This window comes from Marinobacter sp. KM021, assembly GCF_050707965.1.
Taxonomy (GTDB): Bacteria; Pseudomonadota; Gammaproteobacteria; order Pseudomonadales; family Oleiphilaceae; genus Marinobacter; species Marinobacter shengliensis.
Map to the genome: position 1 here is coordinate 682435 of NZ_CP136129.1, position 56400 is coordinate 738834.

The 56400-nt window shown below is 57.5% G+C and carries 54 protein-coding genes and 2 tRNA genes (2 of these 56 cut by a window edge); 32 read left to right on the forward strand and 24 right to left on the reverse strand.

Translation table 11 applies throughout. From position 1 onward, the window contains the following. From RVM24_RS03245 to RVM24_RS03265, 5 genes are all read left to right on the forward strand, one after another. On the forward strand, nt 1-1299 hold the 3' end of the coding sequence (locus RVM24_RS03245; protein ID WP_431474959.1) for an NAD-glutamate dehydrogenase. The gene continues 3582 nt to the left of window position 1, outside the view; 1299 of the gene's 4881 nt are visible here — the last part of the coding sequence; its start codon lies off the left edge, out of view; it ends in the stop codon at nt 1297-1299. Nucleotides 1300-1364: 65 nt separating this feature from the next. Beyond that, on the forward strand, nt 1365-2042 hold the full coding sequence (gene can, locus RVM24_RS03250) for a carbonate dehydratase (protein ID WP_061331843.1): 678 nt from the start codon (nt 1365-1367) through the stop codon (nt 2040-2042). A 124-nt stretch (nt 2043-2166) separates the two neighbouring features. Then, a complete protein-coding gene (locus RVM24_RS03255) occupies nt 2167-2340 on the forward strand; it encodes a hypothetical protein (RefSeq protein ID WP_172972251.1) in 174 nt (57 codons plus the stop codon). Nucleotides 2341-2484: 144 nt separating this feature from the next. Continuing rightward, nucleotides 2485-3552, forward strand: a complete 1068-nt coding sequence (locus RVM24_RS03260; RefSeq protein ID WP_431474960.1) for a methyltransferase — start codon at nt 2485-2487, stop codon at nt 3550-3552. Nucleotides 3553-3737: 185 nt separating this feature from the next. Then, nucleotides 3738-4871 carry a class I SAM-dependent methyltransferase gene (locus RVM24_RS03265; RefSeq protein ID WP_431474961.1) on the forward strand — a complete coding sequence of 378 codons (1134 nt, stop codon included), beginning with the start codon at nt 3738-3740 and terminating at the stop codon, nt 4869-4871. 4 nt (nt 4872-4875) lie between these two features. Here the strand turns inward: RVM24_RS03265 and RVM24_RS03270 are convergent, their stop codons facing one another. Further along, the gene (locus RVM24_RS03270) at nt 4876-5499 is read right to left on the reverse strand and encodes a riboflavin synthase subunit alpha (protein WP_431474962.1); all 624 of its coding nucleotides are present in this window, start codon (nt 5497-5499) and stop codon (nt 4876-4878) included. A 157-nt stretch (nt 5500-5656) separates the two neighbouring features. On the opposite strand from RVM24_RS03270, the gene RVM24_RS03275 reads away from it, so the two are divergent. Genes RVM24_RS03275 through RVM24_RS03295 form a run of 5 tightly spaced genes read left to right on the forward strand, consistent with a single transcriptional unit; the run spans nt 5657 to nt 9855 of the window. Then, nucleotides 5657-6553 (forward strand): hypothetical protein, encoded by an 897-nt coding sequence (locus RVM24_RS03275; protein ID WP_106695436.1) that lies wholly within the window; start codon nt 5657-5659, stop codon nt 6551-6553. Between the two features lie 60 nt (nt 6554-6613). After that, nucleotides 6614-7291 carry a TetR/AcrR family transcriptional regulator gene (locus RVM24_RS03280; RefSeq protein WP_061331848.1) on the forward strand — a complete coding sequence of 226 codons (678 nt, stop codon included), beginning with the start codon at nt 6614-6616 and terminating at the stop codon, nt 7289-7291. A 50-nt stretch (nt 7292-7341) separates the two neighbouring features. Beyond that, nucleotides 7342-7851: a L,D-transpeptidase family protein gene (locus RVM24_RS03285; RefSeq protein ID WP_431474963.1), complete on the forward strand. Its 510-nt coding sequence runs from the start codon at nt 7342-7344 to the stop codon at nt 7849-7851. Between the two features lie 23 nt (nt 7852-7874). Further along, the gene (locus tag RVM24_RS03290) at nt 7875-9083 is read left to right on the forward strand and encodes a mechanosensitive ion channel family protein (RefSeq protein ID WP_431474964.1); all 1209 of its coding nucleotides are present in this window, start codon (nt 7875-7877) and stop codon (nt 9081-9083) included. Then, entirely contained in the window at nt 9067-9855 is a 789-nt protein-coding gene (locus RVM24_RS03295) for an S-methyl-5'-thioinosine phosphorylase (RefSeq protein ID WP_431474965.1), read from the forward strand. Before RVM24_RS03290 ends, RVM24_RS03295 begins: the two co-directional genes overlap by 17 nt. Here the strand turns inward: RVM24_RS03295 and RVM24_RS03300 are convergent. Next, on the reverse strand, nt 9839-10492 hold the full coding sequence (locus RVM24_RS03300; protein WP_431474966.1) for a CsiV family protein: 654 nt from the start codon (nt 10490-10492) through the stop codon (nt 9839-9841). The two genes, RVM24_RS03295 and RVM24_RS03300, sit on opposite strands and share 17 nt — an antisense overlap. Nucleotides 10493-10522: 30 nt before the next feature. Further along, nucleotides 10523-14056 carry a transcription-repair coupling factor gene (gene mfd, locus RVM24_RS03305; RefSeq protein ID WP_431474967.1) on the reverse strand — a complete coding sequence of 1178 codons (3534 nt, stop codon included), beginning with the start codon at nt 14054-14056 and terminating at the stop codon, nt 10523-10525. 171 nt (nt 14057-14227) lie between these two features. Between mfd and RVM24_RS03310 the strand changes: the two genes are divergently transcribed. The 10 genes from RVM24_RS03310 (at nt 14228) to sthA (ending at nt 24589) form a co-directional block, all read left to right on the forward strand. Beyond that, entirely contained in the window at nt 14228-15697 is a 1470-nt protein-coding gene (locus RVM24_RS03310; RefSeq protein WP_061331854.1) for a glyceraldehyde-3-phosphate dehydrogenase, read from the forward strand. A 234-nt stretch (nt 15698-15931) separates the two neighbouring features. Further along, entirely contained in the window at nt 15932-17278 is a 1347-nt protein-coding gene (locus tag RVM24_RS03315) for a Na(+)-translocating NADH-quinone reductase subunit A (RefSeq protein WP_072677625.1), read from the forward strand. 4 nt (nt 17279-17282) lie between these two features. Next, nucleotides 17283-18491 carry an NADH:ubiquinone reductase (Na(+)-transporting) subunit B gene (locus RVM24_RS03320; RefSeq protein ID WP_072677624.1) on the forward strand — a complete coding sequence of 403 codons (1209 nt, stop codon included), beginning with the start codon at nt 17283-17285 and terminating at the stop codon, nt 18489-18491. Beyond that, nucleotides 18484-19278, forward strand: a complete 795-nt coding sequence (locus RVM24_RS03325) for a Na(+)-translocating NADH-quinone reductase subunit C (RefSeq protein ID WP_061331857.1) — start codon at nt 18484-18486, stop codon at nt 19276-19278. Before RVM24_RS03320 ends, RVM24_RS03325 begins: the two co-directional genes overlap by 8 nt. Nucleotides 19279-19280: 2 nt before the next feature. Further along, a complete protein-coding gene (locus tag RVM24_RS03330; protein ID WP_058090112.1) occupies nt 19281-19946 on the forward strand; it encodes an NADH:ubiquinone reductase (Na(+)-transporting) subunit D in 666 nt (221 codons plus the stop codon). After that, on the forward strand, nt 19946-20554 hold the full coding sequence (gene nqrE, locus RVM24_RS03335; protein ID WP_058090111.1) for an NADH:ubiquinone reductase (Na(+)-transporting) subunit E: 609 nt from the start codon (nt 19946-19948) through the stop codon (nt 20552-20554). The genes RVM24_RS03330 and nqrE overlap by 1 nt, the downstream gene beginning before the upstream one ends. Nucleotides 20555-20595: 41 nt before the next feature. Further along, nucleotides 20596-21822 carry an NADH:ubiquinone reductase (Na(+)-transporting) subunit F gene (gene nqrF, locus RVM24_RS03340; RefSeq protein ID WP_061331858.1) on the forward strand — a complete coding sequence of 409 codons (1227 nt, stop codon included), beginning with the start codon at nt 20596-20598 and terminating at the stop codon, nt 21820-21822. Between the two features lie 9 nt (nt 21823-21831). Next, nucleotides 21832-22881, forward strand: a complete 1050-nt coding sequence (locus RVM24_RS03345; RefSeq protein WP_330165890.1) for an FAD:protein FMN transferase — start codon at nt 21832-21834, stop codon at nt 22879-22881. An 11-nt stretch (nt 22882-22892) separates the two neighbouring features. After that, complete coding sequence (gene nqrM / locus RVM24_RS03350; protein ID WP_230714282.1) at nt 22893-23135, forward strand: (Na+)-NQR maturation NqrM; 243 nt, start codon at nt 22893-22895, stop codon at nt 23133-23135. Between the two features lie 62 nt (nt 23136-23197). Further along, a complete protein-coding gene (sthA, locus tag RVM24_RS03355) occupies nt 23198-24589 on the forward strand; it encodes a Si-specific NAD(P)(+) transhydrogenase (protein ID WP_230714280.1) in 1392 nt (463 codons plus the stop codon). Between the two features lie 28 nt (nt 24590-24617). Here the strand turns inward: sthA and RVM24_RS03360 are convergent, their stop codons facing one another. From RVM24_RS03360 to dusA, 5 genes are all read right to left on the reverse strand, one after another. Then, entirely contained in the window at nt 24618-25391 is a 774-nt protein-coding gene (locus RVM24_RS03360; RefSeq protein ID WP_431474968.1) for a glycerophosphodiester phosphodiesterase, read from the reverse strand. Then, nucleotides 25388-26515: a 3-deoxy-7-phosphoheptulonate synthase gene (locus tag RVM24_RS03365; RefSeq protein ID WP_431474969.1), complete on the reverse strand. Its 1128-nt coding sequence runs from the start codon at nt 26513-26515 to the stop codon at nt 25388-25390. The genes RVM24_RS03360 and RVM24_RS03365 overlap by 4 nt, the downstream gene beginning before the upstream one ends. Before the next feature lie 15 nt (nt 26516-26530). Then, the gene (locus RVM24_RS03370; protein WP_061331864.1) at nt 26531-26980 is read right to left on the reverse strand and encodes a TerB family tellurite resistance protein; all 450 of its coding nucleotides are present in this window, start codon (nt 26978-26980) and stop codon (nt 26531-26533) included. Nucleotides 26981-27013: 33 nt separating this feature from the next. Then, nucleotides 27014-27982: a transaldolase gene (gene tal / locus RVM24_RS03375; protein ID WP_286254835.1), complete on the reverse strand. Its 969-nt coding sequence runs from the start codon at nt 27980-27982 to the stop codon at nt 27014-27016. 119 nt (nt 27983-28101) lie between these two features. Then, nucleotides 28102-29130: a tRNA dihydrouridine(20/20a) synthase DusA gene (gene dusA, locus RVM24_RS03380; RefSeq protein ID WP_431474970.1), complete on the reverse strand. Its 1029-nt coding sequence runs from the start codon at nt 29128-29130 to the stop codon at nt 28102-28104. A 228-nt stretch (nt 29131-29358) separates the two neighbouring features. Here dusA and RVM24_RS03385 point away from each other — a divergent pair, with 228 nt between their 5' ends. After that, nucleotides 29359-30213, forward strand: coding sequence for a putative RNA methyltransferase (locus RVM24_RS03385; protein WP_106695446.1), 855 nt, complete (start codon nt 29359-29361; stop codon nt 30211-30213). Here the strand turns inward: RVM24_RS03385 and RVM24_RS03390 are convergent. Together RVM24_RS03390 and RVM24_RS03395 are read right to left on the reverse strand one after the other, a co-directional pair. Further along, nucleotides 30210-30938, reverse strand: coding sequence for a DUF3581 family protein (locus tag RVM24_RS03390; RefSeq protein WP_431474971.1), 729 nt, complete (start codon nt 30936-30938; stop codon nt 30210-30212). The two genes, RVM24_RS03385 and RVM24_RS03390, sit on opposite strands and share 4 nt — an antisense overlap. A 128-nt stretch (nt 30939-31066) precedes the next feature. Then, nucleotides 31067-31924 (reverse strand): PA4780 family RIO1-like protein kinase, encoded by an 858-nt coding sequence (locus tag RVM24_RS03395; protein ID WP_431474972.1) that lies wholly within the window; start codon nt 31922-31924, stop codon nt 31067-31069. A gap of 97 nt (nt 31925-32021) precedes the next feature. Between RVM24_RS03395 and RVM24_RS03400 the strand changes: the two genes are divergently transcribed. The 3 genes from RVM24_RS03400 to RVM24_RS03410 are packed head-to-tail and all read left to right on the forward strand — an operon-like array spanning nt 32022 to nt 34127. After that, entirely contained in the window at nt 32022-33530 is a 1509-nt protein-coding gene (locus RVM24_RS03400; RefSeq protein ID WP_431474973.1) for an intermembrane phospholipid transport protein YdbH family protein, read from the forward strand. Between the two features lie 32 nt (nt 33531-33562). Next, the gene (locus RVM24_RS03405) at nt 33563-33742 is read left to right on the forward strand and encodes a YnbE family lipoprotein (protein WP_058092783.1); all 180 of its coding nucleotides are present in this window, start codon (nt 33563-33565) and stop codon (nt 33740-33742) included. A 40-nt stretch (nt 33743-33782) separates the two neighbouring features. Beyond that, nucleotides 33783-34127, forward strand: a complete 345-nt coding sequence (locus tag RVM24_RS03410; RefSeq protein ID WP_431474974.1) for a YdbL family protein — start codon at nt 33783-33785, stop codon at nt 34125-34127. A 3-nt stretch (nt 34128-34130) separates the two neighbouring features. Here RVM24_RS03410 and RVM24_RS03415 read toward each other — a convergent pair whose 3' ends face one another. Together RVM24_RS03415 and RVM24_RS03420 are read right to left on the reverse strand one after the other, a co-directional pair. Further along, nucleotides 34131-34574 carry a gamma-glutamylcyclotransferase family protein gene (locus tag RVM24_RS03415; RefSeq protein WP_061331871.1) on the reverse strand — a complete coding sequence of 148 codons (444 nt, stop codon included), beginning with the start codon at nt 34572-34574 and terminating at the stop codon, nt 34131-34133. A 6-nt stretch (nt 34575-34580) separates the two neighbouring features. Continuing rightward, nucleotides 34581-35030, reverse strand: coding sequence for an acyl-CoA thioesterase (locus RVM24_RS03420; RefSeq protein WP_106695449.1), 450 nt, complete (start codon nt 35028-35030; stop codon nt 34581-34583). A 203-nt stretch (nt 35031-35233) separates the two neighbouring features. Here RVM24_RS03420 and RVM24_RS03425 point away from each other — a divergent pair, with 203 nt between their 5' ends. Then, nucleotides 35234-36115, forward strand: coding sequence for a hypothetical protein (locus tag RVM24_RS03425; RefSeq protein WP_286922382.1), 882 nt, complete (start codon nt 35234-35236; stop codon nt 36113-36115). A 39-nt stretch (nt 36116-36154) separates the two neighbouring features. Here the strand turns inward: RVM24_RS03425 and RVM24_RS03430 are convergent, their stop codons facing one another. Further along, entirely contained in the window at nt 36155-37186 is a 1032-nt protein-coding gene (locus RVM24_RS03430) for an NAD(P)H-dependent flavin oxidoreductase (protein ID WP_286922381.1), read from the reverse strand. Then, nucleotides 37180-37809, reverse strand: coding sequence for an HPP family protein (locus RVM24_RS03435; RefSeq protein WP_058090380.1), 630 nt, complete (start codon nt 37807-37809; stop codon nt 37180-37182). Before RVM24_RS03435 ends, RVM24_RS03430 begins: the two co-directional genes overlap by 7 nt. 405 nt (nt 37810-38214) lie before the next feature. Between RVM24_RS03435 and RVM24_RS03440 the strand changes: the two genes are divergently transcribed. Then, nucleotides 38215-42066 carry a DUF3427 domain-containing protein gene (locus RVM24_RS03440; RefSeq protein ID WP_286922380.1) on the forward strand — a complete coding sequence of 1284 codons (3852 nt, stop codon included), beginning with the start codon at nt 38215-38217 and terminating at the stop codon, nt 42064-42066. A gap of 103 nt (nt 42067-42169) precedes the next feature. Next, nucleotides 42170-42364: a hypothetical protein gene (locus tag RVM24_RS03445; RefSeq protein WP_058090382.1), complete on the forward strand. Its 195-nt coding sequence runs from the start codon at nt 42170-42172 to the stop codon at nt 42362-42364. Between the two features lie 176 nt (nt 42365-42540). Here the strand turns inward: RVM24_RS03445 and RVM24_RS03450 are convergent, their stop codons facing one another. After that, nucleotides 42541-43281, reverse strand: coding sequence for a transporter substrate-binding domain-containing protein (locus tag RVM24_RS03450; protein ID WP_286922379.1), 741 nt, complete (start codon nt 43279-43281; stop codon nt 42541-42543). A gap of 76 nt (nt 43282-43357) precedes the next feature. Then, nucleotides 43358-43798, reverse strand: a complete 441-nt coding sequence (locus RVM24_RS03455; RefSeq protein ID WP_058090384.1) for a methylglyoxal synthase — start codon at nt 43796-43798, stop codon at nt 43358-43360. Nucleotides 43799-44010: 212 nt separating this feature from the next. Here RVM24_RS03455 and RVM24_RS03460 point away from each other — a divergent pair, with 212 nt between their 5' ends. Then, entirely contained in the window at nt 44011-44787 is a 777-nt protein-coding gene (locus RVM24_RS03460) for an SDR family oxidoreductase (RefSeq protein WP_286922378.1), read from the forward strand. A gap of 61 nt (nt 44788-44848) precedes the next feature. On the opposite strand, the gene secD is transcribed toward RVM24_RS03460, so the two are convergent. From secD to RVM24_RS03475, 3 genes are all read right to left on the reverse strand, one after another. Next, on the reverse strand, nt 44849-47155 hold the full coding sequence (gene secD, locus RVM24_RS03465; protein WP_431474975.1) for a protein translocase subunit SecD: 2307 nt from the start codon (nt 47153-47155) through the stop codon (nt 44849-44851). 74 nt (nt 47156-47229) lie between these two features. Continuing rightward, nucleotides 47230-47607, reverse strand: coding sequence for a hypothetical protein (locus tag RVM24_RS03470; protein WP_061331880.1), 378 nt, complete (start codon nt 47605-47607; stop codon nt 47230-47232). A 116-nt stretch (nt 47608-47723) separates the two neighbouring features. Then, the gene (locus tag RVM24_RS03475; protein ID WP_431474976.1) at nt 47724-48602 is read right to left on the reverse strand and encodes a fatty acid desaturase family protein; all 879 of its coding nucleotides are present in this window, start codon (nt 48600-48602) and stop codon (nt 47724-47726) included. 147 nt (nt 48603-48749) lie between these two features. On the opposite strand from RVM24_RS03475, the gene RVM24_RS03480 reads away from it, so the two are divergent. Continuing rightward, nucleotides 48750-49775, forward strand: coding sequence for an AraC family transcriptional regulator (locus RVM24_RS03480; protein WP_431474977.1), 1026 nt, complete (start codon nt 48750-48752; stop codon nt 49773-49775). Nucleotides 49776-49843: 68 nt separating this feature from the next. On the opposite strand, the gene RVM24_RS03485 is transcribed toward RVM24_RS03480, so the two are convergent. From RVM24_RS03485 to RVM24_RS03500, 4 genes are all read right to left on the reverse strand, one after another. Continuing rightward, on the reverse strand, nt 49844-51016 hold the full coding sequence (locus RVM24_RS03485) for a trans-sulfuration enzyme family protein (RefSeq protein ID WP_230712711.1): 1173 nt from the start codon (nt 51014-51016) through the stop codon (nt 49844-49846). A gap of 68 nt (nt 51017-51084) precedes the next feature. Further along, complete coding sequence (locus RVM24_RS03490; protein ID WP_286921261.1) at nt 51085-52260, reverse strand: cytochrome P450; 1176 nt, start codon at nt 52258-52260, stop codon at nt 51085-51087. A 103-nt stretch (nt 52261-52363) separates the two neighbouring features. Then, nucleotides 52364-52750, reverse strand: coding sequence for a nucleoside diphosphate kinase regulator (gene rnk, locus RVM24_RS03495; protein WP_058090393.1), 387 nt, complete (start codon nt 52748-52750; stop codon nt 52364-52366). Nucleotides 52751-53040: 290 nt separating this feature from the next. Beyond that, entirely contained in the window at nt 53041-54003 is a 963-nt protein-coding gene (locus RVM24_RS03500; protein ID WP_061331885.1) for a zinc ABC transporter substrate-binding protein, read from the reverse strand. A 145-nt stretch (nt 54004-54148) separates the two neighbouring features. On the opposite strand from RVM24_RS03500, the gene gltX reads away from it, so the two are divergent. The 3 genes from gltX (at nt 54149) to RVM24_RS03515 (ending at nt 55905) form a co-directional block, all read left to right on the forward strand. Beyond that, nucleotides 54149-55630: a glutamate--tRNA ligase gene (gltX, locus tag RVM24_RS03505; RefSeq protein ID WP_061331886.1), complete on the forward strand. Its 1482-nt coding sequence runs from the start codon at nt 54149-54151 to the stop codon at nt 55628-55630. A gap of 116 nt (nt 55631-55746) precedes the next feature. Further along, a tRNA-Ala gene (locus tag RVM24_RS03510) sits at nt 55747-55822 on the forward strand. 7 nt (nt 55823-55829) lie between these two features. Beyond that, nucleotides 55830-55905 (forward strand) — tRNA-Glu (locus tag RVM24_RS03515). A 112-nt stretch (nt 55906-56017) separates the two neighbouring features. On the opposite strand, the gene RVM24_RS03520 is transcribed toward RVM24_RS03515, so the two are convergent. Continuing rightward, nucleotides 56018-56400 carry the 3' portion of a 6-pyruvoyl trahydropterin synthase family protein gene (locus tag RVM24_RS03520; protein ID WP_374815581.1) on the reverse strand. The gene runs 472 nt beyond the window's last position, so only the last 383 of its 855 coding nucleotides appear in the window; the start codon falls outside the window, past its right edge — the gene reads right to left on this strand; its stop codon occupies nt 56018-56020.

The window sequence follows — 56400 nt, forward strand, 5'->3', positions numbered from 1 at the left end:
ACCGGCAAGCAGCGCAATATCATGCTCGAAGAAATGACCGACGATGTTTCCGCATTGGTGCTCAAGAATAACTACCGCCAGACCCAGGCCATCAGCATTGCCAGTATCGATACGGCGCCACGCCTGGAAGAGTATCGCCGGCTGATGAATACCTTCGAGGGGCAGGGCAAGCTGAACCGGGATCTGGAGTTTCTGCCGGATGACGAAGCGTTGTCCGAACGCAAGCTGGCCAAGAAGGGTTTGACCCGACCTGAATTGTCGGTGCTGATTTCCTATGTCAAAGGCGACCTGAAGCAGGCCTTGATTGACAGCGACCTGCCGGATGACCCGCTGCTGGCCGGGGAAATGTACAAGGTGTTCCCGAAGGAACTCACCAAGCGGTTTTCCTCGGAGCTTGGCGAGCACCAGTTGCGGCGGGAGATCATCGCAACGCAGATTGCCAACGATATGGTTAACCACATGGGTATCACCTTTGTCGAGCGGCTGAACCAGTCAACGGGCGCGGATGCGGCATCCATTGCCCTGGCCTGGATTATTGCCCGCGACGTCTTCCGCATTGACAACTGGTGGGACCGCATTGAAGCACTGGATTACCACGTGTCCGCCAGTTTGCAGATAGAACTGATGCAGGACCTGATGCGCCTGATGCGACGGGCTGTGCGCTGGCTGCTTCGCAATCGCCGCGCAGAGCTCAATATCCAGAGCCATATGGAACGCTTTGCCGACAGCGTCTGGGCGATTACGTCCAGCCTGCCAGAGTACCTGGGTGAACAGGCTTGTGCCGTCTGGGAAAAACGCCATTCGGACCTGGCCAGTGCGGGCCTGCCAAAAGACCTTGCCCAGGTACTGGCTGGTACCGGGTATCTGTACTCATCCCTGGGCATTATTGAAGCTCAGGAGGCAACCAGTATGCCACTCAAGACTGTGGCCAACCTCTACTACGACCTGGGTGAGCGGCTTGATCTGAACTGGTTCGCCAACTCCATTGCGGTGCTGACACCGAATTCCCATTGGCAGGCGCTGGCCCGTGAGAGCTTCCGGGAAGATCTGGATTGGCAGCAACGGGCCCTGACGACGGGCGTCCTTAAGCTGGCCAGAAAACCCGAGGATGTCATGGACAGTGTGGACGCCTGGCAGGTGAAGCATCAGCCCATGATTGATCGCTGGAAAGCCATGCTGGCCGAGCTGAAGAGTGCCCGGGAGCCCGAATACGCAATGTTTTCAGTGGCTTTGCGGGAGCTGTTGGACCTGGCCCAGAGCACCATGCATCAGTCGCCCGAAGACGCCAAGACCAACTGACTATTGCGTTATGCCGTTGATTCCCGTTCAATCCCGGGCGGGAATCAATGCCGGGAGACGTGTGAATGCCACACCTGCAACATTTATTGGAGAAAAACCGTGCCTGGGCAGACGGTATCAAAGCGGGCGATCCGAAGTTTTTCGAGCGCCTGAAAAACCAGCAGGCACCGGAATATCTCTGGATCGGGTGTGCAGACAGCCGGGTGCCGGCCAACCAGATTGTCGATCTTATGCCGGGGGAATTGTTCGTGCACCGCAATGTGGCGAACGTTGTGGTGCATACGGATTTTAATTGCCTGTCGGTGCTTCAGTTTGCGATTGACGTGCTGAAGGTCAAACACATCATGGTTGTTGGCCACTATGGTTGCGGTGGGGTGCGTGCAGCACTGCTGAACGAGGGCTTCGGCCTGATTTCAAACTGGCTGCGCCATGTACAGGATGTTCGGGACCGCCACCAGTCCGTTCTGGATGCCTTGCCGACGGTTGAGGACCGGGTGGACCGCCTGTGCGAACTGAACGTGTTGGAACAAGTAGCCCACGTGTGCCAGAACAACATTCTCCTGGAGGCATGGCGCCGTGGCCAACCCCTGACCGTTCATGGATTTGTCTACGATGTGGCCGATGGCCTGCTGCGTGACATGGGGCTGGCGATCACCGGTGAAGAGGAGCGGGAGAAGGTTCGTCAGAAAAACCTTCAGGCGCTGGTGGAGCGACCCGTTCGGTCAGGTCGTCAAAAAACATGACACCTTAAATGTCAAAAAGTGTCAAAGAATCGTGACGAGCGTCACTTGTTGACCCTTGGCGTCATCACAGATGGTCACCCCTGTGTTTGGTACAGTAGGTACTGTAGTAATGAGGGAGGTGACCATGAAAGAACTGATGCAAAAGGCCCTGAGTGCAATCGAAGCTCGCAGAAACGCGGCCACGACCATGAGCAGTAATCGGCAGGACAGCAAGCGAAGCGAACCCCGCCCCCAGGAAGACTGGGGAATGTCACCGGAAGATGCACTGCGTGTCGGCACCGTTGCTCGATACAAGTAAGGCCTTCACCAGGTGCCCACTGGTGTTCTGATTTACTGCTCCGTTTCCCTTTCTGATAAAGCCCTGATGTGCCGCGATGGCAGACTCAGGGCTTTTTTCCGGTTAGCATAGCGCCTTTTACGATCTCCAACGGGCTTGCTATCCATGTCTGCACTGACCAATACCCACGACGTTCTTCTTCGTAACCGCGATCTGTTACAGGGACGGCTTGCCTTACTGGGTGTTACTGAGCCTCTTGTACTGTCCCAATGTGGTGACAGTGGCCTGGCCATGAGTGAGCATGCGGGCGTATACAGCGCACTGGCACAGCGGTCTGGCTGGAAGACCTGTTTTGGCTACGACACCGATGGTCTGGCCGCCGCAGATTACGACACGATTGTGGTTTTTCTGCCCAAGGCCCGGGCGGAGCTGGCTTTGCGCCTGACAATGGCTCGGTTTCTGGGTTGTGAAGGCGCCAGGTTGGTGCTGATTGGCGAGAAGAAAGAAGGCATCGGTGGTGCGGTCAAACAGTTCAACGAAGTGGCTTCCGATACGGGCAAGGTGGACAGTGCCCGGCATTGTCAGGTCTGGGTCGGCACCAATAGTCAGCCCCTGTCGGTGTTCGATGTTCGTGAATGGATCAGCTGGAGCCAGCTCGAGTGTGCAGGCGTTGAAATCGCCGTGGCTGGACTGCCGGGGGTATTCAGTGAAGGGGAGCTGGATGCGGGCACGCGGATGCTGCTTGAAACCCTGGCGGAGTCGCCCTTGAAGGCTGAGCGCGTGCTCGACTTTGCCTGTGGCGCCGGCGTGATCGGTAGCTGGTTGCAGGGCTTTGCCAAACGGCAGGGGCGCTCACCGGTGACAGTGGACGGCGTGGATGTCCAGGCCCAGGCTGTGCTTTGTTCCGAAGCCACCTATGCCAGGGCAGGCCTGGATGGCCAGATCTACGCTGCCGACGGGCTTTCGACCCTTGAAGGGCGGTGGCAGGCGGTAGTGACCAATCCGCCGTTCCACAGCGGGGTCAAAACCGACACGTCCATGACCGAGCAGTTTCTCCGGGATGTGGCTGGTCACCTGGTGCCCGGAGGGGAGTTGCGACTGGTGGCAAACAGTTTCCTGCCCTATGAGGGCGACATCCAGCGGCATATCGGGCCGGTAGAGCGACTGGCTCAGGATCGTCGCTTTACGGTTTATCGGGCTTTTCGCCGCGCCAGTGCCGGGTTGCGCCCATAAAAAAAGCCCCTGGGGTAAGGGGCAAAAGTGTATCTCCGGAAAAGTGCCGTTCGTCCGGGCATGAAGAGCCGGACTACGTAACCGGAAAGGGTGTTCGGCGTGAACAGCTTTAACTTAGGATTATTTTCTAGAGTAAACAGCCTAAAACCGGTCATTTTCATCAAACCTGAAACAGAGTGCCCAAAATGACAACCGCAACGTTAGAGTTCTCTGCTGGTCAGCGAGTGCTCTGTCGCCCCGGCGTGAGTGACCCGAACTTACGTGCCTGGGATGCAGCGGATGAGCTGCTTCTGGATGAAGCCATACGCCGAGTGCACGCTAGCGATCGTGTATTGGTGGTGGATGACCAGTTTGGCGCACTTACGCTCGGGTTGTCTGACTACGCACCGGTATCGGTGGCAGACAGCGCAGTTCTTGAGGGTGCATTGAGCACTAACGCCCCTTTGAATCCGGGTATACCTTCCCCTGCACAGCTGGCCAGTTGGCTGAATCCACCGCAGGGGCCCTTTGACCTGATCGTCATGCGTGTGCCGCGTCAGAGTGAATACCTGGCGTGGCTGCTGCGCTGGGTGAATTCCGCACTGGCAGGCAATGGCTGCCTGCTTGCCGGGGGCATGATCAAGCACCTTCCAGATCGCAGTGTTGACGTATTTGCCGAAGCCATGCCCACCGAAGCCGTTCTGCCAGCCCGCAAAAAGGCGCGTGTTGTGGTCTGTCGCCGGGGAGAGGCAAGCCTGGCGGGCTGGTCAGGGCTCTGGAAAGGTTATTCCGTTCCGGGTGTTTCAGTCGCCGTGGAGGCCATGCCTGCGGTGTTTGCCCGGGACCGTCTGGACATTGGTACCCGTGAATTGCTGCCACTTGTAGCCCCTGCCGTTGCCCGGCTCCCAAAGGGTGCCCGGGTACTGGATTTGGCTTGCGGTAACGGTGTTCTGGGGTTGGTGGCACTGGCCTGCCGCGACGATATCCGTGTGGAATTTGCCGATGTGTCCGCTCAGGCTGTGGCGAGTGTACGGCATAATCTGATGCGTTGCGGGTTTGAAGCAAGGGCCAGCGTCTGCCATTCCGACGGCGTCGACAGGGGCGCGGGAAACTATCAGCTGATTCTGCTCAACCCGCCGTTTCATGAGGGTGGGGTAGTAGGCGATCACATCGCCTTGAGGCTATTCCGGGATGCTGCCCGGCACCTGGAACCCGAGGGCACCTTGTTGATGGTGGGGAATCGCCACCTGGGGTATCACCGCTCCCTGAAACGCTATTTCAGCAGTGTGGTACAGCGGGCGGCAAGCCCGCGTTTCGTCGTTTTTGAAGCCTGCCTGTGAACCCTCAGCTCCCGGCTGTCGGCGGCCGGTCGTAGCCGAGCCGGGCCAGGGTGTCTACGATGGTCTGGGTCTGGCTGTCTACCTCAATGTTCACCCTTTGCCCTTGCTTAGCGCTTCCGAACGTGGTGGCGCGCAGGGTTTCCGGGATCAGGTGCACGTTAAACCGGTTCTCCTGAACCTCGCCGATGGTCAGGCTGGCGCCGTTGATGGCGATATAGCCTTTCGGGAACACGTACTTTTGCCACTCTGAAGGAATTTCGAACCACAACGTTACGTTATTCTCTGGCCGAACGATGTCCACCAGGGTAGCCGTGGTATGAATGTGGCCGCTGAGCAGGTGGCCGCCGATCTCATCGCCAATGCGAGCTGCCCGTTCAAAGTTTACTGTGTCTCCGGGGGATAGCTCCCCGAGTGTGGTCAGGCGCAGGGTTTCCTGCATGGCGTCAAAATAAAGGTGGGTTCCGTCCTGTCGAGTGACCGTCAGGCAGGTTCCGTTAATGGCAACCGACGCCCCGATGGTCACGCCTTCAACCCGTGCCCCTGGAAAGTCGACCACCAGAGTATTCAGGCCCGGTGATGCAATAATCTCGGTGACTTTGGCGATACCCTGAACAATACCGGTAAACATAGTGGTGCTCCTGAACCCTGATGTGATGGAGCAAGGATACCGGTGGCCGGTTCGGTTGCCAAGAAAGCCCGCTGAACAAGCGTCGGCAAACAGGACATTCAAGAAACAGTCGTATTGGCCGATACTTGCAAAAGGAACGAACCGATAAGGTGGCCTCATGGCTGAGCAAACAGCAAAGAACCTGACAGACGATGCCAACGCTCCGGGCGCGGTCCTGAGGCCGGGCCGTGCGGCTGATCCGGTGCCCGACGCTGCGGGGTCTGCCCTGAACTCGGCTCAGCGCACTGCGGCTCTGCAAGCATCAGAGGCGGCGCGGTCGGAGTCTGATCGAACCCCGGAGCCCGCCGAACAGGAGGGGGGTGATGAGCAGGACAACGAGGCAGGGCGCGAGTCACAGGGTGACATAGAGAAAGCGCTGGCGGAATCAAAGCAGCGCAAGCTAAGACTGATGCTGCGCCAGTGTGATCGGGTGCTGCTGATGGATTTCGACCTGTTGTCGATGTCTGACTGGCCAACCAACTATCAGATGGCTGCCGCCCGCCGGAGTCGCGACCTGTGGGTGTTCAGTGCACTGGTGGCCGCCACCATTTTTCTCTCCGGGCTCACCGGTTTCATCCCGGCCTGGATTGCCGGTGGTGGCTTTGGAGCCTTCGTTATCATCCTGTTGCTGGGAGTGCCGATCATCCGGCGGATCTACACTGAGAAGCCGTCCTATCTGGACCTTGTGGTTAAGCGGCAGCGCCTGCTGCGCGATGCCCGGAAGCACGTGGAGCATCTGGAAGGCAAGGAGGGGCTGGTTTGGCAATGCGCCAGGATGGCGGAGTATAACCCCGCACTGAAGCATCCCAGGTTCAGCGATATTATCCGCTTGAGTGAACAGCGGGTTCTGGCCAGGCAACTTGTCCGGCGGGAGTATGTGCGCCTGTATCTGATTTACATGCTGGAAGCAGAAAAGGCGTACAGCCGCGTTCAGCAGGCGTTTTTCGATGGTAATCAGGAAGCCATCGATAAGGGTTGGCAATCGGTTGCCGCGGTGCCGGCCGAGCGAACTTGACATGGCGGGTCTTCAAACGTATGTTTCAAACAGACGTTTGCTAGAGGCACTGAAAACAACATGGCGCAGTCTGATACCGTTGACCGCATACTCGACGCTGCTGAGGAGCTGTTTGCCGAGCGGGGGTTCTCCGAAACATCACTCCGGATGATCACCAGTAAGGCTAAAGTAAATCTGGCCGCTGTCAATTATCACTTTGGGTCTAAAAACGCGTTGATCCACGCGGTTTTTGCCCGATTTCTGACGCCATTTTCGGCGACTCTGGAAACCGCCTTCGACGACCTGGAAGAGCGGTGTGACGGCAATCCCCCCACGCTAAACCAGACCCTCTGGGCGCTCACTGAGAGTGCCATACGGATGCCCCAGCGCAATGAGCGTGGCATTTCCATCTTCATGCGCCTGTTGGGGCTGGCTTACACCCAGTCCCAGGGCCATCTGCGAAAGTTCCTGGAGCAGGAATACAGCCAGCCGTTTGGCCGGTTCATGCGACTGCTCAAAGAGGCTACGCCGGAACTCACCGCCGTTGACCGTTACTGGCGCATCCAGTTCATGCTGGGAGCCACGGCGTTCACCATGTCCAGCAGTGATGCTTTGCGGGATATCCTGCAGAACAAACTGGGTGTTGAAACCTCCGTGCAGGAGATTGCCGCCAGGCTGGTGCCATTCCTGGCAGCCGGCATGCAAGCGCCCGATAAATTGCTGACTCCGCCACCTGAGAGCAAAGTCTCTGTTGCCTGAGGTTCCCCGCCTCGGGTAGGCTTCCCTCTGGTTTTTAACCGGAGGGAGCCGTGCCCCCTGTACACACACCATCCAGCCTGATCTCGCACATTGAGATTTCCATCACCGACCAGACCCTGGTGCTGGTGGATTCCAGCGGGCAGGCGTTAGCCCGTTACCGGATATCCACTGCCCTGAATGGTCCCGGGGAGCGTAACGCCAGCGGTTGCACACCTCGCGGTGAACACTATGTGCGGGCCATGATCGGCCGCGGCCTGCCGCTGAACACGGTGTTTATCGCGCGCAGGCCCACCGGTGAGCGCTATTCGCCGGAGTTGGCCGCGGCGCACCCAGACCGGGACTGGATCCTGTCCCGAATTCTCTGGCTGTGCGGCCGTGAATGGGGGCGTAATCGTGGGCCAGGGGTCGATACGTTTCGCCGCTTTATCTATATCCATGGCACGCCGGATACCGAGCCTATGGGCGTTGCCCACTCCCATGGATGCATTCGCATGCGCAATCAGGACGTTGCGGACCTGTTTGAACGCGTTGCGCCGGGCACCCGGGTCTTGATTCTTTAATTACTGACGTTCAGAGGGATACGATGATCGGAGAAACATTAAGCATTTTGAACAGCTGGATAAAAGATTTCGGAATGCTTTCGGAAGGGTGGCGTGCCGGTATTCTGATCTTCATGCTGGTGTTTGCGACGGCTACTGCCGCATTCATTGCATCCCGCGTGATCGTTGCGCTGGAGAACAAATTCAGTGCCACCCGTAATCTCTGGGACGACGCTTTGCTCCATGCCGCCCGCAAGCCGGTTGTGGCGTTTATCTGGCTGCAGGGGGTCTATTGGGCAGCAGAGGTTGCCCACCACTTCTCCGATGCTGAAATCTTCAAGGCGAACGGTACGCTGTTGCAGATCGGATTTGTCTGGGTTCTTGTCTGGGCACTGCTCAGGCTGGTCAAGGAGGCGGAGAAGATTCTGGTCTCGCCCATGAAAATGCGTAAACCGATGGACTACACCACGGTGAACGCGATCAGTAAGCTGCTGCGGGCGGTTGTCATTATTACCGCGGTTCTGACCGCATTGCAGACCCTCGGATTCAGTATCTCCGGGGTTCTTGCCTTTGGTGGTGTGGGTGGTATTGCCGTGGGTTTTGCGGCGAAAGACCTGCTGGCCAACTTCTTTGGTGGCTTTATCATCCATCTGGACCGCCCCTTTAAAGTGGGCGACTGGGTGCGTTCCCCGGACAGGAATATTGAGGGTACGGTGGAGCACATCGGCTGGCGCCTGACGACCATTCGTACGTTCGACAAGCGCCCGCTCTACGTTCCCAATGCGGCCTTCACTACCATTGCGGTGGAGAATCCGTCCCGGATGACCAACCGCCGTATCTCGGAAACCATCGGCATTCGCTACGCAGACGTCCACTCCATGAAGAAAATCGTGGATGAAATACGTGACATGCTCAAGAATCATGAAGACATTGCGGCCGATGAGACGCTGATTGTGAATTTCCTGGCCTTCAATGCGTCATCCCTCGACATTATGGTTTATGCCTTTACCAAGACTACCCAATGGGTCCGGTTCCACGAGGTCAAAGAGGATGTTCTGCTGAAGATCAGTGACATTATCGAAAGTCATGGCGCCGAAGTGGCCTTCCCGACCCGCACACTGCACCTTCCCGATGGCGTGAAGGTTAGTGGCAATGACAGCGATGAGTCGTCAGTATCCGAGCCGGGAAATGAGGATAATCGGGAGCAAAACGCAGGCAAACAGGTGGAGAGCAAGAATGACAGCAGTCGCTGATAGCAAGCCGGTTGGTATCATTGGTGGAACCGGGCTGGCCAGCCTCAGTGATCTCACCATTGTGGGCGAGGAAACCGTCTCCACCAGCTGGGGGGAGCCGTCTTCCGCTCTGGTTCATGGCGTGCTGGGGCAACAGAAGGTGATGTTTCTGTCCCGGCACGGTAACCCGCACCGGATTCCGCCCCATCAGGTGAACTACCGGGCCAATATCCAGGCGCTCTACGATGCCGGCGTTCGCACCCTGGTGGGTGTTAACGCTGTTGGCGGCATCCACCCTGAGATGGGCCCGGCCCATGTGGTCATTCCCGATCAGCTGATTGACTACACCTGGGGCCGGCCGAGTACCTTCTTTGAAGGCGAGCTGGAGCACGTCACCCACATTGATTTCACCTGGCCGTACGACCAACAGGCCAGGGAGTTACTGGTTGCAACCGCCCGGGAGGCGGGCGTGCCGTTCTCGGATTTCGGCGTGTACGGCGCCACTCAGGGGCCGCGCCTTGAAACCGCTGCGGAAATACGCCGCATGGAGCGCGACGGCTGTGATATCGTGGGTATGACCGGCATGCCTGAGGCGGTGCTGGCGGCGGAACTGGGGATGCGTTACGTGAGTCTGGGCCTGGTGGTGAACTGGGCGGCGGGCAAATCCGACCACATCATTACCATGGCCGAGATTGAAGAGGCCATTGAGCAGGGGATGTCCGGGGTCCGGTTGATCCTCGAGCGCTCAATGGCCGGCCTTGGTCAGCTTGAGGTGCTCACTCCACCCGCTTGAAGAACACCAGTACGCCGATCGTGGGGGAGTCAATGAAATGGATTTCCTCACTGCGCATGCGGCGGGTTTCCCTGATCCAGGTGACCAGTTGAAGTGGTGAAGCCGGCGAGCTCTCGTCAATCATCCAGTGGTTAAGATGAATGCCCACGTGCAGGAACCGTTGCCGGTCAATGGTGATATGGCCTTCCACCGCCCGCTGGCCGGCTTCAGCCAGCCAGTCGCCCAGTGCGACCTGAAGCGGTTCGCCGTCGTAGTCGGGCGGGAACGCCTGGTACCAGCCGGTGGCTGCCAGAATCCGATAGTTACCGCTGTTTTCAAGGCGCCGGGCGGCCTGATTCAGGTGCAGCTCGCTCTGCGGTACCAGTTTCAGATCGGAGAGGCGGCTGCCGTCGGCCTGATCCACCCACAGGGCTTTGTCTGGCTGAATGGTTGGCTCAACCTGTTTACCAGCCATCTTCTCGTCAATGCCGGATGGGTCAACCAGTCGCTCCAGAATAATGAACTCGGCCCGGTAGTAGTCGCGGGGTGCGTTGCCTGACTGGCTTTGGGCCATCAGGACGGTCGGGGCGAGCATGAAGGCCGCTGCCAGAAGGGAACCGATCACTGTGTGCCGTAAACAGAAATGCTGGGCTTGCAAGAGTCTTACTCCACCTGAGTCGTTGTTTGCTCACAACGCCTTGGCTGGCTTATCGCCGGGCGTCAATTCCGTGAGCATGGCTGCAATGGCGTCGAGTTTACCACTGGTTGAATCATCATTCAGCCGGAAGCGGAAGCTGTTGGCGCCTTCCAGCCTGTAGGTGTCCGGCGCGGATTGCACTTTTTTAACCAGTACCAGAGGGTCCACCGGTGTGGTCGCACCGAACTCCAGTCGCACCCATTCCTTGCCAGCGTCCACTTTTCCGATGCCCAGAGCTTCGGCTTTCAAACGCAGCCGGGTCTGGTTGATCAGATTCTTGGCCGGTTCGGGTAATAATCCGAAGCGGTCGATCATCTCAACCTGAAGTTCTTTTAATTCATCTTCGGTCTGTACGCTGGCAATGCGCTTGTACAGCATCAGGCGGTTGTGCACATCGGGCAGGTAGTCGTCGGGAATCAATGCCGGGATGCGCAGATTCATTTCGGTGCCGTGGCTCAACGGCAGTTCCGCATTTGGGGCACGGCCCTCGCGAATGGCTTTTACCGCCTCATCCAGCAACTGCATGTAGAGGGTGAAACCAATACTTTCAATTTGCCCGCTCTGTTCCTCGCCCAGCAACTCGCCGGCGCCCCGGATTTCCAGGTCGTGGGTGGCCAGCATGAAGCCGGCGCCCAGGTCCTGGGCTTCGGCGATGGCGTCCAGGCGTTTCTTGGCATCGTTGGAGATGCTTTTCGGTGGTGGCGTTAGCAGGTAGGCGTAGGCCTGGTGGTGGGACCGGCCAACCCGGCCGCGCAACTGGTGCAGCTGGGCCAGGCCAAACTTGTCGGCTCTCTCGATGATGATGGTGTTGGCGCTGGGAATGTCGATGCCGGTTTCCACAATGGTGGTACAGACCAGCACGTTGAAGCGCTTGTGGTAAAAGTCCGACATGATCTGTTCCAACTGCCGTTCCCGCATCTGGCCGTGGGCGACGCCCACCCGGGCCTCCGGAATCAGTCTGCGCAGATCTTCGGCGGTTTTTTCAATGGTCGACACATCGTTGTGCAGAAAATACACCTGGCCACCACGCAGTATCTCCCGAAGGATCGCCTCTTTCACCATGGCCTCTTCACGTTGGCGCACGAAGGTTTTGACCGACAACCGGCGGGCCGGGGGCGTGGCGATGATCGACAGGTCCCGCAGGTGACCCATGGCCATGTTCAGGGTTCTCGGGATCGGCGTGGCGGTCAGCGTGAGCATATCCACCTCTGCCCGCAGGGATTTCAGTCGTTCTTTCTGCTGAACACCGAAACGATGCTCCTCATCAATAATGACCAGGCCCAGATTCTTGAACTTCACATCGCCCTGCAGCAATTTGTGGGTGCCGATCACGATGTCTGCCTTGCCTTCCTCAATGGCTGTCATGGCTTTGGTGGTCTGGCTGCCGCTTCGGAAACGGCTGAGCAGTTCCACGGTGACCGGGGTGTCGGAAAAACGATCCCGGAAGGATTCGTAGTGCTGCTGGGCGAGCAGGGTAGTGGGCACCAGCACCGCCACCTGCTTGCCGGACCAGGTGGCCAGGAAGGCCGCACGCATGGCTACCTCGGTTTTTCCGAAGCCCACATCACCGCATACCAGGCGGTCCATGGGGCGTTCGCCGGTCATGTCTTCGAACACCGCCTGAATGGCTACCTGCTGGTCCGGCGTTTCCTCGAACGGGAAGCCGGCGGCGAACGCCCGGTAGGCCTCTTTCGGGTCTTCAAACTGGAAGCCTTTGCGGGCTTCGCGGCGGGCGTAAACGTCCAGCAGCTCGGCGGCGGTATCGCGTATCTTCTCCAGGGCCTTTTGTTTGGCATTGCTCCAGCGGTCGGTGCCGAGCTTGTGCAGGGGCGCGTGCTCTTCGTCGGTGCCGGCGTAGCGGGAAATCAGGTGCAGGCTGGAAACGGGAACGTAGAGTTTCGAGCCACCGGCGTATTCCAGGGTCAGGAACTCATCGGCCTGGCCACCGGCGTCGATGGTTTCCAGGCCTTTGTAACGGCCAACTCCATGGTCAATATGCACCACCGGCGAGCCGATACGCAGTTCGGACAGGTCCCGGTAGCCGTGGTCGTCCACTTCCGTGGGCTTTTCACGCCGGCGTCGCTGCAGAACCCGTTCGCCGAACAGGGCGGTTTCCGTAATCAGGGCCAGGTTCTGCTCCGGTAGCACCATTCCCTGTTCCATCGGCGCGATGGTGATGGCCAGGGTCGCGCTGTCACTTTCAGTGAATGCCTGCCAGCCGCTGAGGGTGACAGGCTTTAGCTTGTGATCCCGCAGGTTCTCGATCAGGGCTTCGCGCCGGCCGGAAGACTCGGCGCAAATCAGCACGCGGCCCGGGAAATCTTTGATAAAACGCTTGAGGCGCCCGGCTGGGTCTGCTGCCCGGCCATCCATGGCGACATCCGGTAGCGGTGTGGCGCCGCAATTGGCAGTGCCGGCGCCGTCCATGGCGTCGGGGGTGCAGGTGATGCGCGGGTATCGCTTGATCTGGCCAAACACTTCGTCCTGTAGCAGGAAAAGCTCGGCCGGCGGCAGAATCGGTCGCAGCCGGTCGTGCCGGCGGTCCTCGTGCCTGGCGCGGGTTTCCGCATCGAAAGCCGCAACGGCATCGTTCAGACCGTCTGCGGTAAACACCAGTGTGGTGGCGGGCAGGTAATCGAACAGAGTGGCGGTCTGGTCAAAGAACAATGGCAGGTAATACTCGATGCCTGGCGGGGTAATACCGTTACTGACGTCCTGATAGACCGGGGCGTCTTTGTCGGCATGGGGGAAATGTTCAAACCAGCGGTTGCGGAAGCCGGACCGGGCCTCTTTGTGCCAGGGGAACTCATGGGCTGGCAGCAGTTCGATCTGTTCGATTCGGTCAATGGAGCGCTGGGTTTCCGGGTCAAACGTGCGCAAGGTTTCGATTTCGTCGTCGAACAGGTCAATCCGGTAGGGCAGGTTGGAGCCCATGGGGTAGATGTCCAGAATCGCCCCGCGCACGGCATATTCACCGTGCTCATACACATTTTCAGCGTGGTGATATCCCGCAGCCTCCAGTTGCATTCGCCAGCTGTCGATATTTAGGCTCTGGCCTACTTTTAATAGCAGGGTGTTGCCTTGTAGGTAACTTGGCGGCGCCAGCCGATGCATCAGGGTGCGGGCGGGCACCACCAGAATACCGTGGCGTGTGGATGGCAACCGGTGCAGGGTGCGGATACGCCTGGAAGTAATGTCCTGGTGGGGTGAAAACAGGTCGTAGGGCAGGGTTTCCCAGTCCGGCAGCGACAACAGTTCGAGGCCGTCTGCGGTCACCGTAGCGCCGTCTTCTTCCGGTGGCAGGTTCAGGAAAAACCGGATGGCTTGCTCCAGGCGGATGGCCTCATCAGTGCTTCGGGTGACCACCAGGGTCAGTCCTTTGTGCAGCTTGGCGCTCTCGCAGATGGCCAGAGCGTCACTGCAACCGTGAAGCTGGCCCCATTTGCGGTGGTCGGCGCTTTTATCCGGCAGCGTCGGGGCAATCAACGGGGCGGGTGAGGCCGCACGGGCGGAACCTTGGGGCATGAGCTGTCAAATCTCCTGAGTTAGCGCGTCTGGAACCGAGCGGCGCTATTCTAGCGTTCGGGGGTTTCAGTGTCATGGCTGGTACCGACAAATCGCTATTTGCCGTCGGGCGTCTTAAGTTGGATAATGTGCGCCTTAAAATTATTCCCAGTGCTATACGAGGTTCCAACCGTGAGTCACGAACAAATCAACCAGCACCTGTCCAACTGGACAGAAAGAGAGTCCACCGCCGAAGCGATGATCCCGCTGATTGGCCGCCTGTACCGCAAAAACAACGTTGTTACGTCGGTATACGGCCGGGCGATCATCAACCAGTCGGTGATCGACATCATCCGTGCCCATCGTTTTGTTCGTCAGGTTGAGAATAGCGAGCTGTCCGTTCACGACACGCTGCCGATTCTGCAGGCCATGGACAAGCTGGATCTTGGTCGCGCCCACGTGGACATCGGCAAGCTGGCGGTCAAGTTCAAGGCTGAAGGCGGTGACCTCACCGAATTCCTGAAGCGTGAAATCGGCCCGGTGGTTGGCCAGTATGCCAGTCAGTCAGAGCAGGACGCCCAGAACGAAACCAAAGACGTAGTGCTCTATGGTTTTGGCCGTATCGGCCGTCTGCTGGCCCGCATCCTGATTGAAAAAGCCGGCGGCGGTAACAATCTCCGCCTGCGAGCCATTGTGGTTCGCCAGGGCGGTGCAGAGAACGATCTGGAAAAGCGCGCCAGCCTGCTGCGCCGTGACTCCGTGCATGGTCCCTTCGATGGCACCATCACCGTTGATGAAGAAAACTCCGCCCTGATCGCCAATGGCAACTTTATCAAGGTGATCTATTCCGATGGCCCGGACAAGGTCGATTACACCGCCTACGACATCCACAATGCCATTGTGATCGACAACACCGGTAAGTGGCGTGATGAAGCAGGTCTGGGCCTGCACCTGAAGTCCAAGGGTGTCAGCCGCGTTATCCTGACCGCGCCAGGCAAGGGCGACATCAAGAACATCGTGTATGGTATCAACAACGACTGGATTACCGACGAAGACAAGATCCTGTCCGCTGCTTCCTGCACCACCAACGCCATTACCCCGGTGCTGAAGGCCATCAACGACGAATACGGCATTGAAGATGGTCATGTTGAGACTGTTCACTCCTACACCAACGACCAGAACCTGATCGATAACTACCACAAGGGTAGCCGTCGTGGCCGTAGCGCAGCACTGAACATGGTTATTACCGAGACAGGTGCGGCCAAGGCTGTTGCCAAGGCGCTGCCGGAGCTCAAGGGCAAGCTGAGCGGTAATGCTATCCGGGTGCCGACGCCGAACGTGTCCATGGCCATCCTGAATCTGAATCTGAAGTCCGACGTGGATGTAGAGAAGGTGAACGATTACCTCCGCGACATGGCTCTGCACTCTGAGCTGCAGAAGCAGATCGATTTCGTGAATTCCCCGGAAGTGGTATCCACAGACTTCGTAGGCTCCCGCCATGCGGGCATTGTCGATGCCCAAGCCACCATCGCCAACGGTAAGCGCCTGATTCTGTACGTATGGTACGACAACGAGTTCGGTTACAGCGCTCAGGTTATCCGCTGTGTCAATCAGATGGCCGGCGTAACTTACCCGATCTTTCCGAAGCGGGCACGTGACTAAAGTCTAAGTCTGTTTCAGTCAAGTCGGATCAAAAGGCCCCGGTAGCGTGAGCTACCGGGGCTTTTTTACGACTTTGGAGGGATAAAACCATTTTCCTTACCGGTGGAAATAGGTTTCCTTAATCTCTATAATTGGCGCGATTTTGGGTATGTCTGGCACCCATATTCTCACCCCCGAGCGGCGGGGCCGGGCGTTAAAATCCACAGAAAAGTTTCTGATGATTGGATGAGGCTAATGATCAAGATCAAAAAAGGCCTGGATCTTCCCATCAGCGGCGCTCCCGAACAGACCATTACTGACGGCAAACCGATTCGCCACGTGGCATTGATCGGCTTTGACTACAACGGCATGAAGCCGACGATGGCTGTGAAAGAGGGAGACCGTGTCAAGCGCGGTACGCTGCTGTTCACGGACAAGAAGACCGAAGGCGTTCGTTATACTTCACCGGCAGCCGGTGTGGTGAAAGAAATCAACCGCGGTGAGCGTCGCGTGTTCCAGTCTGTTGTCATCGAAGTGGATGGCGATGAGGCGGAAACCTATGCCCGCTACAACGATTCCGATCTTGCTGGCCTGGAACGCCAGCAGGTAGTTGATAACCTGGTTGAATCCGGCCTGTGGACAGCGTTTCGCACCCGGCCTTACAGCAAGGTTCCGGAAATCGACTCCGCACCGAACTCCATCTTTGTTTCTGTCATGGATACCAATCCGTTGGCAGCAGACCCTACCGTGATTATCGGCGAGAACAGCAAGGCGTTCGAAAAAGGCCTGACCATTATCTCCCGTTTGACCAACGGTAAGGTATTTGTGACAGGCAAGCCCGGCTCCGACGTGTCTGTACCAAAAGCAGACAACATCGAAGTGCATCAGTTTGACGGTGTGCACCCTGCCGGTAATGTGGGTACCCATATCCACCACCTGGACCCGGTCTCAGTCAGCAAGACTGTCTGGAGCATCAATTACCAGGACGTGATCGATATTGCCAAACTGTTCGAGACCGGTGAAGTGCCGGTTGAGCGCATTGTGGCCATCGGTGGCCCTAAAGCCCTGAAGCCCCGCCTGGTTCGTACCCGCCTGGGTGCCAGCCTGCCGGAACTGTTGGATGGCGAGATCGCCACTGATTGCGAAGTACGCGCCATTTCAGGCTCGGTATTTGGCGGTCGTCGTGGTGATGGCCCCTGTGCCTACCTGGGCCGCTTTGCCAATCAGGTGTCGGTGCTGGAAGAAGGCACCAAGCGTGAGTTCATTGGCTGGTTGTCTCCGGGCACCAACAAGTTCTCGGTGCTGAATATCTACCTGTCCAAGCTGGCCGGTGGCAAGCTGTTCAACTTCACCACCACCACCAACGGCAGTGAGCGTGCCATGGTGCCTGTCGGTGCCTATGAGCAGGTGATGCCCCTGGATATCCTGCCAACTCAGCTGCTGCGCGCACTGATTGTTGGCGATACCGAAGTGGCACAGAAGCTTGGCGCTCTGGAGCTGGATGAAGAAGATCTGGCGTTGTGCACCTTTGTGTGCCCCGGCAAATATGAATACGGTCCGATTCTCCGCGAGAACCTGACCCGAATCGAGATCGAGGGCTAATACGATGGCTATCCGACAGTTTCTCGATGGAATCGAGCATCATTTTGAAAAAGGTGGCAAGTACGAGCGCTGGTATGCCCTGTACGAAGCCGTTGATACCATTTTCTACACCCCTGGCAAAGTAACTTCCACCACGGCCCATGTGCGCGACGGCGTAGACCTCAAGCGCATCATGATCACTGTGTGGTTGTGTACTTTCCCTGCCATGTTCTTCGGTATGTGGAACATTGGCTTTCAGGCCAACAATTTCCTGGCAGCCAACCCGGATGCCATGATTGCCGACGGCGGCCTGCGTGAAGCCTTTATCACCGCCCTGGCCGTGACCGGCTCCGGTGCCGGCTGGTGGGACAACTTTGTCTACGGCATGGCCTACTTCATTCCCATCTATGCCGTCACCTTTGTGGTGGGTGGTTTCTGGGAAGTGCTGTTTGCCACTGTGCGTCGTCACGAAGTGAACGAAGGCTTCTTTGTAACCTCGGTACTGTTCGCACTGATCTGCCCGCCCACCATCCCGCTGTGGCAGGTGGCCCTGGGTATCACCTTCGGTGTGGTTATCGGTAAGGAAGTGTTCGGTGGTACCGGCAAGAACTTCCTGAACCCGGCCCTGACTGGCCGTGCCTTCCTCTACTTTGCCTATCCTGCGCAGATTTCCGGCGACACCGTCTGGACGGCTGTTGATGGCTTCAGTGGCGCAACGGCCCTGAGCTGGGCTGCCTCTGGCGGCCTGGAAGCACTGGAAACCCAGATCGGCTGGATGAACGCGTTCGTGGGTAACATTCAGGGTTCCATGGGTGAGACATCCACCATTGCCATATTGATTGGTGGTCTGATCCTCCTGGCCATGAAGATTGCCTCCTACCGTATTGTCGGTGGTGTGTTGATCGGCATGATCGGTATGTCGCTGCTGCTGAACATTGTCGGGTCCGAGACTAACCCGATGTTTGCCATTCCGGCTCACTGGCACCTGGTTATGGGTGGCTTCGCCTTCGGCATGATGTTTATGGCGACAGACCCGGTATCGGCTGCGATGACCAATACCGGTCGCTGGATGTTTGGCATTCTGGTCGGTGTGATGACCATCCTCATCCGTGTGGTCAACCCGGCCTTCCCGGAAGGTATTATGCTGGCCATTCTGTTCGCCAACCTGTTCGCCCCGCTGATGGACCACTACGTGGTTCAGGCCAACATCAAACGGAGGCTCGCACGTGGCTAAGAAAAAAGAGACGGTCGGAAAGACCATTCAGGTCGCTTTCGCCCTATGTATCGTTTGCTCCGTGATTGTGTCTGCTGCAGCTGTATCCTTGCGCCCGCAGCAGGCCCTGAACCAAGAGCTGGACATCAAGTCCAATATCCTTCAGGCCGCCGGCATGGCGGAGCCTGGCGCCAATCGGGCCCGTATCGAAGAACTGTTTGGTCAGTTCGAGCCGCGCCTGGTTGACCTGCGTACTGGCCGGTTCACCACCCCGGAAGAGCTTGGCGTACCTGATGTACTGAGCTACAACCAGTACCGCGCTGCCGGTGATCCGAACATGTCTACCCGCCTGTCGGGTGAGCAAGACACCGCCAATCTGCGTCGTCGTGCCCATGCAGCCACGGTTTACATACTCGAGGAGGATGGCGAGCTGGTTCGTGTGGTGTTGCCGGTTCACGGTCCTGGTCTGTGGTCCACCTTGTATGGGTTCATTTCACTGGAAGGTGATCTGAACACCATCGAAGGCCTGGGCTTCTATGACCACGCGGAAACGCCTGGCCTTGGCGGTGAGGTAGACAACCCTCGCTGGAAAAGCCAGTGGGTTGGCCAGAAGATCTACGGTGACGACAAGAGTGAGCCCCAGATCCGCCTGATCAAAGGCGGTGCCAATCCGGACAGCGAGCATCAGATTGATTCCCTGTCTGGTGCAACGCTGACGGCTCGCGGTGTCGAGAACCTGATCAACTTCTGGATGGGCGAGAACGGTTTCGCGCCGTTCCTGAAAAATCTGCGCGACGGGGAGGCCTGATCATGTCTGACGTATCAGCCAAGAAGGTTCTTTTTGAACCGATTTTCAGTAACAACCCCATCGCCCTGCAGATTCTTGGGATCTGTTCGGCGCTGGCGGTTACCACCAGCCTGAGCGTTACGCTGGTTATGTGTGCTTCGGTTATTGCGGTAACCGGGTTTTCAAACCTGGCGGTATCTCTGATTCGTACCCAGATTCCCAACAGCATCCGGATCATCGTACAGATGACCATCATTGCGTCGCTGGTAATCGTGGTCGACCAGGTGCTGAAAGCCTATGCCTATGAAATCAGCAAGCAGCTGTCGGTATTCGTTGGTCTGATCATCACCAACTGTATCGTTATGGGCCGGGCCGAGGGCTTTGCCATGCAGAACCCGCCGATGCTGAGCTTCCTGGATGGTATCGGTAACGGTCTGGGCTACTCCATTGCGATCCTGTTCGTGGCGTTTTTCCGTGAGCTGTTCGGTTCTGGTGAACTGCTTGGTTTCACCATCCTGGCCTCGGTTAACGATGGTGGCTGGTATGTGCCGAACGGCATGATGCTGCTGCCGCCGAGCGCGTTCTTTATCATCGGTCTGGGCATCTGGGCACTGCGTACCTGGAAGCCGGATCAGGTTGAAGAGCCTGATTTCAAGATGTCAGCCCATAAAACCCGGGAGGCCTTCTAATGGATCATTATCTGAGTCTTCTGGTTACGGCTATTTTCGTTGAAAACCTGGCGTTGGCGTTCTTCCTGGGGATGTGTACCTTCCTGGCGATCTCCAAAAAGGTAGAAGCGGCGATTGGCCTGGGTATTGCGGTGGTTGTGGTACTGACTCTGTCTGTGCCGGTGAACAACCTGATCTTCAATACCGTTCTGCGTGAAGGTGCCCTGTCCTGGGCGGGACTCCCAGATGTTGATCTGAGCTTCCTGGGACTGCTGACCTACATCGGTGTTATTGCGGCACTGGTGCAGATTCTTGAGATGGTTCTCGACAAGTACATCCCGTCGCTGTACGCAGCGCTGGGCGTGTTCCTGCCTCTGATCACCGTTAACTGCGCAATCCTGGGTGCGTCACTGTTCATGGTTGAACGTGACTACAACTTTGGTGAGAGTGTGGTGTACGGCTTTGGCGCTGGCGTGGGCTGGGCCCTGGCCATTGGTGCCCTGGCAGGTATCCGCGAGAAGCTCAAGTACAGTGATGTGCCCGATGGCCTGCGTGGTCTGGGTATTACCTTCATCACTGTCGGCCTGATGTCACTCGGCTTTATGTCGTTCTCCGGCATCTCGCTGTAATGCGCCCCCGGATCATCGGATAACTACGAGAAGGCGAGACCATGAATACAGAAATTATTCTTGGCGTGGTCATGTTTACCGTCATCGTGCTTGCACTGGTGGCGGTGATCCTGGCAGCGCGCTCAAAACTGGTCAGCACCGGCGACGTCACCATTGAAATCAATGACGACCCGGAACACACCATGAAAACGGAAGCAGGTGGAAAACTGCTGAACACCCTGGCGGGCAACGGCATCTTCCTGTCGTCTGCCTGTGGTGGCGGTGGCACCTGCGCCCAGTGTAAATGTAAGGTTCTGGAAGGTGGCGGCGCCATGCTGCCCACCGAAAAGACCCACTTCACCAACCGTGAAGAAAAAGAAGGCTGGCGCCTGTCGTGCCAGGTTCCTGTAAAACAGGACATGAAGATCGAAGTACCGGAAGAGTTCTTCGGCGTGAAGAAGTGGGAGTGCGAGGTGGTGTCTAACCACAACGTGGCCACCTTCATCAAAGAACTGGTACTGAAGCTACCGGAAGGCGAGGAAGTGGACTTCCGCGCTGGTGGCTACGTGCAGCTGGAGTGCCCTCCCTACGAAATCGATTTCAAGGACTTCGATATCGAGGAAGAGTTCCACGAAGACTGGGACAAGCACGATATCTGGCGTTATAAGGCGATCAACAAGGAAGACACCATCCGTGCCTACTCCATGGCGAACTACCCGGAAGAGAAGGGACTTCTGAAGTTCAACATCCGTATTGCGACACCGCCTCCGGGAACTAATCACCCGCCAGGCATCATGTCCAGCTACGTGTTCAACCTGAAGCCGGGTGACAAGGTCACGGTGATGGGGCCGTTCGGTGAATTCTTTGCCAAGAAGACCGACGCGGAAATGGTGTTCATCGGTGGTGGTGCGGGTATGGCGCCCATGCGCTCCCACATCTTTGACCAGCTCAAGCGCCTGAATTCCAAGCGCAAGATCAGTTTCTGGTATGGTGCCCGCAGTGTGCGCGAAATGTTCTATGTGGAAGACTTTGATGGTCTGGCCGCAGAGAACGAGAACTTTGAGTGGCATTGCGCCCTGTCAGATCCGCTTCCGACTGACGACTGGGATGGCCCTACCGGCTTTATCCATAACGTGTTGTACGAAAACTATCTGAAGGACCACCCGGCTCCGGAAGACTGTGAGTTCTACATGTGTGGGCCCCCAATCATGAACGCGTCCGTCATCAAGATGCTGAAAGATCTTGGTGTTGAGGACGAAAACATCATGCTGGATGATTTCGGAGGTTAACAGGCTCAGATGACATCCCGCATGTTTGGACCCGTCAGGGTGGTTGTGGTCGGCGTCTTTATGACGCTGATCATGGCTGCCCTGGCGGGTTGCTCGTTTCAGGAAAAGGAAAAAGTCTGGGAGATTTCCGGAGGTATCTTCGGAACGACCTATCACATAAACGTCGTATTGCCAGAAGACAGGGAACGCCTGCAGACTCTGGCTCAGGGTATTCAGAAAGAGCTGGAAGCGGTGGATGCGTCCATGTCAACCTGGAAGCAAGATTCCGAGTTGTCATTGTTGAATCGCAAACAGGACCAGTCGGAGTGGACGGAGCTTTCTCCGGCCTTGTTTGAAGTGATACAGCGTTCCCAGGAAATTGCCGAGCTGACCGACGGGGCGTTTGATATCACCATCGGTCCCGTGGTCAATCTCTGGGGCTTTGGGCCGGATGCCCGGCCTGATACCGTGCCGTCTGACGCGGCCCTTGAGAAAGCGCTTGCAGATACTGGCTACCGCTATATCGAGTTGAACGCAGAGGCCATGGCGTTGCGTAGCGAAAAGCCCCAGTACATTGATTTGTCCGGGATTGCCAAAGGCTATGGTGTCGATGTGGTGGCCCGTTACCTGGACCGTGAAGGTGTGCAGGCGTACCTTGTAGAGATCGGTGGTGAGGTGAGGGTCAATGGGCGGAAACCTGACGGCGGTGCCTGGCGCCTGGCCATTGAAGAGCCATCGGAACAGGCAAGGCAGGTCAGCAAGATAGTGGCCATGGATCAGCATGCGATGGCAACCTCCGGTGACTATCGTAACTATTACGAATCGGATGGACAGCGTTACTCGCATACAATAGATCCATCGACTGGTAAGCCGATCACCAACAGGATAGCGTCTGTGACGGTGATTACCGAAGACAGTATGACTGCCGACGCTCTAGCCACCGCATTCACCGTGATGGGTTATGAGCGGGCACGGGCGCTGGCAACGCGGGAAAATATTCCTGCTTATTTCATCGTGCGAGGCGAGGGCGGCTTTGAGGTGCATGAAACACCGGCTTTCTCTTCCTTCGTGGTTCAGTAAAGGAGGGCAGTATGGGTACCTTTCTTCTCGTTTTGTTCATTGTGGGCATTCTGATTGCCGGCATGTCGATCGGCGTGATCTTTGGCCGTAAGCCGATCAGCGGCACCTGCGGTGGGATTGGTGCCCTGGGCATCAGCCAGTCCTGTGATATTTGTGGCGGTAACACGCAGAAGTGTGAGGAAAGCCGCAGCGAGACCGGGGCCGCTGAGAAAGGTGAAGATCTGGCCTACGACGCCTCGCGCACAGAAAAGTAAGCGACACTCATCAATAAATAGAACTACGCATTTTATGGCGTAGATAAGGAGTCACTGCGCACATGGCAGAGCATCACTACGACGTCGTCGTTATTGGCGCCGGCCCTTCCGGTGAAGGGGCGGCAATGAACGCGGCCAAGCACAACAAGCGAGTCGCCATCATTGAAGACAAACCGACGGTGGGCGGTAACTGCACGCACTGGGGCACCATTCCATCCAAGGCGCTGCGTCACTCGGTGAAGCAGATCATCACCTTCAACACCAATCAGATGTTCCGGGATATCGGCGAGCCGCGCTGGTTTTCCTTCCCGAGGGTGTTGCAGAATGCGCAGAAGGTCATCGGCAAGCAGGTAAAGCTGCGCACCCAGTTCTATTCCCGTAACCGGGTAGACCTGATTAACGGTCGTGCATCGTTTGTAGACACCCACCGGTTGGAAATTCGTGGTAACAAGTCGGTTGAGACTATCCACTTCAAACAGGCCATTATTGCTACTGGCTCCCGTCCGTATCTGCCGCCCGATGTGGATTTCCGCCATCACCGGATTTACAACTCTGACTCCATCCTGAACCTGTCCCACACCCCGCGCACCCTGATTATCTATGGCGCCGGCGTTATCGGTTCCGAGTACGCCTCCATTTTTGCCGGGCTGGGTGTAAAGGTTGACCTGATCAACCCGGGCAGTCGCCTGTTGTCATTCCTGGACGACGAAATCTCCGATGCGCTCAGCTACCACCTTCGCAACAACGGTGTGCTGGTTCGCCATAACGAGCAGTACGAATCGGTGAAGGGCGACGACCACGGTGTGGTACTTTCACTGCAGTCTGGTAAGAAAATTCGCGCCGATGCCTTCCTCTGGTGCAACGGGCGAAGTGGCAACACGGAAAACCTTGGGTTGGAGAATGTGGGCCTGGTGCCCAATGGCCGCGGCCAGTTGGCAGTGGATGACCACTACCGTACCGTGGTGGACCACATCTACGCGGCGGGCGATGTGATTGGCTGGCCGAGCCTGGCCAGTGCAGCCTATGACCAGGGCCGTGCGGCTTCGTCAGATATCACCCAGGACGAGTATTTCCGATACGTGGATGATGTGCCTACGGGTATCTACACAATTCCTGAAATCAGCTCCGTCGGTAAAACCGAGCGGGAGCTGACAGAAGCCAAAGTGCCATACGATGTTGGTCAGGCTTTCTTCAAGGACCTGGCGCGGGCACAGATCACGGGTGAAGCGGTGGGCATGCTGAAGATCCTGTTCCACCGTGAGACTCGGGAGATTCTGGGTATTCACTGCTTCGGTGACCAGGCGGCTGAGATTGTACACATCGGCCAGGCGATCATGAACCAGAAAGGGGAGGCGAACTCCCTGAACTACTTCATCAATACCACCTTCAACTACCCGACCATGGCGGAAGCCTACCGGGTGGCGGCATTGAACGGCCTGAACCGGATCTTCTGATCCGGTCAGTTCCGTACCGGCGCCGGTATTATGCCGGCTCGGGCATTCCTTCCTTTGCTGGCAAGCTCAGAACGGCTCTGGCGCGGTTGTCGAAGAACATCCGTGTGCTTGTCGGGTAGTCGGTAATAATGCTGTCTACGCCCATCTCTTCCAGCTTCAGCATGTCGTGAATGCGGTTCACCGTCCAGGTGGACACATGCATATTACGCTTGTGGGCCTGGGCAACCATGTCGGCATTCAGAATCTTCCAGTTCACACAGAAATACTCACAGCCCAGGCGGGTAGCCAGGTTCAGCGGCTTCGGGAACTTTCGCTCAGCCACAAGGCCAATCCGGAGGTTCTTGTCACGGCGCCTCAGTTCCCTGAGGAACCAGGGATCGGATGAGGTAACGGCGGCGGTCTGGTAAAGGTTCCGGCGCTGGATAACTTCTGTCAGGCGGTTGCAAAGTATGTTCAGGCGGGCCCGGTTGTCCTTCTTCACTTCCAGCTGCAGGTGCTCCAGATCCTCGAACTGGTCGAGCAGGTTTTCGAGAGTCGGAATGCCCGCTTTGCGGGGCCAGGCGCTGGTGTTGCGCCGAGCGTCCATGTCGGCCAGCTCAGCGGCCGTGTAATGGCCGACATTGCCCTTTTGCCCGGTAGTGCGATCTACCGTCAGGTCGTGCACCAGCACCGGCACGCCGTCTTTTGACAGCACCAGGTCCAGCTCGAAGTGCCGGATACCATGCCGATAGGCATGGATAAAACCGGGCATGGTATTTTCTGGAGCCTCACCTTTGGCCCCGCGGTGACCATAAACGATCATTCTGCAGTACTATCCTTGAGAGTCTGGTAAATAGCCTGGCGTTTCTTCCAGGTGTCGTGGCACAGGCGAATATCTTCCAGGTACGCCGGCAACTCTTTCATCAGCAGGGCCTGAGGGCCGTCAACCAGAGCTTTCTCCGGTTTCGGGTGGAAGTCTACCAGCACCATGTTGGCGCCGGCGATCACGCCCTGGGCGGTGGCGTGCATCACGTCCAGAATACCATCCGGTGAGCGGTCCCGGCTGCCCACGGAGTGGGACGGGTCTACACACACCGGCATGCGAGTCAGGCGCTTTACCGCTGGTACGTGGGCGAAATCCACCATATTTCGGTGCGGCTGGCCGGCCTCGGTTTTCATGCCCCTCAGGCAGAAAATCACGTTGGCGTTGCCCTCACTGGCTAGGTACTCCGCGGCGTTCAGCGACTCGTTCAGGGTAATACCAAAACCGCGCTTGAGCAGTGCCGGGTAGGTTTTCTGCCGGCCTATGGCTTTGAGTAGCTCGAAGTTCTGGGTATTCCGGGTGCCAATCTGCAGCATCACACCGGTGGGCCGGCCCAGTTTCTCCAGGCAGGTGTCGATTTCTTCGATATGGCTTTCGTGAGTAATCTCCATGGCAATAACCTTGATGCCATGCTTGCCGGCTTTCTCGAAGACCCAGGGCAGGCAGCCCTTGCCGTGCCCCTGAAACGAGTATGGGTTGGTGCGGGGTTTGTAGGCGCCCATGCGGGTGCAGACCTCGCCATTGTCCTCAAGCGCCTGCATCATCTGCTCAACGTGCTCGGGCACGTCTACCGCACATAGCCCGGCAAAGATGTTCAGGTTGTTCTGGCTGAACTCGACGCCGTTGTAGGTGAAACCGCTCTGGCGGTGATCGTCTTTGTGGCGGCCCAGAATGCGGTAGTCATCAGAAATTCGGATGGCCCGCTCCACGGCGGGTAGCGCTTCAATCTCTTCCTTGTTCAGGGTTTTGGTGTCGCCCAGCAGATAAATCTCCGTCAGCCGCTGGCTGGCACCCTGAACCTCATGTACCCGAACACTGACGCCAGGCAGGTTTTCCAGGTAGTGCATGGTCTGGCGGTAGGCTTCCCTGTCCAGTTCTGTGTTGGGGTGAAGAATGGCTAACATGAAATCTCCTTGGGGTTAACCGGCGGCGTCTTCCGCCCTGTGCCTGGCCTGCATGAATTCCCGATGATTAAGATGCAGCAAGTCCGCAATCCGGCGAATAAGGTGTTCTTCGTATTTGTCGATACGGCCGTCTGCCAGGGCTACCCGCCAGATACTCTCCAGCAGGGCCTGTTTCTGGGGCTGGTCAAAGTGGTCGTTGATCTGTCCGGTGAACTCATACAACGACGTGGAATCCTCTGCGTGTGCCAGGGCGTCGGCAAGAATCTCTTCCGCTTCTTCCCGGGTAACCTGATGGGCCTGAACGGCGCAATCGACAATAATCTTCAGCTCGCGCTCGTCCTCGTGATTGTCGACACGGGCAAGCTGCACCATCAGGGCTGTGGCAGCCACAGCCAGTTGGTGGGCGTCGGTTTGCACAGGCTCGGATTCCGGCACTGCAAACAGTTTTTTCAGGCGATCAATCATACAGCGCCCCTTGGCTAAAGGTTGGGGTGTTGATCAGGCAGCCTCGGTCGCTAACTGCCGCACCCGGCTTTCCAGTTCAATCTGGTCTGCGGCAAACCGGCGAATGCCATCAGCCAGTTTCTCGGTGGCCATGGCATCCTCGTTGGACTCCCAGCGGAACCGCTTCTCGTCCACGTGGTGTGGTTTGTCGGCGGTGCTTGCGCTGCCAGCGTTCAGTCGCTGGGGCAATTCGCCTTGATCGTCTTTCAGCTCCTGCAACAGGGCAGGGCTGATGGTCAGGCGATCGCAGCCGGCGAGCATTTCAATCTCGCCAGTATTACGGAAGCTCGCCCCCATCACCACGGTATTGAAGCCATTGGCCTTGTAGTAATTATAGATGCGAGTGACCGATTGCACGCCCGGGTCTTCCGCCGCCGGGTAGCTGTCGCGGCCAGTGCTGGCCAGGTGCCAGTCCAGAATGCGCCCTACAAACGGTGATATCAGATAGGCACCGGCTTCCGCACAGGCGGCAGCCTGTATAAAGGAGAACAGCAGGGTAAGGTTACAGTGGATGCCTTCTTTTTCCAGCTGCTCAGCGGCGCGGATGCCTTCCCAGGTAGAGGCAATCTTGATCAGCACCCGGCTGGTGTCTACGCCCTGGCGGTCATAGTAGTCGATCAACCGGCGTGCGCGTTCCAGGGTGGCGGCGGTGTCAAACGACAGGCGGGCGTCTACTTCTGTGGAGACGACGCCGGGAATCAGGTTCAGGATTTCTTTACCGGCCAGCACCGCCAGCATGTCAGTGGCGATGGTCAGTTGTTCGGCGCCAGAGCCCCCACGCTGGCTGGCGAAGGCGACGGCCTTGTCCAGCATCGGGCGGTAGGCTTCCGATGCTGCGGCTTTCAGCAGCAGTGAGGGGTTGGTGGTGGCATCTTGTGGCCGCCATTGGGCAATGGCATCAAGGTCGCCGGTGTCGGCCACCACGGTGGTCATGGTCTTCAGTTGGTCCAGCTTGCTGTTCATTCGTCCTGTCGTCCCGGTTGTGCGGTGTTATGGCGGTATCCAGCTCCAGAATACCTTTGTAACCCCTACAATAACGGCAGCTTACGACAGGAACAAGACAACAAAAGGTATGGGGATGATCAACTTTCCGTAATGAGTTCCGGTTCCCTGACTTTGGCCAGAGCCTGCTCCACCACTTCCAGGCCGGAACCCGGCTTGTTGGCGTTCTCGCTCAGATGCCGGCGGAACTGTCGCCCTCCTGGCTGGCCCAGGAACAGGCCCATGATATGGCGGGTAATGTGGGTCAGGTACACCCCCCGGTCCAGTTCCTGCTGGATGAACGGAAACATGGCGCGCAGGGCATCATGACGGCTGGTGACAGGTGCCGGCTCACCAAAGAATTCGGTATCCACGTCGGCCAGTAGCCAGGGATTGTGGTAGGCCTCGCGGCCCAGCATCACGCCGTCGGTGTGGGCCAGGTGCTCATGGCAATCCTCAAAAGTTTTGATGCCGCCGTTGATGATGATTTCAAGGTGAGGGTAGGCCTGTTTCAGCTGGTACACCCAGTCGTATTTCAGCGGCGGGATGTCGCGATTTTCCTTCGGGCTCAGGCCTTCAAGAATGGCAATCCGAGCGTGCACTATGAACGTCTTGCAGCCGGCGGCGGCGACGGTTTCGATAAACTCGCACAGCTCGTCCCAGGATTCCCGGCCGTTGATGCCAATGCGGTGTTTGACGGTGACCGGCAAATCCGTGGCCGCAATCATCGCTGCCACACCTTCCGCCACCTTATCCGGATGTCCCATAAGACAGGCGCCGATCATGTTGTTCTGCACGCGATCACTGGGGCAGCCGACGTTCAGGTTCACCTCATCAAAACCGAACTGCTGCGCCAGCTTTGCGCAATGAGCCAACTCACCGGCATGGCTGCCACCAAGCTGCAGCGCCAGCGGGTATTCGGATGGATCATGGCGCAGAAACCGCTCGGTATCCCCATGAATCAACGCCCCGGTGGTCACCATCTCGGTATACAGCAACGCCCGGCGGCTCAGAACTCGCGCCAGGTAGCGAAAATGAGGTGTTGTCCAATCCATCATCGGGGCCACACAGAAGCGGCGGGAAGGGCCGGAATCGGCGGCAAATGGAATCGGCGATGGAACAAAAGACATAGAGCTACCTGTAAACGGCAATGGCGCAGATCATACGAAAATCCAAGCGTCCTAGTTTATCAGGAATACCCCTAATAAGCAGGCTGCGAGGGGGCTCCCAGTGCCATCCCCGAATGTAACAAAATGTACCGGGGTCTGACCCCAGTACATTTGACCGGGCGAAATGTCTTGGGGTCTGACCCCGGCATGTATAATCCGCGGTGGATGAACCGGACAACAGGATATTGAATGACCATCACAGCCTTTGACGCCTTAGCCTGCCCCCTGGACGGCGCTGCCTTGCAGCGGGAGTCGGGTTCGTGGCGGTGTGCCAGTGGCCATAATTTTGATGTGGCGCGGCAGGGCTATGTGCATCTGTTGCCGGTGCAGAAGAAGCGTTCGCTGGACCCGGGTGACAGTAAGGTGATGGTGGCGGCACGCCAGCGGTTTCTTGAGGCAGGGTATTACCAGCCGATTGCCGAGGCGGTGTCGCGGGCAACGCTGGACGATGCGCCGGCCAGCACCACACTGAGTTGCCTGGATGCCGGTTGTGGTGAAGGCTATTACCTGCGGCAACTGGCCTGGGCGGCGGGCGATGAGCGCTCCCTGGCGCTATTGGGCCTGGATATCTCGAAATGGGCGGTACTGGCGGCGGCGCGTGAAGACAAACGGCCGAGCTGGGTGGTGGGCAGTAATGCGAATCTGCCGGTGCTACCTGGCTCACTGGACCGTATTCTCTGCCTGTTTGGCTTTCCCGTGTACCCGGAATTCGGCCGTGTTCTCAAACCGGGCGGCAAGCTGATTCAGGTGGACGCAGGGCAGGATCACCTGCGGGAGCTGCGGGAAATTATCTATCCTGAAATCCGGAGCGAATCGAAGAAAGTGATGCCAGCCCCGGAAGGATTTCGCCGAGTGGCTTCGGAAGATGTTCGGTTTTCACTGCATCTGGCGGGGGCGGAGCCCATCGCAGACCTTCTGGCGATGACGCCCCATTTCTACCGGGCAAACGCGGAAGGCCGGGAGCGGGCAGCTGCCCTGAACTCCCTGTCACTCACAGTAGATGTTTGCCTGCACACCTTTGAGCGGGTTGCTGAGGGCGATTAATCTGCGTTTTCCATGCCCAGCCGGGTACCACGGGCCTTGAGCCGGTAAAACTCCTCAACAATACCAGCCATGGCCTCCGGGCAGTATTCCCGGAGCCCGCCCAGCATCAGGCGTTTGGACACTTCACCAACCGAGCTGCCATCAGACATCAAGTGGTAAGAGAGGGTTACGTTGCCGCGCTTGCCCGCCACTTCCAGGTCCGCCTTGTTCAGTTCCAGGTCTGGCTGAAGATTGTCCTGTTTATTGATCGCCACGCTCATGCTTTCATACATCACCATCGGGCGGTCGGGGTTGAACATGACCCCGTGGGATTCCATCAGCGGTTTGAGCGTGTGGGGGAAATTCTTGCCAGAGGCCGCCACGTAGGCGCGGGTGAAGTCATTAATCACTTGCTCGTCCCGGATTACCGCACCGCTGCGGCTCACTTCCAGGTAGACCTTGCCGGCTTCGTCGCAGACTTCGATGGTGTCATCGCCGGTTTCCCGGAATTCCAGGGGAATTTCTGCCCCCAGCAGATTGCGGAAACGGAATGTCATGTTCTCTGATAACCCAAAGCGCCCGACCACAATGGCAAACAGCAGGTCACCGGGCACGCAGAAACGGCGGGCGTCCGGATCGTGGATAGGGTTGAAGTCTCCGGCAATCTCTTTGGCAAAATGGCTGGCCTGGGGCGCAGTAATAACAATGCGTCCGTCCTGGACGGTATAAAAACGTTCTGAAAGCATGGTGTACCTTTTACGGATCGCAGAGATGAGGGAACGAGATGTTTGTCGGTCCGCAGATTGATCCTGCCATTCTAAACGATTAAATGCCGCAGGGCCCTCCGGCTTTCGTACAATGCCCGGTGGCAACGTCAGTCATCGTCTTCGGCATCCCGCAGGCGCTCCTGGCGCTCCCATTCTTCTTCCTTGGCGGCTTCAATTACATCGAGCAGCTCATCCACGTTCGCGCTTTCGGTGTCGTGCTCAAAGCAGCCAGTCAGCTGGCTGTCGGGGTGCAGGTCGCCGGCTTCATAAAGGGCCCAGATCTCCTTGCCATAATCGGTATTCAGCAGTTCCGGGGCAAAGCGGCCGAAATAGCGGCGCATGTTGTCTACGTCCCTCTCGAGCATGCGCTCCGCGCTGTTATTGCCAGCTGCATTAACCGCCTGGGGCAGGTCGATAATGACCGGACCGGTGGCATCAACCAGAACATTGAATTCGGACAGGTCGCCGTGAATCAGGCCGGCACTGAGCATGCGCACGACGTCGGCAATCACCTTGCTGTGGTAACTGCGGGCCTGTTCGGGGGTGAGGGTAACGTCGTCCAGCCGGGGCGCGGCCTTGCCTTCACCGTCGGCAATCATTTCCATCAGCAGCACGCCGTCGACAAAACCGAAAGGTTCTGGCACGCGAACGCCGGCGTCCGCCAGGCGGTAGAGGGCGTCTACTTCGGCGTTCAGCCAAGCGTCTTCCTGCTCTTTCTGGCCATAGCGGGTTTTCTTGCTCATGGCCCGTGCGCGACGGCTGTTCCGTACCTTACGGCCTTCCTGGTACTGAACGGCCTGTTTGAAACTGCGTTTCTGGGCCTCTTTGTATACCTTGGCGCAACGCACCTGGTCGCCGCAGCGCACCACAAACACCTGGGCTTCCTTGCCGCTCATCAACTGGTACAACACCTCATCCACCATGCCTTCATCAACGAGGGGTTGTAATCGTTTTGGTATCTTCATATAAGTTTCTGTGCCCGGTTCAGCTTGCTGGCTCTGTATGGTCATGGCCAGCGTTTATCGGCACATACTACCTGATTGTGAGCAAAGGAGTGTTGTATTGATCCCGCGCGGACGATTTCCATGGCGATCGCTGATCATCCTGTTGGCCTGCTTGCTGTGGGTGCCGTCAGCTTCCGCGCTGGACTGGTCGTTCTTGCTGCAGCAGGGGCGAATGGGCATTGCCCTGCCGGATATCGAGACTGCGGATTGGCGCGTGACCGGCATCCGGGCTGAGGTGGTTAACTCGGTTGAGGCAGACAACCAGGCGGTTATCGTCCGTTTTAAACCCGGTTCAAGGCTGACGGCCGCCACCCTTGCACAGAACGCCGGAGATTCTTCGGTTTTCTTAAATAACGTGCAGCTGGATCTGACCGATGTAACCGTCACCATCAACCTCGGTGGCGTCGAAGCCCTTGTGGACCGCACTGCGGTGGCTGGCCAGGTCACCATTGAGATTGAAGACTTGCAACACCCCAGCCTGAAACCCCAGGGTTGGCGGTTCGACGGGCGGGTGAGTGGCGCTGTGTCTGATCTCAGCCTTGAGGGCCAGCTGCGATCAGATTCCGGCCTGTTGGCGGAGGTGGTGTTGAGAAACCGGACTGGGGAGTTCATGGCTGGCCGGGTAGCTATGGCCATGGCCGCTGAACAAGCCGGCACGGCAATCGCTGATACACTCGCCCAGTGGCCCCCGTTGCTCACGTTAAACCATGGTCAGCTTGAGGCGGCCGCTAGCTTTCGGCAGGAACCGGATGCCCCCCTCGCACTGGATGCCCGGCTGAATCTGGCGGGCGTGAATGGGGTCTTCGATCGAACCGCGTTTTCCGATATGAGTGGCCGCTTGTTGTTCAGCCTTGAAGACGAAACACTGGCTGCCCGCCTGCGCGACATCACCATTGCCCAGATCAACTCCGGTATTGGCATAGGTCCGGTGCGGTTGCTGGCGGATTATCGGGCGCCGGCCGCCGAGCCGCTCACTGGCCAGTTAGAGATTCAGCAGGCCACAGCCGAATTTCTCAATGGCCGCCTGAGAGTCGCACCGCAATCCTTCGATCTGGCCAATCATCCCGTTAACGTCCCGTTGGACGTCTACGAGTTATCGCTTGAACGGCTGCTAGAAGTTTACCCGGCCGAAGGCTTTGAGGGCACCGGCAGGCTAAACGGCCGGATACCGCTGATAATCTCCGGCACATCGGTAGAGGTTGAGCAAGGCACCATGGCGGCTATTGTTCCGGGCGGCCGCTTGCGGTTACCGGGCGAGCGCCTTCAGGCCATGTTGGGCGGTAGCCAGGCCGTGGACCTTGTGGTGCAAGCTTTGCAAAACTTTCACTATTCGGTGCTGGATAGCACGATAGACTACGATAAGAATGGAAAGCTGATGTTAGGCCTGCGGCTGGAAGGACAAAGCCCGGGCGTTCGCGGCGGCCAGCCGGTGGTGCTGAACATCAATCTTGAAGAAGACATTCCTGCGCTGTTAACCAGCCTACAGCTGAGCGGCAGGGTGAACGAAGCGGTTACCGAACGCGTTCGGGAGCGGCTGCAACAGTCCGGGCAGGAGGCAAAACCATGATCAATGTGTGGCGGTCACGCAGGCCGCTGGCGATGAGAGTTCTGATGATATCGGTCCTGCCTTTGGCATTCATTGCCTGCACGCCAACCGTACAGATGGCGGCACCGAAAGAGCCGATTACCGTGAACCTGAACGTTAAAATCCAGCACGAGATCTACGTTAAAGTGGACAGGGAAGTGGATGAACTGTTCAGTGATAAAGGCCTGTTCTGAACAACAGCGGCCTGAACAAGGGCAGATCAAGGGGTTGAAGATGAAACGACTGATGCAACTGGGCGCCTTCCTTCTGGCCATCGGCATGGCACTGCCGGCGCTCGCCATGAGCCTGGTAGAGGCCAAGCAGAAACTGGAAACCGTCAAACAGCAGGGCCTGGTGGGCGAAACGCCGACCGGATACCTGGAAGTGGTGCGCGCAGAAGGCGATGCGCCTGCGGTGGTGCAGGCCATCAACAACGCGCGCCGGGATGAATATGCCCGCATTGCCGAGCGGCACGACATACCGGTTACCCAGGTGGAAACTGTGGCTGGCAAGAAAGCTATCGAGAAAACACCGGCCGGGCAGTTCGTTCAGGTCAATGGCCAGTGGGTGAAGAAATAACGCTTACTCCAGCTCAAGGATCAGTGGCTCCATCAGCCTGTACACCCAGGCTGATCGGCCATCCTGCAGTGTTAACTCCACCCTTTCGTAGCGCACACCTAGCCGCTCATACCTGTCCAATGCCCGCAATTCACTAGCGCTCACTTCAATCACCTCTCCGGCTACGCTGGCATCAGCGTCCGGCTTTATATCCAGTTTTTCCTTGCGAAAACCCGGGAGTATTGCCAGTTCGCTGCTGCCGGCACGCCCCGTCACCAGCCAACGCACCCAGGGCCGGGTGAGGGTGCCGTACACAAACACCGAATAGGTTTCGTCCTCGTCGATGGCAGGCAGCTCCGCCGTTGGGTTATAGCCAAAGCTGCTGACAAAGGTCAGCCAGAGATAGGCAATGCCCACCATCAGCAGTGTCAGAATCAGCGCCAGGGAGCGTTTGATCGATTTTCTCATAAATTACTACACAGTCTCTCCGGCATGGCTGATCAGCACCCCGGGCGCACCGGTTTCCAGCTTGTCTCTCAGGCTGCCTGGAATGACGGCCTTGGCCATCTTTGAAGGCTGGATAAGCACGTAGGTTATGTCTGCATCGGCGATAAACTGCCCGTCACCGTGCCGGAAGAATTCCAGGTGCAGCGTGAAAGACGTATTCCCCAGCCGCCCGGCCTTGATGCGGGCTTCCAGCACATCGTCAAACTTCGCTGGTGCTTTCCAGTTAACGGTCATGCTGACTACCTGGATGTCCAGGTCCTGATCAAGCAGGTGCTGGTAATCACCAAACAGCGTGCGGATATACTCATTCACAGCAATATCCACGAAATCTGCATAGCGGGCATTGAACACCACACCCTGGGCGTCGCATTCGCCATAGCGCACCCGGAAGCGAAAACGGAAAGGCTGTTCCGACATGAAGACTCCTAAGTTAATACCGATTGGCCAGGTCAGCTTTCCATACTTGACGATGTGACCCATTATTGTAAAGCGGTCTCCGAATTGTGTTTGAATATAGAAGCAAGTAGTGGGCTAAGGAATTAGCCCGACGAGACACATAGTGTTGGTGTGATTGTACAAAGGGAATAATTATGACTGCTGTAAGGAAAGGTGTGCGTGGCTTGGCAGTGTTATCCAGCGTTACCGTGTTGGCGGCCTGTGGTGGCGGCGGAGGTGGCGGTTCTGACGGGCCAGACCTGACTCTGGATAACGATAATCTGGCGGAGCAAACGGTTGAGGTTGGTCCGGAGTCGGATGTTCGCGGTATCCTGGGGCTCTACGATGATGTTGATTACGGATCGGAGTTGATTGTTGAAGTTCAGGACATACTCGCGACTCAGAGCGGGGGAGTCTCGGGCACCACAGACTGTGACGGCGGGGGTACTGCCACGGTGACCTACGCGGGAGCCGGCGATAATAGTGATGAGACCTGGACATTGCAGGGTTGTGTAGTAAACACGAGTGGGTTCGGTGCCGTCACGCTAAACGGTGATTACCGCTATGTCGATACGTTAACGGAAACCAGCATCAAAGGGTTTGAAACCTACAACATTAACGGCCAAGTGCAATCAGGAGAAGGGGCTGAACAGCTCCTCATGCGCGGTCGGGTCGATTTTGATTATTCGGGAACGGAAGACTCCGCTCGCTTTATCGATACCATCAGCGTATTTGAGCTCAAGATTGGAGAACGGTACGTCGCGGTCACCGATGGTGAAACGCGTTTAATATTTAATGGATCTGAAGCAGAGTATTCCAACAAAGCCAAACTGATTGGCTCTGCGATTGGTGGTTATATCCAGCTCACAACACCCGTGGTTGTTGAGTTGGTCGAAGGCCAGGAATGTCCGGTCGCTGGCGTGTTTCGAGTTGCGAGTAATGGCACCGCGGAGATTCGCTTCGGCAGCAGCACTGGAGGAACTGGCGTAGTGGCGATCTGGATTGATAATCAGCTCGTTGAAAGCTATGACAACTGCAGCGAGATCGGCGTCGTTCCCGCACTCTGATCACTAAGGGGTGAAGGCCAAGCCTTCACCCCGAGCCCCTCAAAGATCTTCGGCCAACTGTTTTAACAAAGCCCCAGCCGAAACCTCCCTACAACCAGCGGCATTCTGCCCACACCATAAAGGCGAGAAATCCCCGGAGCCCTGTGCCTCGGCGGCCGCCCGCAATGGTGCTATGGCGTTGGTGGCCAATGGGAAAGCGGGAGCCAGGGCTGATATCGGCCCCAGCTCTCGCATCACTCGGTTCATAATGCCTCTTGCCGGGCCCCCGGAGAACAAATTAGTGATGGCCGTGTGCCGGGCCGCATCGCTCTTTAGCGCCTCGCGATGAACCGCCCGGGTTGTGGCTTCCGGACACAGCATAAACGCCGTGCCCACCTGGGCCGCCGCAGCGCCAAGTGCCAGTGCCGCCTTTACGCCCCTGGCATCGGCAATGCCACCGGCTGCAATAACCGGCACACTCACCGCAGCAACCACCTGGGGTAAAAGGGCAAACGTTCCCATCTGCGTGCTCATGTCCTTTGTCAGGAAAATACCCCGGTGGCCACCGGCCTCAAGCCCCTGGGCAATAATGCCGTCGGCTCCATTGCCCTCCAGCCAAAGGGCTTCTTCTACCGTGGTAGCCGATGACAGCACCGTAGCTCCAGCGGCTTTGACCCGTTGCAGCAACTCGGGCGCAGGCAGGCCAAAATGGAAGCTCACAACGGCTGGCCGGAATTCCTCCACAATGGCAGCCATCTCGGTGTTGAAGGGTAGCCGCCCGGGGCCATTGACAATAACGCCTTCGTCCAACCCGTATTCCCGATAGTAGGGCGCCAGCGCCGCCCGCCAGGACTTTTCCGCTGAGGTATCAGGTTCTGGTGGAGTGTGGGCAAAGAAATTCAGGTTGAATGGCCGGTTTGTGCTGCCTTTCAAGGCTTCAAGCTCTGCCCGGAGTGCAGCCGCGGTCAACATCGCGCAAGGCAGCGATCCGAGCCCGCCGGCATTGGAAACCGCTGCCGCCAGCCGGCTGTCTTGAACGCCTGCCATGGGCGCCTGAATGATAGGTAAATCTGTTCCCAGAAAGTTCAGCATGACGTTTTCCTATCCTGCATGACGGGCCCTGCTGTTGCTGTGGACCACAGCGGGTAGGGGATGCCGGCCAAGCGATTCATGACAAAAGCATGCGCCAGCAGCAAGCCGACACCGGCCATCAGTATAGGTAATTGGGCCGGGTCTGGCATCAGCCCCAGGGAAACGATCAGCGCCGTAGCGCCCGCTGGTGGGTGCGCTACCCTGAACACCACCATCAGGCAGCTGGCCAGCCCCAGAGACAGGGCCGCTGCGCCCACCCGAGGCAAGTCGACACCCGTCATAAAAGCGGACGGCTGATCCTGCAAACCGAACAGGTACAGGCTGAACAGCCCAGTGAGAGCGCCAATGAGGTGTCCGCACAGGGTGTTTCTTGGTGAAGCGGGTTGGGCCATGGGCACATAGAACAGAATAAAGGCGGTGGCGCCGAGCGAGGGAAAGATAAACGCTTCCTGGGTGACAAGCGCAACAAAAGAGACCAGCGCAATACTGAAACCACCATTGATCAGATTGAACACAGCCATAACCGTGGTTCGACTGTACCGCGTGGCCAGTCGTTCCAGATGAAGTGCATTCAGCAATCCTTTGGCCAGCTGCCAGCGCAGCTGCTCGTTCCTGCGTCCCATGATCTTGGTTTGCCCTGATTTGGTGCATTAATTGAAAGGGGCGCGATGGTAAACACTGATGAATATCAAGGCAAACAGGGATTTTCGATATGGGTTAAGGGTATTGTGGATAAACTATTGAGTATTTGGCTGCACTGCCCGTTTCAAACGCGTAACTGGCAAATGCCTGCATATAGGAATGAAATGCCACTACACAGTCGTTGCCTGTTGCCACCGTTATTAAACTGTCGTGTTCGGGCGGAGGTTTGACGCGAGGGTGCTCTGGGGCACTGGCTTGATAGTCTGCGGGACAGTGAACATGAGCTGGGGAATTTGGCCTGTGAGTACGCGGCTGGACAAATTATCGCCCCCTGGTAACCTGGCGAATAAAAATAAGGCGCGAATTAGTAGTAAGGAAACCACCGTATGTCAGACACGCTGGGCTATTACGATGCCAATGCCGAAGCGTTCGTGGATTCAACTCTGGATGTTTCGATGGATGACATTTATCGCGTCTTCCTTCCCCATGTGGCCGAGGGTGGTCACATACTTGATGCGGGCTGTGGCTCTGGCCGAGACGCTTTGCATTTTCAGCTTCAGGGATATCGGGTTACGGCCTTTGATGCATCGCAGGCGATCACTGCGCTTGCTCGGCAGAAAACTGGGCTTTCGGTTGAGCACAGGTCATTTTTTGACGTTGAAGAGCGTCATGCTTACGACGGCATATGGGCCTGCGCCAGTTTGCTGCACCTTCCCGAGAAGGAAGTGCCAAACGCTCTAAATCATCTCTGGTCTGCACTCAAACCCGGCGGCACTCTGTATGCCAGCTTCAAGTTTGGTGAAGGCGAACGTCAAAGTGGCGGGCGGCATTTTACGGATGCAAACGAAGAGGTAGCCGCGCGATGGTTTGAAACCATCGAGAAGGATGTGCAGATAACGTTCTGGCGGACCCAGGATCAGCGGCCCGAGCGTGCTGAGCAGTGGCTAAACATACTTGCCCATAAAGCCCCTTCGGCACATGAGCGGCTGACTATCGGCGGTAAACAACACCATTTCTTGCCCAAGCTATGCCATGCGATACGCTCTGCAGATCAGGTGGATATGGCTGTCGCATTTGTGAAAGCCACGGGCCTAAATCTGTTGCTTCCGGACCTTTTGGATGTAATTCAAAAAGGCCGGGAGTCTGCGCCAGCGCGGGTGAGAATTCTTACCAGTGATTATCTCGATATCACTGACCCGGAAGCATTGCGCAAACTATCCTTGCTGCAAGATCATGGTGCACAAGTTGCCGTTTACGAGAGTAAAGGCAGCAGTTTTCATATGAAGGCCTATCTGTTTTCCGGGCGTGGCGTTACCTGTCAGCACTGGGGAAAGGCCTTTATTGGCTCCAGCAATATCAGTCGGCAAGCTCTTCAAGATGGGCTGGAGTGGAACTATCAGATCGATTATCCGCCAGAAACGGGCTATCTGGAGGCTGTCAGCCGTTTCGAGGAACTTTTCCGCCACCCCAATGTGGTACCGCTTACAGATCATTGGATTGATGAGTATGCGAAACGGCGAGTCCCTCCACCACAGCCTGTTGCGCCGGGCAGTAATGAGCAGGAAGCCCCTCCCACCCCGAATGAAGTCCAAAAGGCGGCGTTGAAAGCTCTAGACGAGACTAGGGGTGAGGGCTATAAACGAGGCCTTGTTGTTCTGGCCACCGGCCTTGGTAAGACTTGGTTGTCAGCGTTTGATGCCAGGCAGGTAGGTGCGCGCAGGATTCTGTTTGTGGCGCATCGAGAGGAGATTCTGTACCAGGCAGCCGAGACATTTGTCCGAATAAAGCCAGATAGTCGTGTTGGTTTTTATATGGGCAAACAGCGGGACCATGCCGTCGATATCCTCTGCGCCTCCATTCAAACGCTAGGGAAAGAGTCTCACCTCGAACGGTTTGCTCCTCAGCATTTCGATTACATTGTGGTCGATGAATTTCATCACGCAGCCGCACCGACCTACCATCGGCTCCTAAAGTATTTTGCGCCGCAGTTTTTGTTGGGGCTGACAGCGACACCTGACCGAACTGATCGGTCCGATATTCTGTCGCTTTGTGACGACAACCTGGTATACGAGTACCCGCTATTTAATGGCGTAAGGGGTAATTTCCTCGTCCCATTCCATTACTACGGCATCTACGATGAAACCGTTGAGTATCAGGAAATTCCATGGCGTAACGGGAAGTTCGATCCTGACTTGCTCGCCCACAAACTTGCCACCATGGGGCGCGCGCGCCATGCATTGAAAGTTTGGAATCAGAATAAGCAAAGCCGCACACTGGCCTTCTGTGTGTCCCGCGCACATGCGGATTTTATGGCTCGCTATTTCCAAAAGAACAATGTCAGAGCCGTTGCCGTTCACGGCGATTCAGAAATGTCCCGAGGTGAAGCGTTGGAACTACTGGAGTCCGGTGGCCTCGATGTGATCTTCTCTGTGGACCTATTTAACGAAGGTGTGGACCTTCCAGCGATTGATACGGTTTTGTTGCTTAGGCCAACTGAGTCGAAGGTTCTGTTTCTTCAACAGATCGGCCGGGGCCTGCGCAAGAGCCATGGTAAAGATCGGCTGGTGATTCTGGACTTTGTGGGTAATCACCAGAGCTTCCTTCACAAGCCCCAAGCCCTTATGGGGCAGTCGATGAATCAGCGCCAGCTTGCCGATTTTGCTCGAAAAGCAGAGGAGAATCGGCTGGACCTGCCCGATGGTTGCTTTGTTAATTATGACTTGGAAGTGATTGAGTTCCTGAAAGGGTTAGATCAGAAGGGGGCAGAGAAGGACTATCAGGCGCTGAAAGATACGCTTGGGCGGAGGCCGACTCTCACTGAGTATTATCATTTCGGTGCCAACATAGCCCAGACGCGAAAACAGCATGGAAGTTGGTTTGGTCTGTTAAGGGATATGGACGACCTTTCTGATGAGGAAGTTGCGCTGTTGCTTGCTCATGAAGAATTTCTTGTGGAGGTTGAGAAAACCTCCATGGCGAAATCCTTCAAAATGGTTTTGCTCGAAGGGTTTCAGGCTTTAAGTGGCTGGGAAAAGGGAGTGGGCCTACCCGCGCTCGCAGCCGAGTCCTGGAGAATATTGAAGCGTCGTCCGCGATTATTTTCTGAACTGGCTGAGTCTGTGCGCCACCTTGATGGTGATGCTAGCGAGTGGCAGCGATATTGGAAAAAGAACCCGGTGGATCACTGGACGAATAAAACACCTGCCGTGTTCCATGTTGCGGATGGACAGTTCGAGCCAGCGTTCCAGATTAAAGCATCGTTGGTAACGATCTTCGAGTCGATGGTCCAAGAATTGGTCGATTATCGACTTGCATCTTATGAAGCCAGGCAAGGCTCCAAAGTGGAAGTCGATCAACAGAGCAATGTTGTGCCAATGCCGCGTGAAGGCACAGAGCTTCCATTTTTCCCAACCCTTAAGATTGCTTGTGGCCACTTCAGAAACAGCAGGGTTGATGCGATTGAGGATGTGGAATATCGGTCTCTGGGTAATGGCTACGGTCGATTAAACCCGGAGAAGCATTTCATCGCGAAAGCCTCTGGTAATTCCATGAATGGTGGCAAGAACCCCATTCACGATGGTGACTATCTACTTCTCGAGCAGATCAGCTCTGGAGCCGCAGGCAAGATCACCGATAACACGTTAGCGATCGAAAGAGTGGACGAGGCTGGCGATACCCAATACCTGCTTCGGACTGTTCGGAAGTCCGCTCAGGGTGAGTATATGCTGGAAGCTGCGAATCCAGACTATGACGACATCGTTGTTACCCCAGAGCTATTAGAGCAGTTCAGGACCTTCGCAAGGCTGAAAGAGGTGATCTCGCCGCTTGAGATGGCTCGTGGACAGGAATTGCTGAGAGAGGATATACCAGCGCTTTTTGGAGCGGAATTTAACCCGGGGAACTGGCAGAGTGGTCATGTTTTTTTGAAGGAGGCTGGAGCCCACATTCTTTTGGTAACCCTCAATAAGCAGGGTAAGGCCAGCCAGCACCGCTATGTCGATCATTGGGTCGACGAAAGCACGTTCCACTGGCAAAGCCAGAATTCAACGACCCCGGAAAACAAGCGTGGCAGGGAACTCATCAATCACGAGAAGCTAGGGCTGACTGTGCACCTATTCGTTCGTGAGAATAAGCTTCGTAACGGCAAATCGGCACCGTTCACCTACTACGGTCCAGTTGAGTACAAAAGCCACACCGGTAGCGCGCCGATGAGCGTGCTGTTTCAACTTCCGAGTTGATTGAATGTAAGACTGGCTACTCCCAATTTGCTTTCTCCAAAAACGTATATACAATGTAAATATCTTTCAACCATAAGCTTCATCCTCACCAGGAGTATCCGCAGTGACTGATAGTCCCAAAAAGGTGAAACCGAAAAAGGTGAAGCCCAACAAGAAAGATAGCCAGCTGCTAATTCGGATCAGCAGCACCGAGCGCGAGCAGTTCATTGAGTTGTGTGAAGAGCTGGATACCAGCGCCGCTCGCGAAATCAGGCAGTTTATTCGTGGCTTTATCAAGCAGCATAAGCCCGAAAACTAGCCGCGATCATGCCCAGGAGGCAGTTATGTCGAAGAAAGCTGAGAAAAACCTGAAGAAAAAGATCAACGCCCGCAAAGCCAAGATCGAAAAGCACGAAGCCAAGATCAAGTCACTGAAGAAGAAGCTGAAGAAAGCTTCCTGATGCCGTATAGGGCCGCCTCAGCGGGGTGGCCCGTTTACCAATCTCCGTCTACCTGTTCCTCCAGCGTGCGTTCCCGGATGTCGTCTTTCACGCCTTCGCGCTCCAGCTCTTCCAATATCCGTGCCAGTTCCCGGGCAAGGTTGCCGTGCCGGCGGTTCACGTAGTGGTAAAGCTTGAAACGGATAACCGGTTCCGGCAGCACGGTGAATTGGTTCCAATTGTCGGATGTCAGTGGCGACAGCCCTTCAATGTCAGACACCAGGGCAAGCTCCACGCGCCCCCGCTCAAGCAGTTGGTGCATCTGCTCGTAGCTTTCGGTATGCAATGGCTCCATGCCAAGTGTATCGGCGGTTTGCTCGGCGATGATGACGCCGCGGCGAACGGCCACTTTAAGCGGCTGATCGCCAGGCTCTGGCATGGTTTGCGCGTTGGGGTCGCGCACTACCGCGAATAATCCACCCTCCAGCAGCGGGTAATCAACCTGCGTGAGGTTTGGATACTCAGCCGCCACGCTCTCAATGCGGAACAAGTCTCCGTCCAGCTTGCCGTTGTCTGCCATCATCAGGGCTCGCCGAGAGGGTGCCACCAGGGTTCTCATCTCCAGCCCCAGGCGTTGATAGGCAACCTCCAGTAATCGCACCGCCATGGTGGTGCTGGGTATGTCGTCGATCACAGCAATATAAATTCTGTTCTCGTGACCATCGGCATAGGCGGTGGCCGGTGCCATGCTGGCGATGGCCAGCGCCGCGGATATAAAAAGGATTCTGGAATGCATTAAATTTCCCCTCTACTCCCTTGAAGGGTTTATCTGAATACTAGTTCCAAATCCTGCAAATGCCTGTGACTTTCTGTTAACGAACTTTGCGGCCGGTGTAATCGGAAAAATCCGGCTTTTGTGACCGGTGATTGTCGTCGGTCATGTAGGCGGAGGTCAGCACGAACTCTGCGGTGGCGCGGTTGCAGGCAACCGGGATGTTCCAAAGGGCGGCGATGCGCAGCAGGGCTTTGATGTCTGGGTCGTGGGGTTGGGGTTCCAGTGGGTCCCAGAAGAATACCAGTAGGTCGATTTCACCCTCGGCTATCTTGGCGCCGATTTGCTGGTCGCCACCCAGAGGGCCGCTCAGCAGGCTGTGCAGGTCGTCACGTTGCAGGCTTTCTTTGAGCAGGCGGCCGGTGGTGCCGGTGGCGTATAGACGCAGCGGCGCGAGGCGGGTGCGGTTTTCGTTCGCCCATTCAACCAGTTCTTTCTTCTTGTTGTCATGTGCCACCAGGGCGACGGATGTTACGGCCATTGTGATGGTTTGCTCCTTTGTTGTGCCATGAAAGTGGTCAAGTGTTTCACAATCGGTAAGCACGGGGAATAGTACAAATGGGGCGGGCAACACAGTCTGTAGGGCTGGTCAATAGCCCCGCCGTCGGTTGCCATATGGGCGCCCGGGGCATGGGGTGCGATTTCCGGGGGCGATATGCTTGGGGGTATAACAAGACAACCCGGAGAAACCTCATGGTGCAGCAGGTCTATATCACCGGCGGTGCAAGCGGCATCGGCCTTCATTTAGCGCGAACATACCTGGGTTCGGGGGCGGCCGTTACGTTGTTCGATGTTCAGCCGACCGCGCAGGCGGTAGCGGAGCTGTCGGCTATTGCCGGGCCAGAACGGGTGCGCGCCTTTGCTATGGACGTCACCAAACCGGGTGAGGTGAGAAACGCCTTTGCCCAAGCCGCTGAAGGCGGGCAACCCGATGTGGTGATTCATTGCGCGGGCATTGCCATTGCTGCGGATTTTGAGGCTATCGATGACGACGCCTATGCCCGGGTCATCAACATCAACCTGATTGGCTCGCGTAATGTGGTGGCTGGCGTACTGCCTCATATGGCCGCCGGTTCGCACCTGGTTCTCGTGGCTTCAATGGCGGGGTTAGTGGGCTGCTACGGCTATGCGGCTTACTGTGCGTCCAAGTACGGTGTGGTTGGCTTGGCCGAGGTGTTGCGCATCGAGCTGACAGCCAAGGGTGTTGATGTGTCGGTGGTGTGCCCACCAGAGGTGGAAACTCCGATGGTAGAGGCCGAGCGTCTCAATCGCCCAAAGCAGACGGAAGCCCTGAAGCTGATGGCCGGCACCTTACAGCTTGAGGATGCCGTGGCACAGATCCGCAAGGGCATCGACCGCCGACGATTCATGATCATCCCCGGCTGGCGCGCCCGCAGCCTATGGTTCACCAACAAACTTCTGCCCGGTTTCCTTACCCGAAAATTCGCCGACTTCCTGGTCAGCCGCTGAAATTGGGGTCAGACCCCAAGACATTTCGTTGGGTGAAATGTCCGGGGTCTGACCCCAAAGGTTATGGGATCAGTTCCAGCTCTTTGCGCATTTCCTCGGCGGTGGGTCGCAGTTGGGTGAGGCCTTTTCGGGATCGACGTTCGCTCAGGTAGTAGAGGATCGGCGAGGCGATGAACACAGAGGAGCTGGTGCCGATGACGATTCCGAACAGCATGGGTAAGGCGAAGCTGGATACCGCAGCACCGCCGGCGATGCCCATGGGCAACAGTGCCAGGAACGTGGTCACGGAGGTGAACACGGTTCGGGTGAGGGTGGAGGAGATGCTGCGGTTTAGCAATTCCAGCATGGGCATGTCCGGTGTTTGCCGCAGGTTTTCCCGGATACGGTCGAGCACCACCACTTTGTCGTTCACGGAATAACCAATCAGGGCCAGCAAGGCGGCCACGGCGGTGAGGTTGAACTCCACACCGGCCAGGGCGAAGAAGCCGATGGTTTTGGTGAGGTCCAGGGCGATGGTGACGGTGGCGGCCAGGGCGAAGTGGGATTCAAAGCGAATCCACAGGTAGGCCAGCATGCCGGCGCCTGCCAACAGGATGGCCAGGATGGTGGCATCGCTGAAGCCGCCGCTGACTTTCGGGCCGACCACGTCCACTTTCGGGAAGCTGGCATCCGGTTGCAGGCTGGTGACGGCGGATTTCAGGGCGTCTACCGGGTGTGCCGCGCCTGTGTTGGAGCTGGCATCCGCCGGGAGCCGGATCAGGAAATCACCGTCCTGGCCGAACTCCTGAATGGACGCAGCGCCCAGTTGCTGGCTTTGCAGGGTTGTTCGCAACTCATCCACAGAGACAGAAGGCGCGCGCACTTCCACCAGGGTGCCGCCGGTGAAATCCACGCCGTAATCGAGGCCCGGTTGGATGAACAGGGCGATGGAGGCAATCGAAAGAACGCCGGACAGCACCAGGCCAATCACCCGGCCTTTCATGAAGTTGACGCCCTTCTCGCTCAGCCGGTCCAGCCAGGCAAACCCTGCGATGGTGAGCGGCTCCCGCTCCCGGCCCTTGATCCACCATTCCATGACCAAGCGGTTGAAGGCGACGGCGGTGAACAGGGAAGTGAGCAAGCCGATGCCGATGGTTACCGCGAACCCTTTTACCGGGCCGCTGCCAAACATAAACAGCAGGCTGACGGCAATCAGGGTGGTCACGTTAGAGTCCAGAATGGTGCTGTAGGCACGCCCGAAGCCTTCCCGGAGTGCCATCCAGGCGACTTTGCCTTTGCGGGATTCCTCCCGGATGCGTTCGTTGATCAGGATGTTGGCATCGACCGCCATGCCAATGGTGAGGATGATGCCGGCAATGCCCGGCAGTGTCAGTGTGGCCCCGAGTATACTGAGCAATCCCAGAACCAGGCCGATGTTCACGGCTAATCCGGCACAGGCGATCAACCCCCAGCGGCCATAGATACCAAGCATGAAAGCGATCACCAGGGCTGCGCCGAGCAGGCCGGTGCTCACACCCATGGCGATGGCATCGCTGCCGAGGTCCGGCCCTACCGTGCGTTCTTCGATGACGTGCAGGGGCGCGGGCAGGGCGCCGGCTCTCAGTAACAGGGCCAGGTTGCTTGCTTCCGCGGTGGTGAAGGAGCCGCTGATTTCGCCGCGGCCGCCGGCAATCACGCTGCGAATGATCGGTGCGGTGATCACGTGATTGTCCAGCACGATGGCCAGTGGCCGGCCGATGTTCTGGCGGGTCATGTCGCCGAACAGGCGGGTGCCCTCGGAGTCGAGTTTGAAGTTGACCACCGGCTCGGTGGTGTCCTGATTGAAGGCCATTTGGGCATCGCTGATGTGTTCGCCCTGCATGGCTACCCGTTTCTCCAGCACGTATTCCTGTTCGCCAGTGGCGTCGGTTAGCCGGAGAACGGCGGAGCGCCGGCTTTCATCCGGCTTGGCAACCCAATGGAAGGTCATCTGGGCGGTGGTGCCTAAGAGTTCGCGGATATGAGCCGGGTCGGCCACACCGGGCATCTGCACCAGGATATGGTTCTTGCCCTGGCGGGTAATGCTGGGCTCCACCAGGCCGGTTTCGTCCAGGCGCCGGCGTACCACTTCGAGGCTGCGTTCTACGGCATCTTTGAGGAGCAGGTCTTCCGGTTGGCCCGGGTTGTTGGCGAGCAGTTCGGTGGCGTCAACTTCCAGAAGCAGGTGCGAGCCGCCCTGCAAATCGAGCCCGAGTGACAGGGTGTTCTCCAGGTACCAGTCCGGGAACTTGTCGGCCAGGTTGGCCGGCAACAGATTCGGCATTGCGCTCAGTAGCCCGAGCACAATCACCAGGCCATACACCATGGCCCGTGAACGTAATGATTTCATCGGTAATCCTTGATAAACAGGGTCGCGGTCAGACAGGCGTTTCGGCCGGTCTGCGTGATGTTCTGTACAGAGGATTAGGCGATGGGCGGTGCCCGCAGGGGCGGAGTGGTGAAATCAGCGAGGGACGCTGCTCGCTCGGTGCGGTAGTCGGCTGCCGGTACCGGAGAGCGGGACTGCGACCAGAGCACAGCGCCAAAAAGCCGGGCCAGGTGCTCCGGGGAATCAATGAGGGGCTCGTCTTCCGCTGAGCCGGTGTCTGCCACCGCCAACGCCGGGTTGTGGCTGGCAACCACCAGATGGTCCAGGTGATTGACAACAACCTTGCCCGCCGGGCTCGGCTGAGCGTGCGCTTGGGTGATCGAACAAAGAAGGACCAGGGCAAAAACAGCCACAGCAAAACCGGACACCATCCGGCGCCAGGGCGGTAACTGTGTTGCAAGGTTTCTGTTCATGGAAATGTTCCCGGGAGGTTTCTCCATTATTGGGGCAATGCCCCCGGGATTCAAGTTGGGGTCAGACCCCAAGACATTTCGCCCCTTCAAATGTGCTGGGGTCTGACCCCAAATTATTACTGCGGGCGGCGGTTGAAAATCCCGATAATGGGGGTGCCGTGGGCCCGCAGGACTGGTTCGATTTCGCGATGCAGGGCGTGGTAGCGGTAGAAGGGCACTCTGGGAAACAGATGGTGGATGGAATGCAGATTCTGCCCGAGCCAGAACCATTCCAGCGGCTTCATAGCGGTGGGCATGATCAGGCTGTTGGTGTTGCGGTAGCGCTTGGGCTCCTTGTAGGGCAGGTGCGGCCGGTAGGCAAACCAGTAGGCGGTGAAGGCGCCGCCAATCAAATATCCCAGAAGCACAACCACTGCTGCTCCGCTTTGGCTGACCAGAGCCAGGAACACCACTCGCCAGCCGATGGATACCATCAGTTCTGTGCTGTAGATGGCCCGTTCCTTGCGGGATGCGGTACCCCAATGTTCACGGGCGAAGAAAGTGTTCTGTACCCACAGGAACTTGAGTACCGTCAGCAGGGCGCTGAAGGGCCCCTTGCCCATGCCGCTGATAAGGAAGTCCGGGTCTTTATCTGGCTGGTTGGTGTAGCGGTGATGGGTGAAGTGCTCCAGCCGGTGAGATTGGTAGGGCACGGCAATCAGCGGCGCAACCAGATACCCGCACAGATGGTTGAGCCAGGTCAGCTGGTCGTGTTCACCGTGGATATTGTTGTGAACGGCCTCGTGCAGCGGTGTGTAGGAGAAATACGTCAATGCGCCGATCAGCAGGGTGGCGGCCCAAGCGGGTAGCAGCCCGGCGGCGAAAAGTGCCAGCGTAAGCGCAAAAGCCCCCACCGAGGCAAAGGTCAGCACCACTGTGGGCCAGGCCACTTCCCCCATGTGTTTTTTTGCGGCGGCGATGGCCTGCTTGTTCAGGGTGGTCAGGTCTTCTGTCATCGGGCTCTCCGGTTGGTTCGCACAATGCCCACAGTAAACGCGCCGCGCCAGCTCAGACAGGGCAGCTTCGGCCAATCAACAGGCATAAATGGCCTTGGCACTCTGTGCGCTTGTCGGGTTTGCGACGGCGGGGCATACTCCCGGGCTATGTCTAACTCCGATACGCTTCTGCATCCCGTCACCATCAGCCAGGTCATGATCAATTTTGCCGCCCGGCAAGGTGTGGATCGCCAGACCTGCTTGCTGGGTACCGGTATTGCTGAAGAAGACCTGCAGGTTGCGGATGGCCTGATTACCCGCGCCCAGGAAATGCGGCTGATCGAGAACCTGATTCTGGCTCTGCCAGACATGCCCGCCCTCGGGTTCCGGATTGGCCTGCAGTATAATGTGGCGACGTTCGGTATCTGGGGCTTCGCCTTGCGCACCAGCCGTACCTTGCGGGATGCCACTGCATTAGCCTTGCGGTACCTGCCACTCAGCACCGCCTACTGCCAGATGTCCACGTTCGTGGAGGGTGATGACTTCGGCGTTGCGTTTGGTGCTGACGATGTTCCCCGGCATTTACGCCAGTTTTTGCTGGAGCGAGATTTGGCCACGGGGCTGAATCTGTTCAAAGAGCTGAGCCTGGCTGGGTTTGATGTGCAGGCAATCGAGCTGAAAGGCGAGCCACTGGCCTATGCCTCCTGCCTTGAAGAGCTAAGCGGTGTGGGGTTGACGTTTTACAAGCCGCGCAATGCCCTGGTTATCCGGCGGGCCGATGCCGACCGGCCACTGCCCACCTTCGACCCGCACCTGGTGCAAGTGCTGGACCATCAATGTCGTCAGCAACTTGAGCGGCGGCAGTCTGGAGGCTTTGCCGGACAGGTCCGGCAGCAGTTACTCGGGCCACTGGGGCTGGTGGCATCGCTTGATGAGGTGGCAAGATCATTGGCGATGTCTCCCCGCAGTCTCCGGCGCAAGCTCGACCAGGAGGGCACCAGTTTTCGAAAGCTGTTGGAAGAAGAACGCCGCCAACTGGCGTTGCAGCTGCTCGAGAACAGCGCCATGAAGCAGGACGAACTTGCCATCCATCTCGGCTACACAGACACCGCCAGCTTTACCCGAGCCTTCCGCCGCTGGATGAACTGCTCTCCCGGGGTATACCGTAAAGCCGCCCCACGAACGCCGGACTAAACCCATTTTTGGGGTCAGACCCCAAGACATTTCACCCCTCCAAATGTCCTGGGGTCTGACCCCAAAGGTTATTTCAGGGCCTGGTGGAGGTCGGCGATTAAATCCTTGGCGTCTTCCAGGCCTACGGACAGGCGCAGCATGCCGTCGCCGATGCCGCGTTTAAGGCGTTCTTCCCGACTCAGGCTGTGGTGGCTTGTGGCGCTGGGTTGGCTGACCAGGCTTTCGACTCCGCCAAGGCTGGTGGCCAGGAGGAAGACTTTCAGGGAATCCGCCACACGTTCGGCTGTTTGCTGGCCGCCTTCCACTTCAATGCTGAGCATGCCGCCGAAGCCGGTCATTTGTTGTTTGGCCAGTTCGTGGCCTTCGAAGGAGGGCAGGCCGGGGTAGTGGACTTTGGTGATTTTCGGGTGCTGTTCCATAGCGCGGGCCACCGCCATGGCGTTTTCGTTGTGCTGGCGGATTCGTACCGGCAGGGTTCGCAGGCTGCGGGAGAGCAGGGCGGCGGTTTCCGGGGCGATCAGTTGGCCGAGGTTTTTTCGCCAGGCGGCGACCGCTTTAGCCAGTTCGGCTGAAGTCATCAGAGCCCCGGCGGTGATGTCGCTGTGGCCACCCAGATATTTGCTGGCGCTGTGCAGTACCAGATCCGCCCCCAGTGCCAGCGGTTGCTGATTAATAGGGCTGGCGAAGGTGTTGTCCACCGCCACCAGGGCACCGCGGCGGTGGGCGATTTCGGCAATGGCGCGAATATCCAGGAGCGCCAGGTTCGGGTTGGCGGGTGTCTCGAAATACACCAGCTTGCCCGGCACATCCAAACGGTTTTCCAGCTGCGCCAGCTCTTCCCTGAACAGGAATTGCACATCAATACCCAGCGCCATGCAGTGGTTTTTCAGCAACTCCTGGGTGCCACCGTACAAATCACCCACGCACACAATGCCCTTGCGGCCATGGGTCAGAACAGTCGCAGAGATAGCCGCCATGCCAGAAGCGAACGCCAGTGCCGCTTCAGCATTCTCCAGCCCGGCCAGGCCCTGTTCCAACTCATTGATGCTTGGGTTGGTGCCCCAGCGGGTGTACAGGTTGCCTTCCGTGCGCTTCTCAATCACATCCAGCAAGGCTGCCGTGTTCTCGAACCGGTAAGTGGTGGTGTTGTACACCGGCGAGTAAGGGCTGCCGAACGCATCCTTGTGGCGGCGGTTGTGAATGATGCGGGTGGCGGGGCCTGGGTTATCTGGCTTCGTCATGGGCGGTCCTGTCTAATTTGGGGTCAGACCCCGGTACTCAGATACCGCCACACATTACATTTAGCCGGTCAAAATGTCTTGGGGTCTGACCCCAAAAATTGGAGGGGGAGGTAGTTGAAGCCGCCGGTGGGGAACATGGCCCGCTGGGGGGCGTCGCTACCAACCACTTCGATGCCAGTAATCTGCTTCAGCAGTTCTTCCATGAAAATTCTCAGTTCCAGCCTCGCCAGCGGTGCTCCGGGGCAGATGTGGATGCCGGCGCCGTAGAGCAGATTCTTCGGGGCGTTCTGGTGCGGGCAGAAGTTGTCCGGGTCGCCGAAGGTGTCTTCATCCCGGTTGGCCGAGGCCCACAGCAGGGTGATCTTTTCGCCAGCTGGAATGTGGCGGCCGCCGATCTCCACGTCGCGGGTGGTGATGCGCCGGTTAGAGATCAGCGGGGCATCCATCCTCAGGATTTCGTCGATTGCGTCGGAAAGCTGTTCGGGCGCTGCCTTGAGATCGTTCAACAGGGCTGGGTAGTGGGCCAGGTAGTTGGTCAGGATGGAGATGCTGGCAGAGATCGTGGCCAGCTCGCCTACGGTCCAGTTGCGTAACAGGCTGACTAATTCCCCGTCGGTCATGGGGGTGCCATTGACCTGTTCTTGCATCAGCTGAGTCGTTACGTCATCCGGTGCCTGCTCGCCAGCCTGGCGTCGGCTATCCAGCAAATCACGGATGTAGCCGTCGAACTCTTCTGCCACTTCCGCCATGGCGGCACGGTCGGCGGCCAGCGTTGCCCGGTGGTTCTTCATTACCCACTCCGCCAATGGCTGGTGAAGGCTGTCGGGCCAGCCCATAAAGGCGCACTGGATTTTCAGGGCGAATGGGCGGCTGAGGGCGTTGACCACATCCACCGGCTGGTTCTTTTGCAGATCATTGACGAGCCTCCGGGCGACGTCGCGGCATTGAGGCTCAAAACGGGCCATGGGTTCCGGGGCGAAGTACGGCTCAATGGTTTTGCGGTAGGGGGTATGCTCGGGTGGATCCATACCGTTGGGCACGGAAAGATGCGCAGAGACGGCATTGCTGAAGGTGTCGTGGTCTTCCAGAACACGCATCACATCGGCGTGGCGGAACAGCGTCCACTGCTGGTAGTCACTCCAGGCCACCGGGCAGGTCTGGCGCATGTCATCGTAGGCCCGGATCTGATTCTGCTGGACGTCTTTGGCTCTGGGGTCCCAGTCCTGGTGACGCTGTTCTGCCATACGGCCTCCTTGGATTATTCGGTTAGCTTGGTGGAAGCCTAACACCGGAGGCCGTCGAGCCTTTGGAGAAATATCAAGTGCTGATATTTGTAAAGGAAATTGCTTATGCTTTTCGGGTAACGCTGACAACTTTCAGGTGAATCGGCTTGCGGCCTTTCATTGGCCATTCAATGCTGTCGCCAATGCTCAGGCCCAGCATGGCGGCACCGGCCGGGGCCAGGATAGACACCTTGTGGTCCGCGTCACCCACTTCGTGGGGGTATACCAGCATCATCTCGTGTTCTTTGCCGGCGTCTTCGTCTACAAATCGCACCATTGAGTTCATGGTAACCACGCCCTCGGGCATCTCTGCCAGCGGCTTGAGGTCTGCACGGCTCAGTTCTTCCTCCAGGCCATCAGCCACTTCGGATTTGCCGGCCATGCGCTCCAGCAGGGTGCTGAGGCGGTTGTAATCTTCTTCGGCAACAGTAATCGCAGGTAAATCAGACATAGTAATCTCCGGAAAAAGGTTCAGGTATGTTTGGTTAAGTGCTGAATCCGGGGAGGTGTTGGGGGGGATTCAGCGAAATCAGAGACGGACAGAAGCCCTGCCGGTGTTCACAAGAGAAGACCGCAGTGCCGGAGGGAATGTGTGAATGCTGGTGCTTGGTTTGTTCACGATGAACTCATCACACGGGAATAGACAATAATCTGAAATCTACCCGCTGTGTCTGAAAAGAGCAACGTGCAATTGAGGCCCGGCCGGTTTATACGGATGGCCGGGCCCTGAGCCAGGTGGGGTTATTTTGGCAGGCAGTTGGTAACCGCGTCGGCGATGCTGTACTGGAAGTTGATGTAGCCTTCCACATTGCTTTCAATATCGGTGGCCAGCGGGTCCCAGGTGCTGAAGGTGACATCCAGGCCATCGGTGATGGAGCGCCACCACTGCCGGTTGAACTGGGGTTCCGTGAGCAGACAGGGCTGGTTGGCTTGCTGCAGCTTGCGTTGAACTTCGGCGATATGCCTGGCACCGGGGGACAATTCCGGGTTCAGGGTCAGTACGCCGTCCAGAGTCAGGCCGTAATGCTCAGCAAAACGGGTGAAGGCGTCGTGGTAGGCGAACAGGCTGATATTCTTTGCGCCGCTGAGTCGCGCGCGAATGTCCTGCTCAGCCTTGGCCAGGCTTTCTTCAAACCGCGCCAGGTTGGCATCAAGTTGGTCGGCACTCATGCCGTCCAGAGTGGCTAGCCTGGTACGAACGTCTTTTGCCATCTCCAGTGCCAGCGCAGGATCAATCCAGATGTGGGGGTCTTCGCCGTCGCCATGGTCATGGTGGTGATGATGGGCATGCGCGTCTTCCTGGTGGCCATGATCGTCATGATGATCGTGGTGGCCGTGGTGATCATCATGATGGTCGTGATGATCCTCTTCCTTATCGGTTTCAGGTCCTTCCATGAAGGCCATGGCGCGATCCTGGAATTCCCGACCGCTCAGCAGCCGGTTCAGGAAAGTTTCCATCTCCGGTCCTACCCAGAAAATCACATCGGACTGCTCCAGAGCCCTGCGCTGGGACGGTTTCATGGTGTAGTTGTGGGGGCTTGAGCCCGCGGGCACCAGGGTGGTTACCTTGGCGTCGTCACCGGCCACCGCCTTGACGATCAGTTCCAGTGGTTTGATGGAGGTGACAATGTTGGCTGCTGCGACTGGAGTCGAGGCAACCAGGGCACTCAGCCCGAGTGCAAGGTAAGACGCTTTGATCTGCATGGTGAAGGACTGTCCTGATGGGTTTTGCGATACGTTATAATATTACACTTCAGGTGCGTGGTGCAAAACCGGATCATGCGAAAACCAGCCATGGCCGCTATAATGCCGGCTTTATTCACTGGTCAGTTATTTTCAGGATGGTTTCATGACTGTACGCACCCGAATTGCCCCGTCGCCCACTGGCGACCCCCACGTTGGTACCGCCTACGTGGCCCTGTTTAATCTGTGCTTTGCTCGCCAGCACGGTGGTCAATTCATTCTGCGCATTGAAGATACCGACCAGGCCCGCAGCACGGCCGAATCCGAGCAGGATATTCTCAAGGCGCTGCGCTGGCTGGGTCTGAACTGGGATGAGGGCCCCGATGTGGGTGGCCCACACGGCCCCTATCGCCAGTCTGAGCGTAAGCACATGTACGGTCAGTACGCGGAAGACCTGGTGACGGCCGGCCACGCTTTCTATTGCTTCCGCACCCCGGAAGAGCTGGATGCCATTCGCGAAGAGCGAAAGGCCCAGGGGCTTAACCCGGGCATCAAAGGTGACCTGGAGCTGCCCCAGGAAGAAGTGAAGCGCCGCCTGGATGCTGGTGATCCGTACGTTATCCGCATGAAAGTGCCGGATGAAGGCGTGTGCGAGATCCAGGATATGCTCCGGGGCACCATCGAGATCGACTGGGCCCAGGTGGATTGCCAGATTCTGCTGAAATCCGACGGCATGCCTACGTACCATCTAGCCAACGTGGTGGATGACCACCTGATGGGCATTACCCATGTGCTGCGCGGCGAGGAGTGGATTAACTCTGCGCCCAAGCACAAGCTGCTGTACCAGTACTTTGGCTGGGATATGCCGGAGCTGTGCCACTTGCCGCTGCTGCGTAACCCGGACAAGAGCAAGTTGTCGAAGCGCAAGAACCCCACCAGCATCAACTTCTATGAGCGCATGGGCTTTCTGCCGGAGGCGGTCACCAACTATCTGGGCCGGATGGGCTGGTCCATGCCGGATGAGCGTGAGAAGTTCACCCTGGATGAGATGATCGAGAACTTCGACATCCAGCGGGTATCCCTCGGCGGTCCTGTGTTTGATGTGGAAAAGCTGCGTTGGCTGAACGGCCAGTGGATTCGTGACGAGCTGAGCGACGAGCAGTTCATGGAGCGCATGCACCAGTGGTGGTTCAATCGCGACGACCTGCAAGCGCTGGTGCCGCATATCAAGGGCAGGGCAGAGGTGTTCTCTGATGTAGCGCCCATGGCCCAGTTTATGTTCAGCGGCATGCTGAACCTGAAGCCAGAAGACTTTGCCCATAACAAGCTGGATGAAAGCCAGGTCAAGCGGGTGCTACAGTTCGCCCTGTGGAAGCTGGAGGCCCAGCGCCACTGGAGCAAGGACACCATCTTTGCTGACATCAAGGCCCTGGCGAAAGCCCTGGAACTCAAGATGGGGGATTTCATGTTCCCGATCTTCGTGGCCATTGCGGGAACCCCGAATTCCTGGTCGGTGATGGACTCCATGGCCCTGCTTGGCCCGGACATGACCCGCTCCCGTTTGCGCCATGCACTGGATGTGATGGGCGGCTTTTCCAAGAAAGAAACCAAGAAAGTAGAGAAGGAATACGCCGCCCTGGGTATTTGATGAGCGGTTTGTTGGTTAATTGAACGACGCGAACAGGGATGTTCAAAAAACTTTAAAAAAAGCGGAATCGGGTGTTGACGCCCCAAGGGCGGATCCTTAATATACGCATCCGTTGAGGGGCCATAGCTCAGCTGGGAGAGCGCAACACTGGCAGTGTTGAGGTCAGCGGTTCGATCCCGCTTGGCTCCACCAATTTCTAGTCCCCTTCGTCTAGTGGCCTAGGACTCCGCCCTTTCACGGCGGCAACAGGGGTTCGAACCCCCTAGGGGACGCCAATTCGGCTTGACGGTTTAGTCCACCGGATAGCCATAAAAAAACCGCCTTCGGGCGGTTTTTTTGTTTCCGGGTCTTGACGGGTCTGTCCCAGGGGTCAGACCCCGTTCGGGGTCAGACCCGGTTGGCAATCGCCCCCTTACCAACCCCCTCATAAGCCTTCACCCGAATCTCGTCTTCCGGAAACTCTGCCTTCAGTTTGTCGGCGATGTGGGCGGCAATGAGTTCCACGGTGGTGTCGGTGTCGAGCATGTATACGCGGCTTTCCGGCAGGGTTAGGGCGAATTCGCCCTGGTTGGCTTCGTATTCGAAGGTGATGTAGCCCACGCCGTCTTCGCCAACAAAGCGCCGGGTCACGTCTTCTTCAGTGCCCACGTATATGTCTTTCCACAACTTGGCCCAGCGGTTTTCCAGGTCGTAGTCCCGGTGGCCGTTGCGGTCTATGCGGATGGGAGAGCGGTGGCCGTGGGCGATGCGTTGGCAGTTGCCCAGGTGCT

Excerpts from the sequence above, each read along its gene's own strand:
- can (WP_061331843.1), top strand. The coding sequence starts at position 1,365 with ATGCCACACCTGCAACATTTATTGGAGAAAAACCGTGCCTGGGCAGAC.
- RVM24_RS03255 (WP_172972251.1), top strand. The coding sequence starts at position 2,167 with ATGAAAGAACTGATGCAAAAGGCCCTGAGTGCAATCGAAGCTCGCAGA.
- RVM24_RS03260 (WP_431474960.1), top strand. The coding sequence starts at position 2,485 with ATGTCTGCACTGACCAATACCCACGACGTTCTTCTTCGTAACCGCGAT.
- RVM24_RS03265 (WP_431474961.1), top strand. The coding sequence starts at position 3,738 with ATGACAACCGCAACGTTAGAGTTCTCTGCTGGTCAGCGAGTGCTCTGT.
- RVM24_RS03270 (WP_431474962.1), bottom strand. The coding sequence starts at position 5,499 with ATGTTTACCGGTATTGTTCAGGGTATCGCCAAAGTCACCGAGATTATT.
- RVM24_RS03275 (WP_106695436.1), top strand. The coding sequence starts at position 5,657 with ATGGCTGAGCAAACAGCAAAGAACCTGACAGACGATGCCAACGCTCCG.
- RVM24_RS03280 (WP_061331848.1), top strand. The coding sequence starts at position 6,614 with ATGGCGCAGTCTGATACCGTTGACCGCATACTCGACGCTGCTGAGGAG.
- RVM24_RS03290 (WP_431474964.1), top strand. The coding sequence starts at position 7,875 with ATGATCGGAGAAACATTAAGCATTTTGAACAGCTGGATAAAAGATTTC.
- RVM24_RS03295 (WP_431474965.1), top strand. The coding sequence starts at position 9,067 with ATGACAGCAGTCGCTGATAGCAAGCCGGTTGGTATCATTGGTGGAACC.
- mfd (WP_431474967.1), bottom strand. The coding sequence starts at position 14,056 with ATGCCCCAAGGTTCCGCCCGTGCGGCCTCACCCGCCCCGTTGATTGCC.
- RVM24_RS03315 (WP_072677625.1), top strand. The coding sequence starts at position 15,932 with ATGATCAAGATCAAAAAAGGCCTGGATCTTCCCATCAGCGGCGCTCCC.
- RVM24_RS03320 (WP_072677624.1), top strand. The coding sequence starts at position 17,283 with ATGGCTATCCGACAGTTTCTCGATGGAATCGAGCATCATTTTGAAAAA.
- RVM24_RS03330 (WP_058090112.1), top strand. The coding sequence starts at position 19,281 with ATGTCTGACGTATCAGCCAAGAAGGTTCTTTTTGAACCGATTTTCAGT.
- nqrE (WP_058090111.1), top strand. The coding sequence starts at position 19,946 with ATGGATCATTATCTGAGTCTTCTGGTTACGGCTATTTTCGTTGAAAAC.
- nqrF (WP_061331858.1), top strand. The coding sequence starts at position 20,596 with ATGAATACAGAAATTATTCTTGGCGTGGTCATGTTTACCGTCATCGTG.
- RVM24_RS03345 (WP_330165890.1), top strand. The coding sequence starts at position 21,832 with ATGACATCCCGCATGTTTGGACCCGTCAGGGTGGTTGTGGTCGGCGTC.
- nqrM (WP_230714282.1), top strand. The coding sequence starts at position 22,893 with ATGGGTACCTTTCTTCTCGTTTTGTTCATTGTGGGCATTCTGATTGCC.
- sthA (WP_230714280.1), top strand. The coding sequence starts at position 23,198 with ATGGCAGAGCATCACTACGACGTCGTCGTTATTGGCGCCGGCCCTTCC.
- RVM24_RS03360 (WP_431474968.1), bottom strand. The coding sequence starts at position 25,391 with ATGATCGTTTATGGTCACCGCGGGGCCAAAGGTGAGGCTCCAGAAAAT.
- RVM24_RS03365 (WP_431474969.1), bottom strand. The coding sequence starts at position 26,515 with ATGTTAGCCATTCTTCACCCCAACACAGAACTGGACAGGGAAGCCTAC.
- RVM24_RS03370 (WP_061331864.1), bottom strand. The coding sequence starts at position 26,980 with ATGATTGATCGCCTGAAAAAACTGTTTGCAGTGCCGGAATCCGAGCCT.
- tal (WP_286254835.1), bottom strand. The coding sequence starts at position 27,982 with ATGAACAGCAAGCTGGACCAACTGAAGACCATGACCACCGTGGTGGCC.
- dusA (WP_431474970.1), bottom strand. The coding sequence starts at position 29,130 with ATGTCTTTTGTTCCATCGCCGATTCCATTTGCCGCCGATTCCGGCCCT.
- RVM24_RS03385 (WP_106695446.1), top strand. The coding sequence starts at position 29,359 with ATGACCATCACAGCCTTTGACGCCTTAGCCTGCCCCCTGGACGGCGCT.
- RVM24_RS03390 (WP_431474971.1), bottom strand. The coding sequence starts at position 30,938 with ATGCTTTCAGAACGTTTTTATACCGTCCAGGACGGACGCATTGTTATT.
- RVM24_RS03395 (WP_431474972.1), bottom strand. The coding sequence starts at position 31,924 with ATGAAGATACCAAAACGATTACAACCCCTCGTTGATGAAGGCATGGTG.
- RVM24_RS03405 (WP_058092783.1), top strand. The coding sequence starts at position 33,563 with ATGAGAGTTCTGATGATATCGGTCCTGCCTTTGGCATTCATTGCCTGC.
- RVM24_RS03410 (WP_431474974.1), top strand. The coding sequence starts at position 33,783 with ATGAAACGACTGATGCAACTGGGCGCCTTCCTTCTGGCCATCGGCATG.
- RVM24_RS03415 (WP_061331871.1), bottom strand. The coding sequence starts at position 34,574 with ATGAGAAAATCGATCAAACGCTCCCTGGCGCTGATTCTGACACTGCTG.
- RVM24_RS03420 (WP_106695449.1), bottom strand. The coding sequence starts at position 35,030 with ATGTCGGAACAGCCTTTCCGTTTTCGCTTCCGGGTGCGCTATGGCGAA.
- RVM24_RS03430 (WP_286922381.1), bottom strand. The coding sequence starts at position 37,186 with ATGCTGAACTTTCTGGGAACAGATTTACCTATCATTCAGGCGCCCATG.
- RVM24_RS03435 (WP_058090380.1), bottom strand. The coding sequence starts at position 37,809 with ATGGGACGCAGGAACGAGCAGCTGCGCTGGCAGCTGGCCAAAGGATTG.
- RVM24_RS03440 (WP_286922380.1), top strand. The coding sequence starts at position 38,215 with ATGTCAGACACGCTGGGCTATTACGATGCCAATGCCGAAGCGTTCGTG.
- RVM24_RS03450 (WP_286922379.1), bottom strand. The coding sequence starts at position 43,281 with ATGCATTCCAGAATCCTTTTTATATCCGCGGCGCTGGCCATCGCCAGC.
- RVM24_RS03455 (WP_058090384.1), bottom strand. The coding sequence starts at position 43,798 with ATGGCCGTAACATCCGTCGCCCTGGTGGCACATGACAACAAGAAGAAA.
- RVM24_RS03460 (WP_286922378.1), top strand. The coding sequence starts at position 44,011 with ATGGTGCAGCAGGTCTATATCACCGGCGGTGCAAGCGGCATCGGCCTT.
- secD (WP_431474975.1), bottom strand. The coding sequence starts at position 47,155 with ATGAAATCATTACGTTCACGGGCCATGGTGTATGGCCTGGTGATTGTG.
- RVM24_RS03470 (WP_061331880.1), bottom strand. The coding sequence starts at position 47,607 with ATGAACAGAAACCTTGCAACACAGTTACCGCCCTGGCGCCGGATGGTG.
- RVM24_RS03475 (WP_431474976.1), bottom strand. The coding sequence starts at position 48,602 with ATGACAGAAGACCTGACCACCCTGAACAAGCAGGCCATCGCCGCCGCA.
- RVM24_RS03480 (WP_431474977.1), top strand. The coding sequence starts at position 48,750 with ATGTCTAACTCCGATACGCTTCTGCATCCCGTCACCATCAGCCAGGTC.
- RVM24_RS03485 (WP_230712711.1), bottom strand. The coding sequence starts at position 51,016 with ATGACGAAGCCAGATAACCCAGGCCCCGCCACCCGCATCATTCACAAC.
- RVM24_RS03490 (WP_286921261.1), bottom strand. The coding sequence starts at position 52,260 with ATGGCAGAACAGCGTCACCAGGACTGGGACCCCAGAGCCAAAGACGTC.
- rnk (WP_058090393.1), bottom strand. The coding sequence starts at position 52,750 with ATGTCTGATTTACCTGCGATTACTGTTGCCGAAGAAGATTACAACCGC.
- RVM24_RS03500 (WP_061331885.1), bottom strand. The coding sequence starts at position 54,003 with ATGCAGATCAAAGCGTCTTACCTTGCACTCGGGCTGAGTGCCCTGGTT.
- gltX (WP_061331886.1), top strand. The coding sequence starts at position 54,149 with ATGACTGTACGCACCCGAATTGCCCCGTCGCCCACTGGCGACCCCCAC.